Genomic DNA, 56,841 nt, shown 5'->3' on the forward strand with positions numbered 1-56,841 from the left:
GACCGTGACCAGCCGGCCGCCGCTCAGCAGATCCAGTACGGCGATCTCCTCGGCCAGGCGCAGCGGGTCGTGCAGCGGGCCGATGATCGCCGAGACGGTGACCGCGATGCGCCGCGTCGCGCCGAAGACCGCCGCCGCGAAGGTGAAGGGGGAGGGGAGCCAGTTGTTCTCGGCGCCGTGGTGCTCCTCCGTCTGCACGGTGGTGATGCCGTGCTCGTCCGCGTACGCCGCCATCTCCAGGGCGGCTCGGTAGCGGGCGCTCAGCGAGGCCGGGGTCGCGTCGGGCTGGACGAGGTTGAAGCGTACGACCGTGACGGGCATGGGGGTCCCCCTTCACCGGGCGGGTGTGAAGGCGGACGTTAGCTGACGGTGTGTCAGACATCCAGAGGGGTGTCGCCGGCCTCCATGGCCGATACTGGACGGGTTATGGACATCGTCATCCTTGCTGTAGTCATCGCCGTGGTCGTGCTCGGCGCGCTCGGCGGGCTCATCGTCGGCAGCCGGCGAAAGAAGCCGCTGCCTCCGCCGCCCCCGGCCGCCCCCGACATCACCGCCCCTCCGGCCGAGCCGCACGTCGGCGACGAGGCCGAGACACCGCGCGACGAAGAGCGCCGGACGATAGAGGAGGTGGATCTGCCAGGCGGCTCGACCGGGGTCGCCGTCGAGGAACCGCCCGTCGTCGAGGAACTCCCGCCGACCGCGATCGAGGTCCCCGAGCCCACCGCCGGCCGTCTCATCCGGCTGCGCGCCAGGCTCTCTCGCTCCCAGACCGCCCTGGGCAAGGGCCTGCTCACGCTGCTCTCGCGCGAGCACCTGGACGAGGACACCTGGGAGGAGATCGAGGACACCCTCCTCACCGCCGACGTGGGCGTGCAGCCCACCCAGGAGCTGGTCGAGGGTCTGCGCGAGCGCGTGAAGGTCCTCGGCACCCGCACCCCCGAGGAGCTGCGCGGCCTGCTGCGCGAGGAGCTGCTCAAGCTGGTCGGCACCGACATGGACCGCACGGTCAGGACCGAGCCGGAGACCAGCAAGCCCGGCATCGTGATGGTCGTCGGCGTCAACGGCACCGGCAAGACCACCACCACCGGCAAGCTCGCCCGCGTCCTCGTGGCCGACGGCCGCAGCGTGGTCCTGGGCGCCGCCGACACCTTCCGGGCCGCCGCCGCCGACCAGCTGCAGACCTGGGGCGAGCGGGTCGGCGCCTACACCGTGCGCGGGCCGGAGGGCGGCGACCCCGCTTCCGTCGCCTTCGACGCGGTGAAGGAGGGCAAGGAGATGGGGACGGACGTCGTCCTCATCGACACCGCCGGGCGCCTGCACACCAAGACCGGCCTCATGGACGAGCTCGGCAAGGTCAAGCGGGTCGTCGAGAAGCACGCGCCGCTGGACGAGGTGCTGCTCGTGCTGGACGCCACCACGGGCCAGAACGGCCTGGTCCAGGCCCGTGTCTTCGCCGAGGTCGTCGACATCACCGGCATCGTGCTCACCAAGCTCGACGGCACCGCGAAGGGCGGCATCGTCGTCGCGGTGCAGCGTGAGCTGGGCGTGCCGGTGAAGCTGGTCGGGCTGGGCGAGGGTGCCGACGATCTGGCGCCGTTCGAGCCGGAGGCGTTTGTTGACGCCCTTATCGGGGAGTGACACCCACCCATCAGCATCGGTATGTGGTTCGAAGAAGCGCCCGCCTCCCAAGGTGCAGTTGGGGGACGGGCGCTTCGCTGTGTACGACTGTGACTGCCGCGCTCCTTGTTACGCCCGCGACCGATGCGCCACATACGCCAGCGTCCCCAGCAACAACCGCGCCGCCGGCGGCTTCGTCGCCGTGTCCAGTGCGGGCGGTCGTAGCCAGCGCACCGGGCCGAGCCCGCCCCGGTCGGACGGCGGAGCCGTGATGTGCGTACCGGGGCCGAGGCCGCGCAGGTCGAGGTGGGTGGGGTCGTCCCAGCCCATGCGGTAGAGGAGCTCGGGGAGTTCGGCGGCGGCGCCGGGGGCTACGAAGAAGTGGGCGCGGCCTTCGGGGGTGGCGGTGACCGGGCCGAGCGGGAGGCCCATCCGCTCCAGCCGGGTCAGCGCGCGGCGCCCGGCCGGCTCGGCCACCTCGATCACGTCGAACGCCCGCCCGACCGGCAGCATCACCGCGGCGCCCGGAAACTCCGACCACGCCTTGGCGACCTCGTCGAGCGTGGCCCCGGCACGGACCTCCGGTGCGAAGTCGAGGGGGTGTGCGCCGGGCGTGCCGCAGTCCGAGCGGCCGCACGAACAGGCGCCCGCCGCGGTTCGCGCGCCGGGCACCACGTCCCAGCCCCACAGCCCGGTGAACTCGGCGACGGAGGTGCACTCCGAGGAGCGGCCGCGTCGTCGCGAGCCGGATCGGATCTCCCGGATGCCGCCGATCGTGAAGCCCATGCCCCCTCCAACGGGTCCAGCGCGCCCGTGGTTACGGCGCGAATGCGAGTCGTGACCCTGTGTGTTCCTTGGCGGCCGGTTACCCGGTGACGCCGCCCGGTTCACGTGGCGCTCGGATGCATCTCGGGTCGCGGACTCGGCGATACACGCCCCTGGGTGCTTCGCTACGCCCACTCCCGGCCGTCCTATGTCAAGTGAATCGCGTAGACGCCACCGTTAGTTCATTCGAAGGGGTGGCGAATGGTGGCGATTCCGGGATCGCCATGGCTGGGGGCGTGATCGTAGGATTACCGTGAGTGCACGGAACCCCGGGGCACATGCACTCGTGGGTATGCCGGGGGCAAGTCGGCTTTCCGTTCGAAGGGTGAGAACTGCCGGACGGGTGACCGTATCTACCGGCATTCTGATAGGGCTTGGCGCACTCGGTGACAAGTGGTCCAAGGGATGGGGGCGTTCCAGTGAGCGGCAACAGCGGAAGCGGTACGAGTGCTGGTGGCGCATCGCACGCTGACAAGCGCCCCAACGAGCTGCTCGCGTCCTGGTTCGTGCGCAGCGGCTGGTCGAAGGGCGAACTGGCCCGCCAAGTCAACCGCCGAGCCCGTCAGTTGGGCGCCAACCACATCTCCACGGACACCTCGCGGGTACGGCGCTGGCTGGACGGTGAGAACCCGCGCGAGCCGATCCCGCGGATCCTGTCCGAGCTGTTCTCCGAGCGGTTCGGCTGCGTCGTCTCCGTCGAGGACCTCGGCCTGCGCGCCGCCCGTCAGTCACCCTCCGTGTCCGGTGTCGACCTGCCCTGGACGGGCCCGCAGACGGTGGCCCTGCTGAGCGAGTTCTCGCGCAGCGACCTGATGCTGGCGCGGCGCGGCTTCCTCGGGACCTCGCTGGCCCTGTCCGCCGGCCCGTCCCTCATCGAGCCGATGCAGCGCTGGCTGGTCCCCGCGCCGCCCGCGCCGTACCAGGAGCCGGGGCCCGTCCCGTCCTCACGCGCGCGTGGCCGGCTGTCCAAGCCCGAGCTGGACCTGCTGGAGTCCACCACCGTGATGTTCCGGCAGTGGGACGCCCAGTGCGGCGGCGGGCTGCGCCGCAAGGCGGTCGTCGGCCAGCTGCACGAGGTGACCGACCTGCTCCAGGAGCCGCAGCCCGAGGCCACCACCCGCAAGCTGTTCAAGGTCGCCGCCGAGCTGGCGGAGCTGGCCGGCTGGATGTCCTACGACGTCGGGCTCCAGCCGACGGCACAGAAGTACTTCGTCCTCGCCCTGCACGCCGCCAAGGAGGCGGGCGACCGGCCGCTCGGCTCGTACATCCTCTCCAGCATGAGCCGCCAGATGATCCACCTGGGCCGGCCCGACGACGCCCTGGAGCTGATCCACCTCGCGCAGTACGGCAGCCGGGACTGCGCGAGCCCGCGCACCCAGTCGATGCTGTATGCGATGGAGGCCCGCGCCTACGCCAACATGGGCCAGCCCGGCAAGTGCAAGCGGGCGGTCCGGATGGCCGAGGACACCTTCGCCGAGGCCGACGAGTGGGACGAGCCGGACCCCGACTGGATCCGCTTCTTCTCCGAGGCCGAGCTGTACGGCGAGAACTCCCACTCCTACCGCGACCTCGCCTATGTCGCCGGCCGCAGCCCGACGTACGCCTCGCTGGCCGAGCCGGTGATGCGGCGGGCCGTGGACCTGTTCGCGAAGGACGGCGAGCACCAGCGGTCGTACGCACTGAACCTCATCGGCATGGCCACGGTCCATCTGCTGCGGCGCGAGCCCGAGCAGAGCGCGGTCTACGCCGAGCAGGCCATGCACATCGCCAAGAAGGTGCGCTCCGAGCGCGTCAACACTCGTATTCGAAAGACGGTCGACACCGCCGCCCGCGACTTCGGGGATCTCGCCGAGGTCGTGGACCTCACCGACAAGCTCGCCGTGGAGCTCCCGGAGACCGCGGAGGCGGTCTGACCGACCCGGGCGAAACCCGGAAACCCCAGAACCCCGGCCGCGGCCGGCCCTCCCGAACTGCCCGACTCGGCTCCCCCATGCCAGGTCATCGGAAGGCCGACCGCGGCCGGTTCCATTTCCCTCAGTGAAGGTTGCGCCACGATAACGATCGGGCAGCGCAACATCTCGGAGTTCATCAACGCGTAACACGCAGGGCGCCTTCGTCACGGCCGCGAAACAACGAGGGGCTTCCACCGAAACCGCGCTGCGTCAATCTCGTGGCGCATAACCGGCCCACCCCTCAATCCGCTCAGGCTTCGCCCGCACGGGGCCGTACCAACCACGAGGAGACGCCGATGGCTCCAGCCATCATGATGGCGGCAGACAAGGTAGAGCTGTCGCCCGCCAACACAGGTTTCATGCTCATCTGTTCCGCCCTGGTGATGCTCATGACCCCGGGCCTGGCCTTCTTCTACGGAGGCATGGTCCGCGTCAAGAGCACCCTGAACATGCTGATGATGAGCTTCATCAGCCTGGGAATCGTCACCATCCTGTGGGTGTTGTTCGGCTTCTCTCTCGCCTTCGGTAAGGACTCCGGCAGCCTCATCGGCTGGACCTCCGACTGGGTCGGCCTCAGCGGCGTCGACAAGGGCGACCTGTGGGTCCTGGGCGAGACGACGTACAACATCCCGCTGCTGGTCTTCTTCGTCTTCCAGCTGATGTTCGCGATCATCACGCCCGCCCTGATCAGCGGCGCTCTCGCGGACCGAGTGAAGTTCTCGGCCTGGGCGCTGTTCATCGCGCTGTGGGCCACGGTCGTCTACTTCCCCGTCGCCCACTGGGTCTGGGCCGACGGCGGCTGGGCCTTCGACCTGGGCGTGATCGACTTCGCCGGTGGTACGGCGGTTCACATCAACGCCGGTGCCGCGGCGCTCGGTGTGATCCTCGTGATCGGCAAGCGCGTCGGCTTCAAGAAGGACCCGATGCGTCCGCACAGCCTCCCGCTGGTCATGCTCGGCGCGGGCCTGCTGTGGTTCGGCTGGTTCGGGTTCAACGCCGGCTCCTGGCTGGGCAACGACGACGGCGTCGGCTCGCTGATGTTCGTCAACACGCAGGTCGCCACCGCTGCCGCCATGCTGGCCTGGCTCATCTACGAGAAGATCCGCCACGGCGCGTTCACCACGCTGGGCGCCGCCTCCGGTGCCGTCGCCGGTCTGGTTGCCATCACCCCGTCCGGTGGTGCGGTCTCCCCGCTCGGCGCGATCGCCGTCGGCGCCGTCGCCGGTCTGCTGTGCGCCATGGCCGTCGGCCTCAAGTACAAGCTCGGCTACGACGACTCGCTCGACGTCGTCGGCGTCCACCTGGTCGGCGGTGTCGTCGGCTCCCTGCTGATCGGTTTCTTCGCCAGCGGCAAGGGCCAGTCCGACGTCGAGGGCCTCTTCTACGGCGGCGGCCTGACCCAGTTCTGGAAGCAGTGCGCCGGTGTCTTCGTGGTCCTCGCCTACTCCCTGATCGTGTCCGCGCTCCTCGCCTTCATCCTCGACAAGACCATCGGTATGCGGGTCTCCGAGGACGACGAGGTGGCCGGCATCGACCAGGCCGAGCACGCCGAGACCGCATACGACTTCAGTGGCGCCGGTGGCGGTGCCGCCAAGACCGTCGCGGCCCCGGCCGCCGCGGCCGCGAGCAAGAAGGTGGACGCATGAAGCTCATCACCGCTGTCGTCAAGCCCCACCGGCTCGACGAGATCAAGGAAGCCCTCCAGGCCTTCGGAGTACACGGCCTGACGGTCACCGAGGCGAGCGGCTACGGTCGTCAGCGGGGCCACACCGAGGTCTACCGCGGTGCCGAGTACACCGTCGACCTGGTCCCGAAGATCCGTATCGAGGTCCTGGCCGAGGACGACGACGCCGAGCAGCTGATCGACGTCATCGTCAAGGCCGCCCGCACCGGCAAGATCGGTGACGGCAAGGTCTGGTCCCTGCCGGTCGAGACGGCCGTACGGGTCCGGACCGGCGAGCGCGGTCCCGACGCGCTCTGACAGAAGAAGAACAGGAGCTGCTGGGTGTCGAGTACGGACGTGCACAACGAAGCAGAGAACTCGGGACCCAGCGGCTACGCGGCGGCCCGGCTGCGCCTCCTCACCGAGGGGGCGCGGTCCGGGCCGCCGCGCCGTTCCGCCCTCGCCGAGCTGACCGACGAGTGGCTGACCGGCCTGTTCGCGGCCGGTGCCGAAGGGCTGCGCGGCGTCTCCCTGGTCGCCGTCGGCGGCTACGGCCGCGGCGAGCTGTCCCCGCGCAGCGACCTCGACCTGCTCCTGCTGCACGACGGGGGCGACAGCAAGGCGGTGGCCGCCCTGGCCGACCGCATCTGGTACCCGGTCTGGGACCTCGGCCTCGCCCTCGACCACTCCGTGCGCACGCCGGCCGAGGCCCGCAAGACGGCCGGCGAGGACCTCAAGGTCCAGCTGGGCCTGCTGGACGCCCGGCACATCGCGGGCGACCTGGGACTTACGGCCGGACTGCGGACGGCGGTCCTGGCCGACTGGCGCAACCAGGCGCCCAAGCGCCTGCCCGAACTCCAGGAGCTGTCCGCCGAACGCGCCGAGCGCCAGGGCGAGCTGCAGTACCTCCTGGAACCCGACCTCAAGGAGGCGCGCGGCGGGCTGCGGGACGCCACCATCCTGCGCGCCGTCGCCGCGTCCTGGCTGGCCGACGCCCCGCGCGAGGGCCTCGACGACGCCCGGCGCCGGCTCCTCGACGTGCGTGACGCCTTGCACCTCACCACCGGGCGCGCGACCGACCGGCTGGCCCTGCAGGAGCAGGACCAGGTCGCCGCCGAACTCGGGCTGCTCGACGCCGACACCCTGCTGCGGCAGGTGTACGAGGCGGCGCGCGTCATCTCGTACGCAAGCGACGTCACCTGGCGCGAAGTGGGGCGCGTGCTGCGATCACGCGCCGTACGGCCCCGGCTGCGCGCCATGCTGGGCGGCGGGAAGCCGCCCGCCGAGCGCTCTCCGCTGGCGGAGGGAGTGGTGGAGCAGGACGGCGAGGTGGTGCTCGCCCGTGCCGCGCGCCCCGAACGCGACCCCGTACTCCCACTGCGCGCCGCGGCCGCCGCCGCACAGGCCGGACTCCCGCTCTCCCTGCACGCCGTCCGGCGCATGGCGGCCACGGGGCGCTCCCTGCCCACGCCGTGGCCCGCCGAGGCCCGCGAGCAGCTCGTGACCTTGCTGGGCTCCGGCCGCCCCACCGTCGACGTCTGGGAGGCGCTGGAGGCCGAGGGTCTGATCACCCGCTTCCTCCCCGACTGGGAGCGCGTGCGCTGCCGCCCGCAGCGCAACGCCGTGCACGTCTGGACCGTCGACCGGCACCTCATCGAGACGGCCGTCCGCGCCTCCGAGTTCACCAGGCGCGTCCACCGCCCCGACCTTCTCCTGGTCGCCGCGCTGCTGCACGACATCGGCAAGGGCTGGCCCGGCGACCACTCGGTGGCCGGCGAGATCATCGTCAAGGACGTGGCCGCGCGCATCGGCTTCGACCGCGACGAGGTGACGGTGCTCTCCACTCTCGTACGCCATCACCTGCTCCTGGTCGAGACGGCGACCCGGCGTGACCTGGAGGATCCGGCCACCGTGCGCTCGGTCGCCGAGGCGGTCGGCTCGCAGGGCACCCTGGAGCTGCTGCACGCCCTGACCGAGGCGGACGCCCTGGCCACGGGCCCGGCGGCGTGGTCGTCCTGGCGTGGCTCGCTCGTCGCCGACCTGGTGAAACGGGTCGCGGCCGTGCTCGCCGGGGACGACCCGGACGAGCCCGAGGCGGCCGCGCCCACCGCCGAGCAGGAACGGCTCGCCATCGAGGCGATGGCGACCGGCAGCCCCGTACTGTCACTGCGCGCCCAGACCGAACCGCCGGCCGAGGACCAGCCCTCGGGCGACCCGGAGCCGCTGGGCGTGGAACTCCTCATCGCCGTACCGGACCAGCCGGGCGTGCTGCCCGCGGTGGCCGGCGTGCTGGCGATGCACCGCCTGACCGTCCGCACCGCCGAACTGCGCGCCCAGGACCTGCCCGACGGCGTCGAGGGCTCCGTCCTGCTGCTGAACTGGCGGGTCGCCGCCGAGTACGGCTCCCTGCCGCAGGCCGCCCGGCTGCGCGCCGACCTCGTACGGGCCCTGGACGGCTCCCTGGACATCGCCGGCCGCCTCGCCGAGCGGGACGCGGCGTATCCGCGCCGCCGGGGAGTCGTACCGCCACCGCCCAGGGTGTCGGTCCACCCGGCCGCCTCCCGGCTGGCCACGGTGATCGAGGTCCGGGCCCAGGACGCGCCGGGGCTGCTGTTCCGGATCGGCCGGGCGCTGGAGGACGCGAGCGTGCGGGTGCGCAGTGCGCATGTCAGCACGCTGGGCGCCAACGCGGTCGACGCGTTCTATGTCACAGGGCCCGAGGGCGCCCCGCTGCCCGGCGAGGAGGCGGCCGCCGTGGCGCGCAAGCTGGAGGAGACGTTGCGGGGCTAGGGCCCTGCCCGAAGAACCCCGGGGGGAGCGGGTGCCGGGGCCCGCGACGCCGACCTGATCCGAAGGACAGGCCCTGAACCGGGGATCCCGGCAACCTGCGCAGCCGGGATACCCTGGAGGGCGATTCCCAGCTGCCACCGACCCCGAGGACCGCGAGCGCCGTGTTCGATACTCTCTCCGATCGCCTCTCAGCGACTTTCAAGAACCTGCGCGGCAAGGGACGGCTCTCCGAGGCGGACATCGACGCCACCGCGCGCGAGATCCGCATCGCGCTCCTCGAAGCGGACGTGGCGCTGCCTGTCGTCCGGACGTTCATCAAGAACGTCAAGGAGCGCGCCCTCGGCGCCGAGGTGTCCCGCGCGCTGAACCCGGCCCAGCAGGTCCTGAAGATCGTCAACGACGAGCTCGTCACGATCCTCGGTGGCGAGACCCGTCGTCTGCGGTTCGCCAAGCAGCCGCCGACCGTGATCATGCTGGCGGGTCTGCAGGGTGCCGGTAAGACCACCCTCGCGGGCAAGCTCGGCCGCTGGCTGAAGGAGCAGGGCCACTCCCCGCTGCTGGTCGCAGCCGACCTCCAGCGCCCGAACGCCGTCAACCAGCTCAGCGTCGTCGCCGAACGGGCCGGTGTCGCGGTCTTCGCGCCGGAGCCGGGCAACGGCGTCGGTGACCCGGTCAAGGTCGCCAAGGACTCCATCGAGCACGCCAGGGCCAAGGTCCACGACATCGTGATCGTGGACACCGCCGGCCGCCTGGGCATCGACCAGGAGATGATGCAGCAGGCCGCGGACATCCGGGACGCGGTCTCGCCGGACGAGATCCTGTTCGTCGTCGACGCGATGATCGGTCAGGACGCCGTCAACACCGCGGAGGCCTTCCGCGACGGCGTCGGCTTCGACGGCGTGGTGCTCTCCAAGCTCGACGGCGACGCCCGCGGTGGTGCGGCCCTGTCGATCCGGCAGATCACCGGCAAGCCGATCATGTTCGCGTCGAACGGCGAGAAGCTCGACGACTTCGACGCCTTCCACCCGGACCGGATGGCCTCCCGCATCCTCGACATGGGTGACCTGCTCACCCTGATCGAGCAGGCGGAGAAGACCTTCGACCAGGCCGAAGCCCAGAAGATGGCCGAGAAGCTGGCCTCCAAGAAGGGCCAGGACTTCACCCTCGACGACTTCCTGGCCCAGATGGAGCAGGTCAGGAAGATGGGCTCCATCAGCAAGCTGCTCGGCATGCTCCCGGGCATGGGCCAGATCAAGGACCAGATCAACAACCTGGACGAGCGGGACGTCGACCGTACGGCCGCCATCATCAAGTCGATGACGCCGGGCGAGCGCCAGGACCCGACGATCATCAACGGCTCGCGCCGCGCCCGTATCGCCCGAGGTTCGGGTGTCGAGGTCAGCGCGGTGAAGAACCTCGTCGAGCGGTTCTTCGAGGCCCGCAAGATGATGTCCCGGATGGCCCAGGGCGGCGGCATGCCCGGTATGCCGGGGATCCCGGGCATGGGCGGCGGCCCCGGCCGCACCAAGAAGCAGCCGAAGAAGGCCAAGGGCAAGCAGCGCTCCGGCAACCCGATGAAGCGCAAGCAGCAGGAGCAGGAGGAGGCCGCCCGCCGGGCCGCCGCGGCTCAGGGCGGCGGCGCCTTCGGGCTGCCGGGTCAGCAGGCCGGGCAGGACTTCGAGCTGCCGGACGAGTTCAAGAAGTTCATGGGCTGACGGTTCGTTTCGTACGACCGTCGCGTCGCGTACGTGGCTGGGGGCGCCCCTCTTCATGGGGAGGCGCCCCAGCGCATGCCGTGGCCGGTTATCTGCCGTAACGTCCAGATATGAGCAATGCCGCGCCGCCACGCAAGGCCCCTGACCAGCCGTGGCGCACCGAGGGCACGCCCGACGAGCCGCCGGGGCCGCCCCGCGGCCGACGGACCCGCGGTCGATGGTGGGGGCTGTTCCTCACCGCGGTGATCGTGTTCCTGCTGGCCTACGTCGGGCTGACGTACCTCGACCGGGGCAACGAGCCGACGATCTCCTACACGGAGTTCAGCAGGCAGGTCGACGCCGGAAACGTCGACAAGATCTACTCCAAGGGCGACGCGATCCAGGGCGAGCTCAAGAACGCCCGGGACAACCCCGACGGCGACGGCGAGTACACCAGGTTCAAGACACAGCGCCCGGCCTTCGCGGACGACGACCTCTGGCGGCAACTGAGCAGCCGCGACGTCACGGTGACCGCGGAGCCGGTCGTGCGGGAGCGCGGCGTCCTGTCCAACCTGCTGTTCTCCCTGATCCCGATCGTGCTGCTGGTGGCGGTCTGGATCTTCCTCGCCCGGCGGATGGGCGGGGGCCTGGGCGGCGCGGGCGGCATGCTCGGCCGAAAGGCACCGCCCAAGCCGGTCGAGCTCCAGCCGGGCAAGGAACGCACGACGTTCGCCGACGTGGCCGGCATCGACGAGGTCAAGGGCGAGCTGGACGACGTCGTCGACTTCCTGGAGCACCCCGACGCCTACCGCAGGATGGGCGCGAAGATGCCGCGCGGCGTGCTGCTCGCGGGCTCGCCGGGCACCGGCAAGACGCTGCTGGCGCGTGCGGTCGCGGGCGAGGCGGGCGTGCCGTTCTTCTCCGCCTCCGCGTCCGAGTTCATCGAGATGATCGTCGGCGTCGGCGCCTCCCGGGTCAGGGAACTGTTCGGCGAGGCCCGCAAGGTGGCGCCGTCGATCATCTTCATCGACGAGATCGACACGATCGGACGAATGCGCGGCGGCGGCGCCTCGGTGAGCGGCCACGACGAGCGCGAGCAGACGCTGAACCAGATCCTCACCGAGATGGACGGCTTCTCCGGCTCCGAGGGCGTGATCGTCATCGCGGCGACGAACCGCGCCGACATCCTGGACCCGGCGCTGACCCGGCCCGGCCGCTTCGACCGGGTGGTCAGCGTCGCCCCGCCGGACCGCGCGGGGCGCGAGGCGATCCTGCGGATCCACACCCGCGAGATCCCGCTCGCCGATGACGTGGACCTGGCCCAGCTGGCCCGTACGACCCCGGGCATGACGGGCGCGGACCTGGCCAATCTGGCCAACGAAGCCGCCCTGCTCGCGGTCAAGCGCAAGCAGGGGCAGGTGACCGCCTCCGACCTGTCCGAGGCCCTGGAGAAGGTGCAGCTGGGCGCCGAACGCACCCTCGTGATGCCCGAGGAGGACCGCCGGCGCACCGCGTTCCACGAGAGCGGACACGCCCTCCTCGGCATGCTGCAGCCGGGCGCCGACCCCGTACGCAAGATCACCATCGTGCCGCGCGGCCGGGCCCTCGGGGTGACGATGTCCACGCCCGAGGTGGAGCGGTACGCACACTCGGAGGGCTACCTGCGAGGCCGCATCATCGGCGCCCTGGGCGGCATGGCGGCCGAACAGGTGGTCTACGGAGTCGTCACCACGGGCGCCGAGAACGACCTCGAACAGGTCACCAACATCGCGCGCGGGATGGTCGCCCGCTGGGGCATGAGCGAGCGGGTGGGCCGGCTGTCCGCCCTGCCGAGCGACACCCAGCAGGCGTACGGGCTCGCGGCCGCCCCGCAGACCCTTGACGTGATCGACGCCGAGATGCGCCGGATCGTCGACGAGTGCTACGAGGAGGCGTGCGGCAAACTCCGGGAGCACCGGGGCAAGTTGGACGCCCTGGCCGAGGCGCTGCTGGAGAACGAGACCCTGGAGGAGGCCGACGCGTACCGGATCGCCGGAATCACCCGGCTGACCAAGGAAACGGACGCTTAGCGGACCCGCTCACGGCACACGGGCGATCAGGTACCGGAAGACGTTCGGCATCCACACCGTCCCGTCCTGCCGCTGGTGCGGATGCAGCGCCTCCGTCACCTCCTTGTCCACCTGGGCCTGGTCGGTCGCGGAGATCGCCGCGTCGAAGAGCCCCGTCGACAGCAGTCCCCGTACGGCGCTGTCGACATCCGCGTAGCCGAAGGGGCAGGCCACCCGCCCGGAACCGTCGGGCCGCAGACCCGCGCGCTGGGCGACCTCCTCCAGGTCGTCGCGCAGAGCCGGGCGCCAACTACCGGTGCTGCGCAGGGGATCGGCCAACTTCGTGGCGACCCGCAGCACCGACGACGTGGCACAGCGCTCCGGCGGACCCCAGCCGGCGAGCACCACGGGCGCCCCGCGCCCGGCGAGCGGCACCGCCGCCGCGAGAGCCTCACCGAGCCCCTCGGAGTCGCCCGCGAGGCATCCGATGGGCTCGAACGCGGTGACCATGTCGTAGGGGGGCGTTCCCGCGTCGGCCCTGTCGCTCGCATCGGCCCCGTCGCTCGTATCGGCCGCGCCGCTCGTGTCGGCCGTGTCCCGAGGCGAGCCGTCGACGAGCCGGGCGCCGGCACGCGCGCGTGAGTCCCACGCCTCGGGCAGCAACCGCTGCCGAGCGAGCGCCAGTCGTTCGGGGGCGGACGACTCGACACCGGTGACGGTCGCGCCTCTGGACGCCGCCAGCACAAGGGCGAGCCCGCTGCCGCAGCCCAGGCCCAGCAGCCGGGTGCCCGGGCCCACTTCCAGTCGCTCGTAGACGGCCTCGTAGAGCGGAACCAGCATCCGCTCCTGGATCTCGGACCAGTCACGCGCGCGTGCACACAGGTCCACGCGGGGTGCCGTGCCCGCGTGAGGCAGGTGCTGCCGCACGAGCGTAGGTGTCATGTAAAGCGCCCCAATCCGCCGAGAGTTGATGATGTGCCCGATTCAGTAGCCCCCGTGACATGCGCTCGCGCTCCCCCCGTATGCCAGGAAACTCCGCGCTCGACGTCGCGTCCAGAGGTCGCGGAGCCCGGCTTGCCGGATCGCCGTGTCCGTGGCCGAAATTCACATTCCGGCAACATGGGCCCGTACCATCTGGCCATGGCAAAGGCACCCGTTCTTACGCCACGGGCACATGACTTCCCACGCTGGTACCAGGATCTGATCAACAAGGCGGAGCTTGCGGACAACGGTCCGGTGCGCGGCACGATGGTCATCCGGCCGTACGGGTACGGGCTGTGGGAGCGGATGCAGGCCGAGATGGACGCCCGGATCAAGGAGACGGGCACGCAGAACGCGTACTTCCCGCTCCTGATCCCGCAGTCGTATCTCGCGCGCGAGGCGGACCACGTCGAGGGTTTCGCGCCGGAGCTCGCGGTCGTCACCCACGGCGGCGGCAAGGAGCTGGAGGAGCCCGCGGTCGTCCGCCCCACCTCCGAGATGATCATCAATGAGTACTTCTCGAAGTGGGTGCAGAGCTACCGCGACCTGCCGCTGCTGATCAACCAGTGGGCGAACGTGGTCCGTTGGGAGCTCAGGCCGCGTCTCCTCCTCCGCACCACGGAGTTCCTCTGGCAGGAGGGGCACACCGCGCACGCCACGTACGAGGACGCCCGCGACTTCGCCGCGTACATCCACCGAGAGGTCTACGAGGACTTCATGGTGAACGTCCTCGCGATGGACGTGGTCCCCGGCCGCAAGACCGTCAAGGAGCGCTTCGCCGGCGCGATCAACACCCTCACGCTCGAAGGCATGATGGGCGACGGCAAGGCCCTGCAGCTGGCGACAAGCCATGAGCTGGGCCAGAACTTCGCCAAGGCCTTCAACACGCGCTACCTGTCCAAGGAAGGCGAGCAGGAGCTCGTCTGGCAGACCTCCTGGGGATCGACCACCCGCATGATCGGCGCCCTGGTGATGACTCACGGGGATGACAACGGGCTGCGGGTGCCGCCGCGCCTGGCGCAGATCCAGGTCGTCGTCCTCGCGATCAAGGGCGACGAACCGGTTCTGGCCAAGGTCCGTGAGATCGGCGACCGGCTGAAGACGGCCGGCATCCGAGTCCACGTCGACGACCGCACCGACACTCCCTTCGGCCGCCGCGCCGTCGACTGGGAGCTCAAGGGTGTGCCGGTCCGCGTCGAGGTCGGCCCCCGTGACCTGGAGAACGGCACGGCGATGCTGGCGCGCCGCATCCCGGGCGGCAAGGAGCCGGTGGCCGTCGAGTCGCTCGTACGACTGCTCCCCGCCGTCCTCGAAGAGGACCAGGCGCTGCTGCTGGCCCAGTCCCGCGAACGGCGCGAGTCCCGCACCGCCGACGTCTCGACGATCGAGGAGGCCGTCGAGGCCGCCGTCGCCGGCGGCTGGGCGCGCCTGCCGTGGGCGAAGCTCGGCGAAGAAGGCGAGGCCAGGCTGGCCGAGCACGCCGTGACCGTACGGTGTCTGCTCGCCGGGGACGGGTCGGTGCCGGACGCCGACGACGCACCGGGTAACGTCGCCGTCGTTGCGCGCGCTTACTGAGATGACGCCCGTGTGGAACGAGAGAGGCCGAAACGCCTCTTGCGCATCCGCGGACCACAGCAGCACCTGCGGGTGGACAGGATCTACACGCCGGGTCGTACGTCGGACTACGCACCGGCTTGGTAGGAGCTGCGAGGCTTCTCCGCAGATCAGCGCACCCGCCCTCGTCGTGGCGCATCATTCGCAACTGACGGGTACGTGCAAATTATTTGGGATGCCCCGGAATCGGAACACAGCGGCACTCCGGCTCGTTGTCATTACGTGAGCACGACACAGACACCACCTGTTCTCGCCGCAGAGCTGGCAGAGGCGTGGGCCGACATTCAGCGGTACCACCCCGAGCTGCCGGATCTCGCCGCGCCAGAGTCCCTGATCGGGGAGTCGTCGTCCGCCTGCGGTCACGAGCTCTCCTTCGAGCGACTGCTTCACGAGGCAGTCCATGGCATCGCCGCCGCGCGCGGCGTCCGCGATACCTCCCGGGCCGGCCGCTACCACAACCGCAGATTCCTCGCCATCGCCGAGGAGATGGGCCTGGACCACCCCGAGGAGCCGCACCCGAGCAGCGGCTTCTCCCTGGTCACGCTCAACGCCGAGGCCAAGCGCCGGTACCGCCCGACCATCGAACGCCTCCAGCGAGCCCTCAAGGCCCACACGGCGGCGACCTCCGCCGACACGAGCAGGACCTTCCGGGGCCCGGCCGCCCGCCACGGATCCTCCGGCGGCGGCGTCCGCGTCAAGGCGGTCTGCGACTGCGGCCGCAACGTCCGGGTCGTCCCCTCGGTCCTGGCCCAGGCCCCGATCGTGTGCGGCGGCTGCGGCAAGCCGTTCCGGATCCCGGAGGTCATGGGCGCGGCGTGACGGCACCGCGTCGGACACCGGCATCTCGTGGCTGCCGGAACGGACGTGGACCGTTGATCGCCGGGGTGTCGCCGCATGGCGGCACCCCGTCAGCGCCGGGTTGCGCGACCAACCCGACGGCACCCGGAACGCCGGGTGCCCCCACAGCATGCCCGGGCACGCCTCCCCGCCCCCTCGGCCCATAGCGACCCGCAGGGTATGGCACAATGGCTAGCTGTACTCGACAGCCGCACAGGACCCCTCTCTCCTCCGGCTGACGCGTCCATCGGGCACTCGGGTACCGCAACCCCACGCGGCATTCTCGCCGTGCCCAACCACGTCAAATCCAGGAGAACCCACTCCCGTGGCAGTCAAGATCAAGCTGAAGCGTCTGGGCAAGATCCGTTCGCCTCACTACCGCATCGTCGTCGCCGACTCCCGCACCCGCCGTGACGGCCGTGCGATCGAGGAGATCGGCAAGTACCACCCGACCTACAACCCGTCGGTCATCGAGGTGGACGCCGACCGTGTGGCGTACTGGCTGGGTGTCGGCGCGCAGCCGACCGAGCCCGTGCTCGCCATTCTGAAGAAGACCGGCGACTGGCAGAAGTTCAAGGGCGAGCCGGCCCCGGCTCCGCTGCTGGTTGCCGAGCCGAAGAAGGCGCGCCCGTCGTTCGAGGCCCTTGGTGGCGACGACGAGGGCAAGGGTGAGGCGATCACCCAGAAGAAGAAGGCGGAGAAGAAGGACGAGGCTGCCGCCGAGTCCGAGTCGGCCGAGGCCTGAGCATGCTCGAGGAGGCTCTCGAGCACCTCGTGAAGGGCATCGTCGACAACCCTGACGATGTGCAGGTCGCCTCGCGCAACCTGCGTCGCGGGCGTGTGCTGGAGGTCCGGGTCCACCCCGATGACCTCGGCAAGGTGATCGGCCGTAACGGCCGCACCGCACGCGCACTGCGCACCGTCGTGGGCGCCATCGGCGGCCGCGGTGTCCGCGTCGACCTTGTCGACGTGGACCACGTCCGCTGACGCCGAACGCAGCACCGGCTCGGGCCGGGGAGGGCCACTGGGCCGTCCCCGGCCCGTAGTCGTGTGGCCGTCTCGTACGGCCTCGTACGGCCGCCACGTACGGCCGTCTCGTGCGGCCCGTCGTCCGACCGGTCAGTCGTCTGACAGGAGAGCAAGCACAGTGCAGCTGGTAGTCGCACGGATCGGCCGCGCCCACGGCATCAAGGGCGAGGTCACCGTCGAGGTTCGTACGGACGAGCCGGAACTGCGGCTCGCCCCCGGCGCCGTCCTGGCCACCGACCCGGCCTCCACCGGGCCGCTCACCATCGCGTCCGGCCGCGTGCACAGCGGCCGTCTCCTCCTGCGCTTCGAGGGGGTCAAGGACCGCAACGCCGCCGAGGCGCTGCGCAACACCCTCCTCATCGCCGAGATCGACCCGGACGAGCTGCCCGAGGAAGAGGACGAGTACTACGACCACCAGCTCATCGACCTGGACGTCGTGACGGCGGACGGCGTCGAGGTCGGCCGTATCACCGAGATCTCGCACCTGCCGTCCCAGGACCTCTTCATCGTGGAGCGGCCCGACGGGAGCGAGGTGATGATCCCCTTCGTAGAGGAGATCGTCACCGAGGTGGATCTCGAGGAGCAGCGCGCGGTCATCACCCCGCCGCCGGGGCTGATCGACGACCGGGCGGAGATCGCTTCCACCAGGGATGACAGCGCATGAGGCTCGACGTCGTCACGATCTTCCCCGAGTATCTGGAGCCCCTGAACGTCTCCCTCGTCGGCAAGGCACGCGCGCGTGGGCAGCTGAACGTCCATGTGCACGACCTGCGGGACTGGACGTACGACCGCCACAACACCGTCGACGACACCCCGTACGGCGGCGGCCCCGGCATGGTCATGAAGACCGAGCCATGGGCGGACGCGCTGGACTCCGTCCTCGCGGACGGCTACGAGACCGGCTCGCACGCGCCCACCCTGATCGTCCCCACCCCGAGCGGCCGCCCCTTCACCCAGGAACTCGCCGTCGAGCTCTCCGAGCGGCCCTGGCTGATCTTCACGCCGGCCCGCTACGAGGGCATCGACCGCCGGGTCGTCGACGAGTACGCGACCCGTGTGCCCGTCCACGAGGTGTCCATCGGCGACTACGTCCTGGCCGGCGGCGAGGCGGCCGTACTGGTCATCACGGAGGCCGTGGCGCGCCTGCTGCCCGGCGTGCTGGGGAACGCCGCATCGTACCAGGACGACTCCTTCGCGCCCGGCGCGATGGCCAACCTCCTGGAGGGGCCCGTCTACACCAAGCCGCCCGAGTGGCGTGGCCGGGGCATCCCGGACGTGCTGCTCAGCGGCCACCACGGCAAGATCGCCCGCTGGCGCCGCGACGAGGCGCTCAGGCGTACGACGGCCAACCGGCCCGACCTCATCGAGCGCTGCGACCCCAAGGCCTTCGACAAGAAGGACCGCGAGATGCTCTCCATCCTGGGCTGGATGCCCGACCCGGAAGGGGAGCGGTCCGGCCGATTTTGGCGCAGGACCGAGGGCGTGGAAGAATAGACCGCTGTTGTGCGCCGTCCGGCGTGCGCCCCTGCCACAGGGGGACACGACGCCCGCCCCGACCCGCACGGCACTCTCATCGAACATCTAGTTCCCGTTGATGACCTGTGGCATCAGCGAAGAAAGCAGACGAAATGTCTCACCTGCTCGACTCCGTCGACGCCGCGTCGCTGCGCAGCGACGTCCCGGCCTTCCGCCCCGGCGACACCGTCAACGTCCACGTCCGCGTCATCGAGGGCAACCGCTCCCGTGTGCAGCAGTTCAAGGGCGTGGTGATCCGCCGCCAGGGTGCCGGCGTGCGCGAGACCTTCACGGTCCGCAAGGTCTCCTTCTCCGTCGGCGTCGAGCGCACCTTCCCGGTGCACACCCCGATCGTCGAGAAGATCGAGCTCGTCACCAAGGGTGACGTCCGCCGCGCCAAGCTGTACTACCTGCGTGACCTGCGCGGCAAGGCGGCGAAGATCAAGGAGAAGCGCGAGAACTGAGCGCTTCCGGGGGCTCGCCCCCGCGGCGTCCAAAGCGGGGCCGGATAACATCTGGCCCCGATGGACACCGAAGCACAGCCGACGGAGCGCGACCGCTCCTCCCGCCCTTCCGACTCCGAGGAGACCTCGGACGCAGAGGGGCCGGAGGAACGGTCGCGTTTCGCGTTGGTCTCGCGGATCACCGAGTGGCTGCCGGGCGGGCGGATCAGCCTGACGCTGCTGGTCCTCCTGGTGTTCCTGCTGCTGCTCAACACGTTCGTCCTGCGGCCGTTCGAGATTCCCAGCGGATCCATGGAGTCCGGATTGAGGATCGGCGACCGCGTTCTCGTAAATAAGTTGGCGTACCGTTTCGGTGCCGAGCCGCAGCGCGGCGATGTTGTCGTGTTCGACGGAACCGGGTATTTCGGGGATGCCGACTACATCAAACGCGTTGTGGGTGTGGGGGGAGACCACGTGGTCTGCTGTGACAAGGAGGGGAGGATCCAGGTGAACGGCCGGTCGGTCGACGAGTCGACGTATCTGTACCCCGGAGACAGCCCGTCCACGGTGCGCTTCGACGTCGTCGTGCCCGACGGCACCCTGTTCCTCCTCGGCGACCACCGCAGCGAATCCAGCGACTCCCGCGACCGGCTGGGCTCGCCCGGCGGCGGCATGATCCCGGTCGACGACGTCATCGGCCGTGCCGACTGGATCGTATGGCCGACCGCCCACTGGACCCGCCTGCACCGTCCCGACGCCTACGCGCGCGTGCCCGTTGCGGAGGGCGTGCATGGGTAACCGGGGGAAACCGCGCGGCGTCCCGAGCAGTCCCGCCGACAATCTGCTGCCCACCGGTGCCCGGCGCGCCGCCAGCCCCGCCGGCGGTCGTACGCGCGCGGAGCGGCGCAAGCTCCAGCGCAAGGTCAAACGGCGCCGCAGGCGCTCCGCGATGAAGGAGATACCCCTCCTCGTCGGCGTCGCCGTCCTCATAGCGCTCGTCCTGAAGACCTTCCTCGTGCAGGCGTTCGTGATCCCGTCCGGCTCGATGGAACAGACGATCCAGGTCGGCGACCGCGTCCTGGTCGACAAGCTCACCCCCTGGTTCGGCTCCAAGCCGCAGCGCGGGGACGTCGTCGTCTTCAAGGACCCCGGCGGCTGGCTCAAGGACGAGCAGACGACGGTGAAGAAGGAGGACCCCGTCGTCATCAAGCAGGTCAAGCAGGCGCTCACCTTCATCGGCCTGCTGCCCTCCGACGACGAGAAGGACCTCATCAAGCGTGTCGTCGGCGTCGGTGGCGACCGGGTGAAGTGCTGTGACGGGCAAGGACGGGTGACCGTCAACGGGGTTCCCCTGAACGAGGACTATCTGTATCCGGGCAACGCCCCCTCCGAGTCGCAGTTCGACATCACCGTCCCGCAGGGGCGGCTGTGGGTGATGGGTGACCACCGGGCCGACTCCGCGGACTCCCGGTTCCACCAGGACGAGGACTACCGCGGCACGGTCTCGGAGGACGAGGTCGTCGGACGGGCGATGTGGATCGCCTGGCCCCTGGGCCACTGGACCACCCTGGAGGAGCCGAATACGTACGCTTCCGTGTCCGACTGGGGGACAGGGTCGACCGCTGCTCCCCAGCTGTCGCATAGGGTTGCTTCCGACGATTCGAACGGAACGATCCAGCTCCCGAGCCCTGCGGAACTCCCGCTCGTTATGGGAGTGGTGGGCCTGCGCCGCGCATGGGGCAGGCAGCGGCACAAGGTAAGGAGTTGGCGTGGGGGATGTGGCGGTTGGTGCACGATCCGGGCACGACGGCGAGGAGCACCGCGGACGCCCCGTGGACGCGGCCGACCCGGCCTCGGACGACGCCGTGACTTCAGGGAATGACCTCGGAGCGGACGGCGCTGGCGGAGGCGCGGGCGGGCAGCCCCCGGCCGACGGCGACGGGCCGGGCGGGGCTTCCCCCAAGCCGAAGAAACAGCGCTCCTTCTGGAAGGAGCTGCCGATCCTGATCGGCATCGCGCTCGTCCTCGCGCTGCTGATCAAGACGTTCCTGGTGCAGGCGTTCTCGATCCCCTCCGACTCGATGCAGAACACCCTCCAGCAGGGTGACCGCGTCCTGGTCGACAAGCTCACCCCCTGGTTCGGCTCCGAGCCCGAGCGTGGCGAGGTCGTCGTCTTCCACGACCCCGACAACTGGCTGGCGGGCGAGCCCACCCCGGATCCCAACGCCCTGCAGACCTTTCTCAGCTGGATCGGCCTGATGCCGTCCGCGGAGGAGAAGGACCTCATCAAGCGCGTCATCGGTGTCGGCGGCGACACGATCGAGTGCGAGGGCACCGGCCCGCTGAAGGTCAACGGCAAGGCGCTGAGCGAGGCGTCCTACGTCTACCCGGGCAACACTCCGTGCACCCAGGACGACCAGGGCGGTCAGTTCAAGGTGAAGGTCCCCGAGGGCTACATCTGGGTCATGGGCGACCACCGCCAGAACTCCCGCGACTCGCGCTACAACCGGTCCGACAAGAACCACGGCATGGTCCCCGTCGACGAGGTCGTCGGCCGCGCCATCGTGATCGCCTGGCCGATCAGCCGCTGGGACAACCTGCCGGTCCCGGACACCTTCGACCAGAACCTGAGCGCCCGGTCCGCCGCCCTGACGGTCGCACCCCAGGGGCTCGCCCTGGCCGGTGCGGTGCCGCTGGTGCTGTGGCGCCGGCAGCGGATCAAGGCGGCGGAGAGCCGCTGACCGCGCGAGGTGCCTCGGAGCGACCGTCCGGGGCCCGTCGGGGGCGGCGAGGCTCGTCGCCTCGCGCGGGCGGGTGCCGCCGCACTGCCGTTGGGTGCGAGACCGTCTCGGTGGGTCTGCGGGCGACCGCTCCGCTGAGGCTCTCTGCGCCGGACCGCTCCCGTGAGGCTGTCTCCGGGGACCGCTCCGGTGAAGGCTGCCAGGGTCGCCTCGGCGAAGGCTTGGGCGGCCGCTCGGACAGGGCCTCGGCAAGTGGCTGGGAAAGCTTTGCCGGGAGTGTGACCCAGGGCGCTCGGAAGGGGCTGCCCGGTGTCGGTACCGCCGGGTAGGGTGCGGACCCATGGGTGGCGAGAGCACGACACGTACGGCGCCGCGCGACGGCGGCGCGAGCAGGGGCCCGGCGGGCGGCCGGACCGGGCAGCGGTTGTCCGGGCTGGCCGTGGCGCTGGGCCTGGTGCTGTTCCTGGGCGGGTTCGCCTGGGGAGCGGTGGTCTACCGGCCGTACACCGTGCCCACCCCCTCGATGGCGCCGACGATCGGCGCGGGCGACCGGGTGCTGGCCGAGCGCGTCGACGGCTCCGAGGTGCGCCGCGGTGACGTCGTCGTCTTCACCGACAAGACCTGGGTGACCAACGCACCCGTCGTCAAGCGGGTGGTCGCCGTCGGCGGCGACACGGTCGCCTGCTGCACGGACGGCAAGCTGACCGTCAACGGCAAGCAGATCGACGAGCCGTACCTGGCCGGGTCCTCGCCGGCCGAGATCCGCAACTTCCCGACGGTGACGGTGCCGAAGGACCGGCTCTTCCTGCTCGGTGACGAACGGAGCGGCTCCCTGGACTCCACGGCCCACCTCACGGACGCCGCCAGCGGCACGGTGGCACGCAGCGCCGTGTCGGCCCGGGTGGACGCCGTCGTATGGCCCATGGACGGCATGCTGGAGCGCCCCACCGGCTTCGAGGACCTCGGCGCACTGTCCTCGCCGGGACCGCTGCGGACGATCGTCGCGCTGATCGTCGTGGGCGGTGCGCTGGTGATGGGCGGAGGGGCGTACGGCCCGATCGCCAACAGACTGGCCAAGCGCTCGACGCCGCGGGCGGAGGCCGTGGGTGCCCACTGAGGCGCTGGGCGCGGGTGACGGGCCGTACGGCGAGACAGTGGCGGGGAAGACGGCGTACGGCGAGACAGCGCCGGGAATCAAGGAGTACGGCGGGGCGGACGCGGGGGAGACCGCGTACGGCGACTCGTACGACGGCGGGTTGCGCAAGGTCGCGCGCGTGGTTCTGCTCGACCCACGGGACCGCATTCTGCTTCTGCACGGCCATGAGCCGGAGGATCCGGCGGACGACTGGTGGTTCACGCCTGGCGGCGGCGTCGAGGGCGACGAGAGCCGTGAGGCGGCGGCGCTGCGGGAACTCGCCGAGGAGACCGGCATCACGGAGGTGGAACTCGGTCCCGTGCTGTGGCGGCGGATGTGCTCCTTCCCGTTCGCGGGCCGTCGCTGGGACCAGGACGAGTGGTACTACCTGGCCCGTACGACACAGACGGCGATCCGGGCCGTGGGCCTCACCGAGCTGGAGCGGCGCAGTGTCGCCGGAGCGCGCTGGTGGACGTGTGAGGAACTCGACCGGGCGCATGAGACGGTGTATCCGACCAGACTCGCCGAGCTGCTGCGCACACTGCTCGACGAAGGTCCCCCCGCCGGGCCCGTGACCCTTGACCCCGAAATTGTCTAGGTGCTGACGGGACTGGCGCACAATGGTGGGATCGCACGGCTGAAGGGGAACATGCCATGAGCGCCGAGGACCTCGAAAAGTACGAGACCGAGATGGAGCTCAAGCTCTATCGGGAGTACCGCGATGTCGTCGGTCTGTTCAAGTATGTGATCGAGACCGAGCGGCGTTTCTATCTGACCAATGACTACGAGATGCAGGTGCATTCGGTCCAGGGTGAGGTGTTCTTCGAGGTGTCCATGGCGGATGCCTGGGTGTGGGACATGTACCGGCCGGCTCGGTTCGTGAAGCAGGTCCGCGTGCTCACGTTCAAGGACGTGAACATCGAGGAATTGAACAAGAGTGATCTGGAGCTTCCCGGCGGGTGAGGCTGACCCGGCTCAGTCGGCTGACCCCGGCCCGCCCGGCTGGCCCGGCTCACCCGCAGGGGTGAGGAAGTTATCCACAATCGCGTACTTGTCCACCAAGATCCAATAGCTCGGTGAGCTGCCCTCAGTGTTGGCGCCGGAGGTGGTGCCGACATGAGCACGAGCAAGGGAAACGCACGCAGCGCACTGGGCAGGTACGGCGAGACGCTGGCCGCACGGCGGCTGGTCGAGGCCGGGATGACGGTCCTGGAGCGCAACTGGCGCTGCGGCAGGACGGGCGAGATCGACATCGTGGCGCGGGACGGCGACGTCCTGGTCGTCTGCGAGGTGAAGACACGCCGGACGGGCGCCTTCGAGCACCCGATGGCCGCGGTGACCCCGGAGAAGGCCCAGCGCCTGCGGGGCCTCGCGGAGAGCTGGCTCCACGCCCACGGCGGGGCACCACCGGGAGGCGTCCGCATCGACCTGGTGGGCGTCCTCCTGCCACAGCGCGGCGCCCCTGTGGTCGAGCACGCACGGGGGGTGGCCTGAGATGGGGTTCGCTCGTACGTGTTCGGTGGCCCTGGTGGGCGTCGAGGGGGTCGTGGTCGAGGTCCAGGCGGATCTGGAGCCGGGGGTGGCGGCGTTCACGTTGGTGGGGTTGCCGGACAAGAGTCTTTCGGAGAGCCGGGACCGGGTGCGGGCCGCCGTCGTGAACTCGGGTGGCGAGTGGCCGCAGAAAAAGCTCACCGTCGGGCTCAGCCCGGCGTCTGTACCGAAGGCGGGCAGCGGCTTCGACCTGGCCGTCGCGTGTGCCGTCCTCGGCGCCTGCGAGCGGATCGATCCGCGAGTCCTCGCCGACATCGTGATGATCGGAGAGCTCGGCCTGGACGGACGTGTGCGTCCGGTCCGGGGCATCCTGCCCGCGGTGCTGGCCGCGGCGGACGCCGGGTACGAGCAGGTGGTCGTTCCGGAGTGTGCCGCGGCCGAGGCTTCACTGGTGCCGGGCGTGTCCGTGCTGGGAGTGCGCAGCCTGCGCCAGCTGATCGCCGTTCTCGCGGACGAACCCGTACCCGATGAGGAGCCGGACGAACAGGGCCGCCCGGATCCGCTGCTCGCGGGTTTGCGGATGCCGGGTACGGGGGCGGCCACGGGCATGCACAGCCTCGGCGCCGCACAGCCCGATCACGGGCACGATCTCGCCGACGTGGTGGGGCAGATGTCGGCGCGTACGGCCGTGGAGGTCGCCGCGGCGGGTGGACACCACCTCTTCCTGGAGGGGCCGCCCGGCGCCGGCAAGACGATGCTCGCGGAGCGGCTGCCGGCCATCCTGCCCCGGCTCGCCAGGGAGGAGTCACTGGAGGTCACGGCGGTGCACTCGGTGGCGGGTCTGCTGCCCCCGGGCAAGCCTCTGATCGATGTGGCTCCCTACTGCGCACCGCATCACTCGGCGACGATGCAGGCCCTTGTCGGCGGGGGGCCCGGCATCGCGCGGCCGGGCGCGGTGTCACTCTCGCATCGGGGTGTCCTCTTCCTCGACGAGACGCCGGAGTTCAACAGCCAAGCCCTCGACGCCCTGCGCCAGCCGCTGGAGGCCGGCCACGTCGTGATCGCGCGCAGCGCCGGAGTCGTCCGCTTCCCGGCGAAGTTCCTGATGGTGCTGGCGGCAAATCCCTGCCCCTGCGGCCGCTTCTCCCAGACGGACGACCTGTGCGAGTGCCCGCCCTCGGCCATCCGCCGCTACCAGGCGCGGTTGTCCGGGCCGCTGCTCGACCGCGTTGACCTCCGGGTGGAGGTGGACCGTGCCACACGCGCCCAGCTGGCGGAGCGCGGGGCTCGGGGCGAGTCCACCGCGACGGTCGCCGACCGGGTGCGCGCGGCCCGCGAGCGGGCGTCGGCCCGCCTGGCCGGCACCCCCTGGCGGACCAACAGCGAGGTCCCCGGCCGTGAGCTGCGAAGCCGCTGGTACGCCGCGATCGGCGCCATGGACGAGGCCGAACGGAACCTTGAGCGAGGAGTTTTGACCGCCCGAGGACTGGACCGCGTCCTGCGCGTCGCCTGGACCGTCGCCGACCTCGTCGGTCATGACCGGCCGGACGCCACGGATGTCGCACTGGCGCTGCAACTGCGCACCGGTGTGCCGCGTGGCGTGCCCATGGCCATCGGGGCGCTGACGTGAACGGGAGCGAGGATCCGGACGACGAGTTGCTCGGCAGGGTGCTTCTCAGCCGGGTCGTCGAGCCCGGCGACGAGGTCGTCGGGCGGTGGGTGCGGGAGTACGGGGTGGGAGAAGTGGTGGCGCGGTTGCGGGAGGGGGCGGAGGCCCTGCCGGGGGTGAGTTACAAGCGGTGGGACGGGCTGCGGGCCCGGGCGTCGCGGGCCGAGCCCGGGCGGGACCTTGCCGCGGCCCGGGAGGTCGGGGTGCGGTTCCTGCGGCCCGGGGACGTCGAGTGGCCGCAGCAGCTGGATGATCTGGGGGACGCCGGGCCCATCGGGCTGTGGGTGCGGGGGCGGGCCAGCCTGCGGATGTGGGCCTTGCGGTCCGTGGCCGTCGTCGGCGCGCGGGCCTGCACCGAGTACGGGGCCCACATGGCCGCCACCCTCGCCGACGGCCTCGCCGAGCGGGGCTGGGTCGTCGTGTCCGGCGGCGCCTACGGCGTCGACGGAGCCGCTCACCGAGGTGCCCTGGGAACCGGCGGGGCCACCGTCGCCGTACTCGCCTGCGGGGTCGACCGGCCCTATCCGCGCGGGCACACCCAGTTGATCAACAGGATCGCGGAACAGGGACTCGTGATCGGAGAACTGCCCCCCGGCGACCACCCGACGCCCAGCAGATTCATCGTGCGCAACCGGGTGATCGCGGCACTCACCCGGGGCACGGTCGTCGTCGAGGCCGCTCACCGCAGCGGGTCACTCGCCACCGCTCGGGCGGCCCAGCGGCTGGGGCGTCACACGATGGGCGTGCCCGGCCCGGCCACCAGCGGCCTCTCCGCGGGCGTGCACGAACTCCTGCGCGGCGACGCCGTGCTGGTCACCGACGCCGCGGAGATCGTCGAAATCGTCGGCGACATGGGCGAGCTGGCGCCCGAGCGGCGCGGGCCCGTCCTCCCGCGCGATCTGCTGGAGCCGAGGGCGCGCAGAGTTCTGGCCGCGCTCCCCGGTCGCCGCGCGGCACGGCCGGACGAGATCGCGCGCGGGGCGCAGACCACCGCGGACGACGCGATCGCGCGGCTCTACGAACTCCGCTCACTCGGTTACGTCGAACGACACGGCGACGGCTGGAAGTTGACACGCCAGGCGATTATGTCCGCTCGTGAAGATCGAAGTCGATGCTGACCGAGCGTGTTCGGCCGTACGGGGGAACACGGACGCCCTTGTGAATTCCCCCAGTTGGGGTGTTCGGGTGATCACGTAGAGCGACCGCCGTGCCCCGGTGGGGCGTCCAGCGGAACGTATCTGCGTACGGCTTGAGCTCTCTTCTTCGCGCACCGCGACGCCGCAGTCACGCTACGCTCACGAGAATCCCGGCGCAGACCGGCACCTCGACCCCGCAACAGATCAGAACGACATCAGACCGGCAGCTCCCCCAGGCGCCCCCACATCACGGCAGAACGGCACAAGGCAACGAATGCCCCAGCACACCTCCGGGTCCGACCGTGCGGCGATCCCCCCAGCCGCCCGTGACGGTGGCAGCGTGCGGCCGCCCGCTCCCTCGACACTCGACGAGCTGTGGCGGTCGTACAAGGCGACCGGGGACGAGCGGTTGCGCGAGCAGCTGATCCTGCACTACTCGCCGCTCGTCAAGTACGTGGCGGGCCGGGTGAGCGTCGGTCTGCCGCCCAACGTGGAGCAGGCGGACTTCGTGTCGTCGGGGGTGTTCGGGCTGATCGACGCGATCGAGAAGTTCGACATCGACCGGGAGATCAAGTTCGAGACGTACGCGATCACGCGGATCCGGGGCGCGATGATCGACGAGCTGCGGGCGCTGGACTGGATCCCGCGGTCGGTGCGGCAGAAGGCGCGGAACGTGGAGCGGGCGTACGCGACGCTCGAGGCGCGGCTGCGGCGGACGCCGACCGAGGCGGAGGTGGCCGTCGAAATGGGGATCGCGGTGGACGAACTCCACTCGGTCTTCAGCCAGTTGTCGCTGGCCAACGTGGTGGCGCTGGAGGAGCTGCTGCATGTCGGGGGCGAGGGCGGCGACGGCCTCAGCGTCATGGACACGTTGGAGGACACCGCCGCGGACAATCCGGTGGAGGTGGCCGAGGACCGGGAGCTGCGAAGGTTCCTGGCGCGGGCGATCAACACCCTGCCCGAGCGGGAGAAGACCGTGGTGACGCTGTACTACTACGAGGGCCTCACGCTCGCCGAGATCGGGAACGTGCTGGGCGTTACCGAGAGCCGGGTCAGCCAGATCCACACCAAGTCGGTGCTGCAGCTGCGGGCGAAGCTGGCCGGCTTCGGTCGATGACCTGGCGGGATGTGGTGGGGGGATCCGTGGAGAGACTCCCGCCGGCGGTGGCGCGTCCGTAAAGTGGTTGACGTGCCAAGGATTCGAGCGGCCTCCGTGGCCGAGCACCGGTCGATGCAGCGAGCCGCCCTGCTGAACGCGGCTCGGTCCCTGTTGTCCGAGGGCGGGACGGACGCGCTGACCTTCCCGGCCCTCGCCGAGCGGACAGGGCTCGCGCGGTCGTCCGTGTACGAGTACTTCCGGTCCCGGGCCGCCGTGGTCGAGGAGCTGTGCGAGGTCGACTTTCCCGTGTGGGCCGCGGAGGTCTCGGCGGCGATGGAGCGGGAGGCGTCGCCCGAGGGCAAGGTCGAGGCCTATGTGCGGCAGCAGCTCGCGCTGGTGGGGGACCGGCGGCACCGCGCCGTGGTGGCGATCTCCGCGAGCGAGCTGGACGCCGGGGCTCGGGAGAAGATCCGGGCGGCGCACGGCGGACTCGTCGCGATGATCGTCCAGGCGCTGGGGGAGATGGGGCACGCGGAGCCCCGGCTGGCGGCGATGCTGTTGCAGGGGGTCGTGGACGCGGCTGTGCGGAGGATCGAGTTGGGGGCGGCGGAGGATCCCTCGGTGATCACGGAGGCGGCCGTGGCCATGGCGCTGCGGGGTGTGCGGGGTTGACCGGCTGACCGGCGCCGGGTGCCGCCGGGGTGGGAACGCCCGCCCGCGCGTGCGGGTGCAGAGTCGCCGCCGCTGCGCCCACCCGTGGCGCTTCAGTGGCACGACTGCCCGCAGCCATGCGTCGGCTGGGCGCGCCCCTCCGGGTGGAGGGTTCCATGGCACTGATGCCCGCAGCTACGTGAATTCGCCCGCGCCCGGTGCCCGCGCCCCGCGCCGACTAGGACGGCAGCGGCACCCCCAGCACCGGCAGCAGCCTCGACGGTCCCCTGTGCAGTAGCCACGGCGGGAGGAGCGACAGCGGGTCCAGGTAGGTGTCGCCTCTCCGTAAGCCCCAGTGGACGCACGTCCCGGCGCAGTGCGAACCGGTCGCCTCGACTGTCCCCACGACCTCTCCCGCCTCCACCTCGTCGCCCTTCTTCAGCATCGCCCGCACCGGTTCATACGTCGTCCGCAACGGCGGATCCCCCGTCCCGGTGAGCTCCACCGACACGACCGCCTTCCCCGCGACCCGGCCCGCGAAGGAAACCCGCCCCGCCGCCACCGCCCGTACCGGTGTCCCGACGGGCGCTGCCAGGTCCACGCCGCGGTGGCCGCGGCCGTACGCGGACGCCGGGGGCTCCCAGCCGCGGAGGACCGGAGGGCGCACTCCAACGGGCCAGGCGCGGCCGACCGCCGGCACCGTCGGATCCCGGGGCGGCGCGGCAGGAAAGTCACTTGCGGCCGGCATCAGTCGTGGGGCCGGCGCCAGCAGGACGGTCCCCGTCAGGAGCAGCAGTGACACCAGCCGCAGCACCAGCCGCCCGCACGTCCTCGCCGCCGTCGCGGTCGCCGCCGTCCTCGCACATCGCTTCTCTCGCATGCGAGAACCGTCCCGCAACCTCCCCGATCATGGCCGATACCTGTGGATAACTCCCGGGTTGTGGACGGCGGCGTCACCCGGTACCTCGCGGGTCCCGTACACTTCTTCTGGCGATCCGGGTCACCGGGTCGACTTCGCACGCCCCGATGCGGCTCCCGGAGACGGTCCGTATCAGCGCCCCTCGGTCCTTTGTGGCACGGCGCATGTGGGCGTCAGGCGCGGGAGCCGTCCGGCACCCGCGGCACAACCGAGAAACCAAGGAGAACACGGCCATGGCCGTCGTCACGATGCGGGAGCTGCTGGAGAGCGGCGTCCACTTCGGTCACCAGACCCGTCGTTGGAACCCGAAGATGAAGCGCTTCATCTTCACGGAGCGCAACGGCATCTACATCATCGACCTGCTCCAGTCGCTGTCGTACATCGACCGCGCCTACGAGTTCGTCAAGGAGACCGTCGCCCACGGCGGCACGGTCATGTTCGTCGGCACCAAGAAGCAGGCGCAGGAGGCCATCGCCGAGCAGGCCACCCGCGTCGGCATGCCCTACGTCAACCAGCGCTGGCTGGGCGGCATGCTCACCAACTTCTCGACCGTCTACAAGCGTCTGCAGCGCCTCAAGGAGCTCGAGCAGATCGACTTCGAGGACGTCGCGTCCTCCGGTCTGACCAAGAAGGAGCTGCTGGTCCTCTCCCGCGAGAAGGCCAAGCTGGAGAAGACGCTCGGCGGTATCCGCGAGATGCAGAAGGTGCCCAGCGCCGTCTGGATCGTGGACACCAAGAAGGAGCACATCGCGGTCGGTGAGGCCCGGAAGCTCAACATTCCGGTTGTCGCCATCCTCGACACCAACTGCGACCCCGACGAGGTCGACTACAAGATCCCGGGCAACGACGACGCGATCCGCTCCGTCACCCTGCTCACCCGTGTGATCGCCGACGCCGTCGCCGAGGGCCTCATCGCCCGTTCCGGCGTGGCGACGGAGGGCAAGGGCGAGAAGGCCGCGGGCGAGCCGCTCGCCGAGTGGGAGCGCGACCTGCTCGAGGGCGAGAAGAAGGCCGAGGAGGCCCCGGCCGCCGCCGAGGCGCCTGCTGCCGAGGCCCCCGCTGCCGAGGCTCCGGCCGCCGAGGGCGAGCAGGCCTGACACCGTCAGCGTTGACGGCGGGAGCGGTACTCCTCCAACAGCGCCTCGGCGCGGTTGAAGTCCGCTTCCGCCGTTCACCCGTAGGTCGACGGAAGGTCAGCGCCCCCGGATAGACGGGGGGCTGCAGACTCCGTAGATCTTCGATCTTCCAGACTTCGAGAAAGATTCACAGACTCATGGCGAACTACACCGCCGCCGACGTCAAGAAGCTCCGTGAGCTCACCGGCGCCGGCATGATGGACTGCAAGAAGGCGCTGGACGAGGCCGAGGGCAACGTCGAGAAGGCCGTCGAGGCGCTCCGCATCAAGGGCCAGAAGGGCGTCGCCAAGCGCGAGGGCCGCTCCGCCGAGAACGGCGCCGTGGTCTCGATCATCGCCGACGACAACTCCTCCGGTGTCCTCGTCGAGCTGAAGTGCGAGACGGACTTCGTCGCCAAGGGCGAGAAGTTCCAGGGCGTGGCCACCGCCATCGCCGAGCACGTCGCCAAGACCTCCCCGGCCGACATCGAGGCCCTGCTCGCCTCCGAGATCGAGGCCGGCAAGACCGTCCAGGCGTTCGTGGACGAGGCCAACGCCAACCTCGGTGAGAAGATCGTCCTGGACCGCTTCGCGCAGTTCGCCGACGGCTTCGTGCTCGCCTACATGCACCGCACGATGCCCGACCTGCCCCCGCAGATCGGTGTCCTCGTCGAGCTGGACAAGCCGAACGCCGAGGTCGCCAAGGGCATCGCCCAGCACATCGCCGCCTTCGCGCCGAAGTACCTCTCCAAGGAGGACGTCCCGGCCGAGGTCGTCGAGTCCGAGCGCCGCGTCGCCGAGGAGACCACCCGCGCCGAGGGCAAGCCCGAGGCCGCCCTGCCGAAGATCGTCGAGGGTCGCCTCAACGGCTTCTTCAAGGACGCCACGCTGCTGGGCCAGCCGTACGCGCTCGACAACAAGAAGTCCGTCCAGAAGATCCTGGACGAGGCCGGTGTCACCCTGAAGCGCTTCACGCGCATCAAGGTCGGCATCTGAGTCCGTACCGCGATCGGCGCCCGACCACCGGCGAAATACCGCTAGGGTCGAGGGCAGTCGTCCGCGGACGCCGTCACCACGCACGCGCGCGTGACGGACGACAGCAGATCTGACGAGGAGGCCATTGCCGCGCATGGGATGCGAAACACGCCCCAACCGGCAATGGCCTTCTTCGTATGTGCACCACGTAACAAAGGCGGGATCTCGATGACCACCAAGGCCCAGAAGAGCGACGACGGCAAAGTACGCGGCCGGTTTCTGCTGAAGCTGTCCGGAGAGGCCTTCTCCGGCGGCGGGGGCCTCGGCGTCGACCCGGACGTGGTGCACAAGATCGCCCGCGAGATCGCCTCCGTCGTACGCGACGGCGCGCAGATCGCGGTCGTCATCGGCGGTGGCAACTTCTTCCGCGGTGCCGAACTCCAGCAGCGCGGCATGGACCGGGCCCGCTCGGACTACATGGGCATGCTCGGCACCGTGATGAACTGCCTCGCCCTCCAGGACTTCCTGGAGAAGGAGGGCATCGACAGCCGGGTCCAGACCGCCATCACCATGGGCCAGGTCGCCGAGCCGTACATCCCGCTGCGCGCCGTACGGCACCTGGAGAAGGGCCGCGTGGTCATCTTCGGCGCCGGTATGGGCATGCCGTACTTCTCCACCGACACCACCGCCGCCCAGCGCGCCCTGGAGATCGACGCCGAGGCGCTGCTCATGGGCAAGAACGGCGTGGACGGGGTCTACGACTCCGACCCGAAGACCAACCCCGACGCGGTCAAGTTCGACTCGCTCGGCTACGGCGAGGTCATCACCCGCGATCTCAAGGTCGCCGACGCCACGGCGATCACCCTGTGCCGCGACAACAAGCTCCCGATCCTCGTCTTCGAGCTGCTGGCGGAGGGCAATATCGCCCGCGCCGTCAATGGTGAGAAGATCGGCACGCTTGTGGGTGAGCAGGGCAGTCAGGGCTGACGCCCGAGAACAACCCCGTCCGGGGGACGGACGGGACGGACCCTGGCCGGGGGATGGACAATGTCCTGCCGGTCGGGAACCGTGCAGGAAGAAGACGCGACGCAGCCGGCCGCCGCCCCCACCCTGGAACCGCAGCCGGGCCTTTACTCAAGACACGCAGGAGCAAGTGGTGATCGAAGAGACCCTCCTCGAGGCCGAGGAGAAGATGGAGAAGGCCGTCGTGGTCGCCAAGGAGGACTTCGCCGCGATCCGCACCGGTCGTGCGCACCCGGCGATGTTCAACAAGATCGTGGCCGACTACTACGGCGCGCCGACGCCGATCAACCAGCTGGCTTCGTTCTCCGTGCCGGAGCCGCGCATGGCGGTCGTGACCCCGTTCGACAAGAGCGCGCTGCGCAACATCGAGCAGGCGATCCGCGACTCCGACCTCGGCGTCAACCCGAGCAACGACGGCAACATCATCCGTGTGGTGTTCCCCGAACTCACCGAGGAGCGCCGCCGCGACTACATCAAGGTCGCCAAGGGCAAGGCCGAGGACGCGCGTGTGTCCATCCGTTCCGTCCGCCGCAAGGCCAAGGACGCCATCGACAAGCTGATCAAGGACGGCGAGATCGGTGAGGACGAGGGCCGCCGTGCGGAGAAGGAGCTCGACGACACCACGCACAAGTACGTCGCCCAGGTGGACGAGCTTCTGAAGCACAAGGAAGCGGAGCTGCTCGAGGTCTGATGAACGACTCTTCCTGGGGGGCACCGCCACAAGCCGGGCATGCCGGGCAAGCCGGGTACTGGGGGGCCGCCGCCGAGCGTGGACCTGTCCAGGGGGCTGCCCCGGCGGGTCCCGCGTACGATGCGCCTGAGGCGCAGCAGACTCGCCCCATGCCCATCGTGCCCGAGGGACCCGCGTATGGCGGAGACCAGGATGACGACCGGGGGGCCGCTCGGCTGAGCGGCCCCTTGTTCCGCGAACAGCCGCCGCACGCGCGGCCGTACGACACGCCGCAGGCGCGGCCCTTCGAGGCGGCGCAGCAGAATCCGGAGCCCATGCCCGACGCCCCGCAGCCGGCGCCCCAGCCGCAGAAGAAGAGCGCGGGGCGCGACCTGGGTGCGGCCATAGGGGTCGGTGTCGGGCTCGGCGTGGTGATCGTCGCTTCGCTGTTCGTCGTCAAGGCCGTGTTCGTCGGTGTCGTCGCGGTCGCGGTCGTGGTGGGGCTGTGGGAGCTGACCAAGCGGCTCGAGGAGCGCAAGGGCATCAAGGCGCCCCTCGTCCCGCTCGCCCTCGGCGGTGCGGCCATGGTCGTCGCCGGATACGTCCGGGGTGCCGAGGGCGCCTGGGTGTCGATGGCGCTGACCGCGCTGGCCGTACTGGTCTGGCGCATGACGGAACCGCCGGAGGGCTATCTCAAGGACGTCACCGCGGGCGTCTTCGCGGCGTTCTACGTGCCGTTCCTGGCGACGTTCGTCGCGATGATGCTCACCGCCGAGGACGGGGCGTACCGCGTCCTGACGTTCCTGCTGCTGACGGTCGTCAGCGACACCGGTGCGTACGCCGTCGGCTGGCGCTTCGGCACGCACAAGCTCGCCCCGCGCATCAGCCCCGGCAAGACCCGTGAGGGCCTGCTCGGCGCGGTGAGCTTCGCGATGGTGGCGGGCGCGCTGTGCATGGAGTTCCTGATCGACGACGGCACCTGGTGGCAGGGGCTGCTGCTGGGCCTCGCGGTCGCGGCCAGCGCCACACTGGGCGACCTCGGCGAGTCGATGATCAAGCGGGACCTGGGCATCAAGGACATGGGAACGCTGCTGCCGGGTCACGGTGGGATCATGGACCGGCTGGACTCGCTGCTGCCCACGGCTCCTGTGGTGTGGCTGCTGCTGGTGCTCTTCGTCGGGTCGGGCTGACGGATCGGTCAGTGTCAGGGAGCCTCCGTTCTTGCAGAGCGGAGGCTCCTTGGTCTGTGGGACGATTCGGGTGTACGTCAACGAAGGCACTCAGAGACACTCACAGGCACCCACAGGGGACTCGAAGGGGGTCATCATGACCGCCATCCGAGAAGTCATCGACGTCGACTGCACGCCGGACGAGGTCTACGCGTACATCACCGACCCGTCCCACCTGCCCGAATGGCAGCTGAGCGCCGTCTCGGCCGAGCCGCTCGACGAAGGGCCGGTCCACGCCGGCTCCCGGGTGCGGGTCACCCGGCGCATCGGCAACCGACAGCTTCCGATGACCGTGCAGTTCGACGAGCTCGACCCTCCGCACAGCTGGGATCTGCACGGGATCGACGGTCCCGTCAGGCCCCGCACCCACGGTGAGATCGAGCCGCTCGACGACGGACGCCGCTCCCGCGTGACGATCGACATCGACTTCGAAGGGCACGGCCTCGGCAAGGTCCTGGTGCCCCTCGTCGTCCGCCCACAGGTTCGCAAGGAACTGCCGCGCGACGAGCAACTCCTCAAGGACAGGCTGGAGCGCAGGACCGACTAGCCCGGCGTTCGGCAGGCACGTACGAGCCCGTCGCGGCCATCCGCCACGCGGGAGTGATCCCGGCTGTCCACAGGGGAGCGGGCCACACCAGTGGATCTGCGACACTGGTACAGCCATGCCTAAGCCCGGAGAACTCACTTTCGTCGCCCCCCGCGGAGCCAAGAAGCCGCCGCGGCACCTTGCCGATCTCACGCCCGGTGAGCGCAAGGACGCTGTCGCCGCGATCGGCGAGAAGCCGTTTCGTGCCAAGCAGCTCTCGCAGCACTACTTCGCGCGGTACGCGCACGACCCGGAGCAGTGGACCGACATCCCTGCCGGATCGCGCGCCAAGCTGCGGGAGGAGCTGTTCCCGGAGCTGATGACCGTGGTACGGCATCTGTCGACCGACGAGGGCACGACGCGCAAGACGCTGTGGCGGCTGTTCGACGGGACGCTCGTCGAGTCGGTGCTGATGCGGTATCCGGACCGGGTGACCATGTGCATCAGCTCCCAGGCGGGGTGCGGGATGAACTGTCCCTTCTGCGCCACCGGGCAGGCGGGGCTCGATCGCAATCTGTCCACCGCGGAGATCGTGCATCAGATCGTGGACGGGATGCGGGCGCTGCGGGACGGGGAAGTGCCCGGCGGGCCCGCTCGGCTGTCCAACATCGTCTTCATGGGGATGGGCGAGCCGCTCGCCAACTACAACCGGGTCGTGGGGGCGATTCGGCGGCTCACCGATCCCGAGCCGGACGGGCTGGGGCTGTCGCAGCGCGGGATCACCGTCTCGACCGTCGGTCTCGTCCCGGCCATCCACCGGTTCGCCGACGAGGGCTTCAAGTGCCGGCTCGCGATCTCGCTGCACGCGCCCGACGACGAGCTGCGCGACACCCTCGTCCCCGTGAACACGCGGTGGAAGGTGCGCGAGGTGCTCGACGCCGGGTTCGAGTACGTCGAGAAGTCCGGGCGCCGGCTGTCCATCGAGTACGCGCTCATCCGGGACATCAACGACCAGGCGTGGCGCGGTGACCGGCTCGGGCGGCTGCTCAAGGGCAAGCCCGTGCATGTGAACCTGATTCCGCTGAACCCGACTCCCGGGTCGAAGTGGACCGCCTCGCGGCCCGAGGACGAGAAGGCGTTCGTCGAGGCCATCGCCGCCCATGGTGTGCCGGTGACGATTCGGGACACCCGTGGTCAGGAGATCGACGGGGCCTGCGGTCAGCTCGCGGCCACCGAGCGGTAATCTGAGCGCGTACACCCGTACGAACATCTTCATATTCCGACAGGGGAGCGCCACAGCGCTGAGAGTGCGGCAACCAGGCCGCAGACCCTCTGAACCTCGCCCAGGTCATTCTGGGTAGGAAGTTCGGTCATCACTCAAGCTGTTGCGCCCTGCCCGGGAGCCGAAAGGACTTCTGGGCGGGGCCGCGTCTCTTCCTGGTCCATCCCAGGAGGAATTCAGTGAGCACCACCAAGAAGTACCTGGCCCTGGCCGTCGGTCTCGGCCTGGTCACGTTGTCCGCGTGCGGATCGTCGTCCGACGACGAGAGTTCCGGCGGGTCCGGGTCCGGCGGGTCGAAGACCGTGACGCTCGTCAGCCACGACTCGTGGGCCGTCTCGAAGAACGTCCTCGCCGCGTTCGAGAAGCAGTCCGGCTACCAGGTCAAGGTCCTGGAGGACGGCGACGCCGGGCAGGCCGTCAACAAGGCGATCCTCACCAAGGACAACCCGCAGGGCGACGTCTTCTTCGGCGTCGACAACACCCTGCTGTCGCGGGCGCTCGACAACGGGCTGTTCCAGCCGTACGAGGCGAAGGGCGCCGACAAGATCGACGCCCGGTACCAGGCCGACCAGGACGAGCACCGGGTCATTCCCGTCGACACCGGCGACATCTGCGTCAACTACGACAAGGCGTACTTCAGCGAGCACAAGCTGGCCCCGCCGACGTCGTTCGACGACCTGATCAAGCCGGCGTACAAGAACCTCCTCGTCACCGAGAACGCCTCCACCTCCTCGCCGGGCCTGGGCTTCCTGCTCGGCACCGCCGCCAAGTACGGCGACGACGGCTGGCAGGACTACTGGGGGAAGCTGAAGGCCAACGGCGTCAAGGTCGTCGACGGCTGGGAGCAGGCCTACAACGAGGAGTTCTCCGGCTCGGCCGGCGGCAAGCAGGCCAAGGCGGACCGGCCGCTCGTCGTGTCGTACGCCTCCTCGCCGCCCGCCGAGGTGATCTACGCCGACCCGAAGCCGACGGCCGCCCCCACCGGGGTCGCGACCGGCACCTGCTTCCGCCAGGTCGAGTACGCGGGTCTGCTCAGCAACGCCAAGAACGCCGAGGGCGGCAAGGCGTTGATCGACTTCCTGCTGACGAAGACGTTCCAGGAGGACATGCCGCTCAACATGTTCGTCTACCCGGTGGTCGACGGTGCCCAGGTGCCCGAGGAGTTCGCGAAGTACGGCCCGCAGGCCGAGGAGCCCGAGACCATGGACCCGGCGAAGATCGCCGACAACCGTGACGACTGGGTCAAGTCGTGGACCTCGCTCGTACTGAAGTAGCCCCCCGGCCGATTCGGAGGAGGAACCCGCGGAGCGCAGCGGTGCGGCTCGGCCTCATCGCCGTGCCCGTGGCCTTCTTCGCGGTCTTCTTCGCCTACCCCGTCGCCGCGATTGTCGCGCGCGGTCTGAAGGTCGACGGGGTCTGGCAGTTCGGGCGGCTCTGGGACGTGCTCGGGCAGTCCGACATCCGGCACGTCCTGTGGTTCACCACCTGGCAGGCCCTCGCGTCCACCGCGCTGACCCTGCTGATCGCGCTGCCGGGCGCCTATGTCTTCGCCCGCTTCGACTTCCCCGGCAAGCAGATCCTGCGCGCCGTGGTGACCGTGCCCTTCGTGCTGCCGACGGTCGTCGTCGGTACGGCCTTCCTCGCACTCGTCGGCCGGGGCGGGCTCCTCGACGAGTTGTGGGGCGTGCGCCTGGACACCACGGTGTGGGCCATCCTCCTCGCACACGTCTTCTTCAACTACGCCGTCGTCGTACGGACGGTCGGCGGGCTCTGGTCGCAGCTGGACCCGCGGCAGGAGGAGGCCGCGCGGATGCTGGGGGCGTCTTCGCTGAAGGCGTGGCGGCAGGTCACCCTCCCGGCCCTCGCGCCCGCCGTGGCGGCCGCCGCGCTCATGGTCTTCCTGTTCACCTTCACCTCCTTCGGTGTCGTCCAGATCCTCGGCGGGCCGACCTTCTCGACCCTCGAAGTGGAGATCTACCGGCAGACGTCCGAGATCTTCGACCTCTCCACGGCCGCCGTCCTGACGATCATCCAGTTCCTGGCGGTGGCCGCGATCCTCGCCGTGCACGCCTGGACGGTACGGCGACGGGAGAGCACCCTTCGGCTGGTCGACGCGTCCGTGACCGCGCGGCGGCCGCGCGGGGCGGGGCAGTGGGCGCTGCTGGCCGGCGTCCTGGTCGTCATCGTCGTACTCCTGCTGCTGCCGCTCGCCGTCCTGGTGCAGCGGTCGCTGGACGCGCCCGAGTTCGGCTACTACCGGGCGCTGACCAGCGCCGACGGCGGGGTCTTCCTCGTCGCGCCGATCGAGGCCATCGGCAACTCGCTGGAGTACGCCGTCGTCGCCACCCTCATCGCCGTGCTGATCGGCGGTCTGGCCGCGGCCGCGCTGACCCGGCGGGACGCGGGGCGGTTCGTACGCGGCTTCGACGCGCTGCTGATGCTGCCGCTCGGAGTGTCCGCGGTGACCGTCGGGTTCGGGTTCCTGATCGCCCTGGACGAGCCGCCGCTCGATCTGCGCAGCTCGTGGATCCTGGTTCCGCTGGCCCAGGCGCTCGTCGGGGTGCCCTTCGTCGTACGGACCATGCTGCCCGTACTGCGCGCCGTGGACCAGCGGCTGCGCGAGGCGGCGTCGGTGCTGGGGGCCTCGCCTTGGCGGGTCTGGCGTGAGGTGGATCTGCCGATGGTGCGGCGGGCGCTGCTGATCGCGGCCGGGTTCGCCTTCGCCGTGTCGCTCGGTGAGTTCGGGGCGACCGTGTTCATCGCGCGGCCCGACAATCCCACGCTTCCGGTGGCCGTGGCGCGGCTGCTGGGGCGGGCCGGCGAGCTCAACTACGGCCAGGCGATGGCCCTTTCGACGGTACTGATGGTGGTGTGCGCGGTGGCGCTGCTGGTCCTGGAGCGGCTTCGTACGGATCGGACGGGGGAGTTCTAGATGCTGTTGAGCCTGGCGGGTGCGACCGTACGGTTCGGCGGGCGGGCCGTGCTGGACGGCGTCGACCTCGATGTCGCCGAGCACGAGATCGTGTGCGTGCTCGGGCCGAGCGGCAGCGGCAAGTCGACGCTGCTGCGGGCGGTGGCGGGGCTGCAACCCCTCGACTCCGGGCGGGTGCTGCTCGACGGGCGGGAACAGGCCGGGGTGCCCGCGCACAAGCGGGGCGTCGGGCTGATGTTCCAGGACCATCAGCTGTTCCCGCAGCGCGACGTCGGCGGCAATGTGGCCTTCGGGGCACGGATGCACGGCGCCTCCAAGGGTGAACAGGCCGAGCGGGTACGGGAGTTGCTCGACCTCGTCGGACTGCCGGGGGCCGCCCGGCGCGCCGTCGCCGCCCTCTCCGGCGGGGAGCAGCAGCGGGTCGCGCTGGCCCGTGCGCTCGCGCCCCGGCCGCGGCTGCTGATGCTGGACGAGCCGCTGGGGCAGCTCGACCGCTCGCTGCGTGAGCGGCTGGTGGTCGAACTCCGGGAGCTGTTCGGGCGGTTGGGCACCACCGTGCTGGCCGTGACGCACGACCAGGGTGAGGCCTTCGCGCTCGCCGACCGGGTCGTGGTCATGCGGGAGGGGCGGATCGCCCAGACCGGGACGCCGCTGGAGGTGTGGCAGCGGCCGGTGGACGAGTTCGTGGCGCGCTTCCTCGGCTTCGACAACGTGGTCGAGGGCACGGTCGCCGGGGAGGCCGCGGACACGCCCTGGGGCAAGCTGCCGGTGGGCGAGGGCGCCGGGCAGGGGACACGCACCCTGCTCGTACGGCCGGCCGGGGTGCGGCTCGTGGCACCCGACGCCGGGCTGCGCTGCAAGGTCGCGGCACGCACGTTCAAGGGCACGCATGTCGCCGTGCACCTCCAGCCGGAGGACGCGCCGCGCCTGGAGGCGGCGTGTGCGCTGCGGGACGCGCCGGAGGTCGGGGACGTGGTCGGGGTGGAGTTCGACGCGGCCGAAATTGTCGTGCTGGGTTGATCACGCGGCCCGTAGGGTGCGGGCATGACGCTGCTCGCGCACGACCGCTACTGCGACGAAATCGCCCACCAAGTCGGCCTGTTGAGGGCCGTCGTCACCTCCGGCGCCGATCTCTCGGCCACCGTGCCCACCTGCCCGGACTGGTCACTGGAACAGCTCGTACGGCACATGGGCGGCGCCCTGCGCTGGGTGGAGCTGATGGTGCGGACGCGGGCGCAGGAGGAGATCCCGGAGGAGGAGGTGCCGGAGGCCGAGGGTCCCGAGGCCGAGGGTGACCGCGCCGCCCTGGACGCCTGGCTCGCCAAGACCGGCGAGATGGTCGTCGCCGCGCTGCGGGACGCCGGGCCGGACGCCAAGATGTGGGGGTGGGCCGGGGTCCCCACCGCGGGGTTCTGGGCCCGCCGTATGACCCACGAGATCACCGTTCACCGCGCGGACGCGACCCTTGCCGCCGGGCTCCCCTACGAGGTCGCGCCGGACGTGGCGGCCGACGCGATCGACGAGTGGCTGGAGATCGTCGAGTGGGCGCAGCGGACGCTGCCGGACGATCCGGCGAGGGAACTGCGGCGGCCGGGGGCCAGTATCCATCTGCACGCCACGGACAACACCCCCGAGGTGAACGCCGAGTGGTACGTCGATCTCACCGGGGAAGTCGTCACCTGGCGGCGCGACCACGAGAAGGCGACCGTCGCCCTGCGTGGCCCCCTCACCGCCGTGCTTCTCGCCTTCTACCGTCGACTGCCGCTGGACAGCCCGGAGTTGGAGGTCCTCGGCGAGCGGGAGTTGCTGGAGTTCTGGCTCGAACGGGCGACGTTCGGCTGACAGGCGTGTGGCCCGCCCCTCGAACACTCCGGGAAGGGGCGGGCCACAACGGTGTTGCTGTGCGGGCGGGTCAGCGGTCGCCGCTCGTACCCCGGCGGCGCATGCCGAAGAAGACGGCTCCGCCGCCGATCGCCACGAGCGCGATCGCGATGCCGGCGATCAGGCCGGTGTTGGAGTTCGCGCCGGTCTCGGCGAGGTTGGAGTCACCGGCGTCCGCCGGGGCCGGAGCATTGCTCTCGGTGCCCGCGGGGGCGGTGCTCTCGCTCTGAGACGGCGTCGGGGTCGGGGTGTCGGTCTCCTCGGCGGGGGTCGAGGCGGACTCCGACGGGGTCGGGGTGTCGGACGGAGCCGGCGGCTCCTCCTCTTCCTTCTTGCAGGCCGTGGACGGCGTCGTCAGGTTCGGCTTGATGTCCTCGTCGACATAGCCCTCGGCCTTGACGTGGACGCGGTACTCGGCGTCCGGCTTCCAGTTCTCCTCGAAGGCGATGGTGACACCCTCGCGGGAGCCCTTGACCACCTGCTCGCCGACCTTCTTCAGGTCGGCGCCGTTGTTCTGCAGGTACACGCTGACGGTCGCCGGGATCCCGCTGGGGTCCACGTCGGTGACCGTGATGACGCCCTTGTGGCCGTCGCACTTGGCTTCGGCGGAGAATTCACTGATGTCGCACGCGAGCGCGTTGCCCGCGAGACCGAGCATGAGCGCCGCCGAGGCGGAGGCGACACCGAGAGCGCGCACGGAACGTGCGACAGTACGGCGGTTTATGGACACGTTTGACACGTTTGTCCTTACGAGTTGCGCAACTGAGGGGGGTGTTGAAGAGGTTGGCGATCTGACATCGCCGTCCCCAGGAGTCTCACTGGTTTATAAGCGTGACATAAGGACTGTCAACGTGTGGGCGGCCCACAGGCCTTGGCTTTGCTCTCTTATTAACCCCCGAGACGTTTCAACGCCTCCGGAACCTCCTCGATCCGGTCGACCAGGGCGATACGGGACTCCATCGAGCGCTCCCGCGCGAGCGACTGGAGCAGGGGCCAGGTCGGCAGCTTCTGCGTCCAGTGCGTGCGGTCGACCAGGATCATCGGGGTGGGCTCACCGCGCGACTCGTAGTAGTTCGGCGTCGCGTTGTCGAAGATCTCCTGTACGGTGCCGGCGGCGCCCGGCAGGAAGACGACGCCCGCGTTCGAGCGGGCCAGGAGACCGTCCTCGCGGGTGGCGTTGGCGAAGTACTTGGCGATGTGGGAGGCGAACGGGTTCGGCGGCTCGTGGCCGTAGAACCAGGTCGGGATGCCCACGGAGCGGCCGCCCCGGGGCCAGCGGGCGCGCACGTCGAAGGCGACGGCCGCCCAGTCGGTGATCGAGGGTGTGAAACCGGGGGCCTTGGCGAGGAGTTGGACGGCCTCGCCGAGCATCTCGTCGTCGTACGGGGCGGCGTACGCCCCGAGGTTCGCCGCCTCCATCGCACCCGGGCCGCCGCCGGTGGCGACCGTGAAACCGGCGCGGGTCAGCTCCCGGCCGAGGCGCGCGGCACCCTCGTACGCCTCCGTGCCGCGGCGCATCGCGTGCCCGCCCATGACGCCGACCACCCGGGCCCCGGCGAGGAGTTCGTCCAGGGCGTCGGAGACGGAGTCGTCGTGGACCGCGCGGAGCATGGAGGCGTAGATGTCGCCGTCCGCCTTGGTCTGCTGGAACCAGGCGTACGCGCGCGCGTCGGGCGTGGCCTCGTAGCCGTCCGCCAGGGACGCGAAGAGCTCGTCGGGGGAGTAGACCAGGCCGCGGTACGGGTCGAAGGGCAGGCCCGGGACGGGCGGGAAGACCAGGGCGCCGTCCGCGCGGATCTTCGCGGCCGCCTCCTCACGCATCGGACAGCCGAGGAAGACGGCGCCCGCCGTGTCCGTGCCGAGCAGTTCGCGCGTACGGTCCGTCAGGTCGACGGCCTGCACCCGGAATCCGGCGAGGCTGCCGCGCGCCGCGACGGTCGCGTCGAACTCCTCGAGCGTCTCTATCTCACGGTCGTTGTGGTGGGCCGCATGGGCGGGCATCGTCTGCACGCGCCCATGCTAGGCACCGTCCGACGGGTGGTGGGTGTCAGCCCTCGATGGCCGACGGGTCCATCCAGACGACCTCCCAGGTGTGGCCGTCGAGGTCGTCGAAGGCGCGGCCGTACATGAAACCCATGTCCTGGATCTTCTCCGAGGCGGTGCCGCCGGCGGCGACGGCCTTCTCGACCAGTTCGTCGACCTTGTCGCGGCTCTCGGCGCTCAGACAGACCAGCACCTCGCTGGTCTTCGTGGCGTCCGCGATCTCCTTGTCGGTGAAGGTCGCGTAGAACGGCCTGGTCAGCAGCATCGCGACGATGGTGTCGCTGATCACGACGGAAGCGGCGTTCTCGTCGCTGAACTGCGGGTTGATCGAGTAACCGAGCTCCGTGAAGAACTTCTTCGAGGCGTCGAGGTCGTTCACGGGCAGGTTCACGAAGATCATCTGCTGGTACGCGGGGGCGGTCATCGTGGTCTCTCCCATCGGGGTGGCTGCTGTTCGGTGGGGTAGACCGGGGGGTCGTGCGGAACTCATCGCCGCGGAGAGATTTTTCTCGTACGAGTTTTTCGCCCGCCGCCCGCCGCCCGCCGTCCCCGTGCCCGGCGCCGCTGGTGCTTTCCGGCGACCGTCTCCGTACGGCGTCAGCGCGCCAGGGGCAGTGCGGCCAGCTCGGCCACGATCAGGGTGAGCGGGGCGAAGAACGCCACCAGGACGCCGGCGCGCAGGGCGGCCGCGCTGCGCAGCATCGAGGTGGGGGCGCCGAGGCGGAGCAGGGCGGCCGTGGTGTCGGCGCGGGCCTGCTTGGCCTCCAGGGCGGCCGTCAGGAGGGTGGCCACGGTGCAGCCGGTGACCAGGGCGACGCCGACGGGGGCGAGTGGGCCGAGGGCGGTGGCGGCGTCGGTGCCGGAGAGGGTGGCCATGGCGTACGCCCCGGAGGCCGCGGCGCAGACGATGCCGAGGGGGCGGCCGATGCGGACGGCTTCCGCCATGAGGACCCGGCCTGCCAGCAGGCGGAGGGCGCCGGGGCGGGCGGACTGGAGGAGGCGCCCGCAGAGGTGGGTGAGGCCGGGGGCGGCGAGGGTGAGGCCGAGGGCGGTGAGGAGCCAGCCGAGGAGGACGCCGGCGGGGCCGGTGGGGAGGGCGGCGGGCAGGGTGAGCGTGGTGCGGGTCGGGGCGTGGGCGGCATAGGCCTCCGCGGCCAGGCCTGCGGCGATCACCGCGATGCCCCAGGGGAGGCCGGTGGGGGGTTTGCGGGGGGCCGGCGGGAGTGCTGCTTCGGTCGAGTCTGCCGGCGGGTTGCCCGGGGTGGGGGCTGGCGTGGCGGTCGGGTCGCTTGCCCGCGCAGACGGTGCGGCGTGGATGTCCGCGGACGGTGCGGTGTGGTTGCCCTCGCCGACCTCCCTGGTGCCCGCCGCAGCCGGGCCGCCTCTTTCGGCCCGCCTCAAATGAGCCCCGAACCTCCCATAAGCGCCGAACGTCTCCCGTGCCACCGCCCTGCCGTACGCCCCGAAGCGGCCGTACGGCCTCCCCGCGCCCTGTGCGTTCGTGCGCTGTTCCTTGGGGCGGAGGGTGAACGCCACCGTCAGGGAGGCGATCGCCGGTGCCGGGGTGAGGAGGGTCAGGGTGGCCGGCACCGGTAGGTGGGTGTCCGCCGCGAGGAATTCCGCGGCCGCGCCGTCGAAGGGCATGCCCGTCAGGTCGCCTCGGAGGTGGAGGAAGAACAGCAGGGCCACCATCGAGCCGAGGGTGCAGGACAGGGCCGTGGTCGTCGCCGAGACGGCCATCAGGCGGGCCGGGCCCAGGCCGATCGCCGAGAGGCCGGGGCGGGGCCTGGTGCCGGGGTCGGTGCGGGCCACGGCCACCGCGAAGTGGATCGTCGCGGCCAGCGGGGGCACGCACCAGGCCAGGCGGAGCAGCGACGCGCCGGGATCGCCGGGATGGGACAGGGCATAGCCCAGGGCGCACAGGAGCAGGAAGCCCGTGCCCGCGGACGCCGTCGCCACCAGCAGGCGCCGCAGCTGCACGGCGGGTTGGGAGCCGAGGGTCAGGCGGAGAGCGAGCACGCGGCCCGGCCTTCCGCCTCGCCGACCGGGGGCAGTTGCACCGTGCTCACACGCCGTCCGTCCAGGAGGGTGAGCCTGCGGTCCGCGAGGGGCGCCGCGTCCGGCTCGTAGCTCGCCAGGACGACCGTGATGCCGTGCGAGCGGGCCGCCGTCGTCAGGGTGCGCAGCACCTGGGTGCGGTCGGTGCGGTGCAGGGAGGCCGCCGGCTCGTCGGCGAACAGGACCGTGGGCGAGGGGGCCAGCGCCCGGGCGATGCAGACGCGCTGGCGTTCGGCCTGGACCAGCTGGTGCGGGCGCTTGCGGGCCACCTTGCCGACGTCCAGGCGCTCCAGCCACTCCAGCGCTGCCGTCTTGGCACGCCGCCGGCTGGTGCCGCGCAGCATCAGGGGCAGGGCGGCGTTCTCCCAGACGTTGAGTTCGGGGACGAGGGACGGGGCCGGGTCGATCCAGCTGAAGCGGTCGCGGCGGAGCCGTTCGCGGGCCAGCGGGCCCATCTTGTGCACCGGCACGCTGTTGAACCAGACCTCGCCCCGGCGTACCGGGAGCATGCCGGACAGGCACTGCAGGAGGGTCGTCTTGCCGCTCCCGCGCGGACCGATGACGGCGAGGACCTCACCCTCCTGGACACCGAGCGAGACGCCGCTGAGCGCGGGCGAGCCGTCGCTGTAGGTGAAGTGCAGGGCGCGCGCCCAGAGCACGTCGTTGTCCGGCGGGGCCACCATGACGTACACCTCGCTTCTGATCCGTTTCCGTACCTGATCCCCCGTGCGGGGGAACGATGGCTCGGCCGATCGGTCACAGGAACGCTAGGCAGCGGTCACCCGGACCCCGGACAGCACACGGCCCCGGGCCGCCGTTTCTCACTCGAACGGGCGGCTCCGGGGCCGGTGTTGATCATCCAGACGGAAGATCGACTTCCGCCGGTCGGCGGGGGCGCCTGGGGCGTTTGGCACCCCCGTGAGCCGGGCGCGCGCCCGGCTCACGTCACAGCTTGGTCCACGCCTCCGACAGCGTCGCGCGCAGGATCTGCTCGATCTCGTCGAACGTCTCCTGGTTGGAGATCAGCGGCGGCGCGAGCTGGACGACCGGGTCACCCCTGTCGTCGGCACGGCAGTACAGGCCGTTCTCGAACAGCTTCTTGGAGAGGAAGCCGTACAGGACGCGCTCGGTCTCCTCGGCGTCGAAGGACTCCTTGGTCGTCTTGTCCTTCACCAGCTCGATGCCGTAGAAGAAGCCGTTGCCGCGGACGTCGCCGACGATCGGCAGGTCGTAGAGCTTCTCCAGCGTGGCGCGGAACGCGGCCTCGTTGTCGAGGACGTGCTGGTTGAGGTTCTCGCGCTCGAACAGGTCGAGGTTGGCGATGCCCACCGCGGCCGACACCGGGTGGCCGCCGAAGGTGTAGCCGTGCAGGAACGTGTTGTCGCCCTTGTAGAACGGCTCGGCGATGCGGTCCGAGACGATGCACGCGCCGATGGGGGAGTAGCCCGAGGTCATGCCCTTGGCGCAGGTGATCATGTCCGGGACGTAGCCGAACTTGTCGCAGGCGAACATCGTGCCGAGGCGGCCGAAGGCGCAGATGACCTCGTCCGAGACCAGCAGGACGTCGTACTGGTCGCAGATCTCGCGGACCCGCTGGAAGTAGCCGGGCGGGGGCGGGAAGCAGCCGCCCGCGTTCTGGACCGGCTCCAGGAAGACCGCGGCGACGGTGTCCGGGCCCTCGAAGAGGATCTGCTGCTCGATCTGGTCGGCGGCCCAGCGGCCGAAGGCCTCCGGGTCGTCGCCGTGGATCGGGGCGCGGTAGATGTTGGTGTTCGGGACCTTGTGTGCGCCGGGCACCAGCGGCTCGAAGGGAGCCTTCAGCGCGGGCAGGCCCGTGATGGACAGGGCGCCCTGCGGGGTGCCGTGGTAGGCGACCGCACGCGAGATGACCTTGTGCTTGGTGGGCTTGCCGACCAGCTTGAAGTACTGCTTGGCGAGTTTCCAGGCGGTCTCCACCGCCTCACCGCCGCCGGTGGTGAAGAAGACCTTGTTGAGGTCGCCCGGAGCATGGTCCGCGAGGCGGTCGGCGAGCTCGATCGCCTTCGGGTGGGCGTAGGACCAGATCGGGAAGAACGCCAGCTCCTGCGCCTGCTTGAAGGCGGTCTCGGCCAGCTCGACACGGCCGTGCCCGGCCTGGACCACGAACAGGCCGGCGAGACCGTCGAGGTAGCGCTTGCCCTTGTCGTCGTAGATGTAGGTGCCCTCGCCCCGGACGATGGTGGGGACGGGCGCCTTCTCGTACGAGGACATGCGGGTGAAGTGCATCCACAAGTGGTCGTACGCGGTCCTGCTGAGGTCCTGAGGGGTGTCGGTGCTCACGGTTATCGGGTCCTCACGGTTATCGGGTTCCCCACATGTAGGTCTGCTTCTTGAGCTTGAGGTAGACGAAGCTCTCGGTGGAGCGCACTCCGGGTACGGCCCGGATGCGTTTGTTGATGACCTCCAGGAGGTGGTCGTCGTCCTCGCAGACGATCTCCACCATCAGGTCGAAGGACCCCGCGGTCATCACCACGTACTCGCACTCGGACATGGCGGTCAGCGCGTCGGCCACGGACTCCACGTCGCCCTCGACGTTGACCCCGACCATCGCCTGGCGCCGGAAGCCCACGGTGAGCGGGTCCGTGACGGCGACGATCTGCATCACGCCCTGGTCGAGCAGCTTCTGGACGCGCTGGCGCACGGCCGCCTCGGACAGGCCCACGGCCTTGCCGATCGCGGCGTACGGCCGGCGGCCGTCCTCCTGAAGTTGTTCGATGATGGCGAGGGAGACGGCGTCCAGCTGGGGACCGCCGCCGTTCCTGGACTCGCGGGAGTCCCTGTGCTCTGCGCTTCGACTGGCCACGACGTCACTGTGCACGACGTCTCGACAGTTCCGCAAGGTCGCGGCGATGAAATTCGTTGTTTACGTGACTGAGACCTGCGGATTTCGCAGAAGTGGAGGGAGTGGGGGTGTTGAAAACGTGGGTCAGCCGATTAGGGTGGGTGTCTCAGAGAATGGACAGCCAGAAGCAGTCCAGAGGCATTAAGAGACACCTGACAGGAGGCCGGCAGTGAGCACCGAGCTGCGTCGTCTGCGCAACTACATCGACGGTGAGTTCCGGGACGCCGCCGACGGACGGACCACCGAGGTGGTCAACCCCGCGACGGGCGAGGCGTACGCGACCGCGCCGCTGTCCGGGCAGGCGGACGTCGACGCCGCGATGGAGGCCGCCGCCAGGGCCTTCCCGGGCTGGCGCGACACCACGCCCGCCGAGCGCCAGAAGGCCCTCCTGAAGATCGCGGACGCGTTCGAGGAGCGGGCCGAGGAGCTCATCGCGGCCGAGGTGGAGAACACGGGCAAGCCGATCGGGCTCACGCGGTCCGAGGAGATCCCGCCGATGGTCGACCAGATCCGCTTCTTCGCGGGCGCGGCGCGGATGTTGGAGGGGCGTGCGGCCGCCGAGTACATGGACGGGATGACCTCGATCATCCGCCGTGAGCCGGTCGGTGTCTGCGCGCAGGTCGCGCCCTGGAACTATCCGATGATGATGGCCGTATGGAAGTTCGCGCCGGCCATCGCGGCGGGCAACACGGTCGTCCTGAAGCCGTCGGACACGACCCCGGCGTCGACCGTCCTGATCGCCGACATCATCGGCTCGATCCTGCCCAAGGGCGTCTTCAACGTCATCACCGGTGACCGTGACACGGGCCGCCTGATGGTCGAGCACCCGATCCCGGCGATGGCCTCCATCACCGGCTCGGTGCGCGCCGGTATGTCGGTCGCCGAGTCCGCGTCCAAGGACCTCAAGCGGGTCCACCTGGAGCTGGGCGGCAAGGCACCGGTCGTCGTCTTCGAGGACACCGACATCGCCAAGGCCGTCGAGGACATCTCGGTCGCGGGCTTCTTCAACGCCGGGCAGGACTGTACGGCCGCCTGCCGCGTCCTCGTCCACGAGGCCATCCACGACGAGTTCGTCGCGGCGCTCGCGAAGGCGGCCACCGACACCAAGACCGGCCAGCCGGACGACGAGGACGTGCTGTTCGGCCCGCTCAACAACCCCAACCAGCTCAAGCAGGTCGAGGGCTTCATCGAGCGGCTGCCGGCGCACGCGCGCGTGGAGGCCGGTGGCAAGCGGGTCGGTGAGAAGGGCTACTTCTTCGCGCCGACCGTCGTCTCCGGCGTCAAGCAGGACGACGAGATCATCCAGAAGGAGGTCTTCGGGCCGGTCATCACCGTGCAGTCCTTCTCCGACGAGGCGCAGGCCGTCGAGTGGGCGAACGGTGTCGAGTACGCGCTCGCGTCGTCGGTGTGGACGAAGGACCACGGGCGGGCGATGCGGATGTCCAAGGCGCTGGACTTCGGGTGCGTGTGGATCAACACGCACATTCCGCTGGTTGCGGAGATGCCGCACGGTGGGTTCAAGAAGTCCGGGTACGGCAAGGACCTTTCGGCGTACGGGTTCGATGACTACACGCGGATCAAGCACGTCATGACGTCGCTGGACGGGTAGTACTTCGGCCGCGGGTGCGTGGGGGCTGGTCGCGCACCCGCGGCGGAGTCGCATATCGGGCACAGCCCCGCGCCCCTGGGGGTGTTGCCGCGGTGGCATGCTGCGTCAGTGCCCCTGCCGACGAATAACTCCTCGTTGTCCCGCCGGAGTCTTCTGCGCACCCTCGGCGCGGGTGCGGTCTCGGCCGGTCTGGCCAGTTGTGGAGTGCCCGCCGCCCACGTGCCGCCCGGCGAGCGGGCCGCCGCCGATCTCTCCGCCACCGACAAGCGGCTGACCTGGGCCAACTGGCCGCTGTACATCGACACGGACGACGCGGACGAGACCCGGCGGCCGACGCTGGAGGCCTTCGAGGAGCGCACGGGCATCTCCGTCGAGTACGTCGAGGAGATCAACGACAACGACGAGTTCTTCGGCAAGGTCAGCCCCGCCCTGATGAACCGTCAGCGCACCGGCCGCGATCTCATCGTCATCAGCGACTGGATGTGCGCCCGGTTCGTACGGCTGGGCTGGGTGCAGGAGATGGACCGCGCGCGGCAGCCGAACGTGACGCGGTACCTGGACCCGCAGCTGCGTTCACCGGCCTTCGACCCGGGCCGGAAGTTCACCGTGCCGTGGCAGTCCGGCATCACCGGTATCGCGTACAACCGCCGCGGGCTGGGCCGCGAGATACGCAGCGTGTCCGAGCTGTGGGCCGGCGATCTCAAGGGCCGGGTGACGCTGCTCTCCGGCCTGGACGAAGCCTTCGCGCTGCTCATGCAGGGCAACGGCGTCGACATCACGCGCTGGACCGCGGACGACTTCCACACGATCTGCGACCAGGTCGAGGAGCAGGTGCGCAAGGGCCAGATCCGCCGCTTCACCGGCAACGACTACATCAAGGACCTGTCGAGCGGCGACGTACTGGCCTGTCAGGCGTACTCGGGTGACGTCATCCAGCTCCAGGCGGACGACCCCGACATCCGCTTCGTCGTTCCGGAGGAGGGCGCCGAGCTCTGGTCGGAGTCCCTGATGATCCCCAACCAGGCCCGCCACAAGGCCAACGCCGAGCGCCTGATCGACTACTACTACGAGCCCGAGGTCGCCGCGGAGCTGGCGGCCTGGGTCAACTACGTGTGCCCCGTCCCGGCCGCCCAGGACGTCCTAGGTCGTGTCCGCAAAGTCCCGTCGTCCGCCCGGAGGGCGGGCCCCGCGGCGTCTGGTGCGTGCTCTCGGCGTGCCGGGCGGAAGCCCTCGTACTGGTTGTACGTGGGCTTTCGCCCGGTGCGGCGAGAGTGCGTGCCAGGCGTCGCGGGGCAGGCGGGACTTTGCGGACACGGCCTAGCCTCCGCCAAGGACGAGGAGACCGCCGCCCTGGCCGAGGACCCGCTGATCTTCCCGGACGCGGCGATGCGGGGGCGTCTGGCGATCGCGCGGGACATCACGGGCGGGGAGCGGACGGAGTTCGCGAAGCGGTGGAACGCGGTGGCGGGGTTGTAGGGCGGGTGCGTGCGCGTCGAGTTGTGACGAGGACGGTCAGTTGGCAGTTTTCCTTCCGAGTCCTGCGGTCTGCGGATGTCGAGAACGTGCCGCCGACTCCGTCCCAGGGACATCAGGGACAGCAGCGGCCATCACCGGCCGTACGAGGAAGAAGGAGAAACGGGCATGGCGATTCAGCGGATGGACAACGTCGGCATCGTCGTCGAGGACCTGGATGCCGCCATCGCGTTCTTCGTGGAACTCGGTTTGGAGCTGGAGGGCAGGACGGAGGTCGAGGGCCTCTTCGCCGACCAGTGCACCGGACTGGACGGCGTCCGCTGTGACATCGCGATGGTCCGGACCCCGGACGGTCACGGCCGGCTCGAGCTGGCGAAGTACCGCAGCCCCGAGGCGATCAGCGCCGGGCCGCGCAACCGGCCGCACAACGTTCTGGGCACGCACCGCGTCATGTTCGCCGTCGACGACATCGAGGACACCGTTGCCCGCCTGCGCCCTCACGGCGCCGAACTCGTCGGTGAGATCGCCCGGTTCGAGGACAGCCATCTGCTCTGCTACCTCCGCGGCCCGGAGGGCATCATCGTCGGACTGGCCGAGCAACTGCGGTGAGAAGACGGACTCTGGGCGCTGTACCCAAGTGACAGGTACCGTGCCTGCTTCGCCGGCCACGGGAAAGCCGGGTCACAACCGTTCGTCCATCTCGCCGGGAAAGGCGATGGCGCACTGCCGGTGGATCTCGTCCATAGCTCGGAGCGTCGTCAGCGAGTCGTCCAGCGGACGGAGCGGGGACTGGAGCCGGCCGGCGGTGATGCAGCGGGCCACCTCCGCGGCCTCGAAGTGCAGGGCGTCGTGGGCGGTGTGCGGTTCGGTGTACGTCAGTCGGGTGCCGCTTCCCGCGAGGGTGAGGACGACGTCGCCGGGCTGGTAGAAGGGGCCGGGCAGGCTCAGGGTGCCGTGGGTGCCGGCGACGGTGGCGTCGAGGCGGGCGAGTTCGGCGATGACGGGGCGCTCGCCCAAATGCCGTGCCCCACCCGGCAGTTTGGCACCGTCAGCTGAACGGCCCCCGCCGGGGCGCCGCCGTACGCCCCACCGTCGCCGCCAGCTTCCGCAACCGGCGCCAGTCCAGGCGGGGGCCGCGCTGCGGGACGCCGGGGCGCTTGCGGGGGACGCGCACGCGCAGGGCGCGGGGGATGATGCGGCAGTGGACCGGGGCGGGCAGCACGAGGGCCTCGCCGTCGATGCCGGCCTCGATCTCCGCGCGGTCGGCCTCGATGACGACGTGGGGCGCGGTGAGGATGGTGAGGCCGCTCGGCGCGGGGTCGAGGATCAGTGCGGCGGCCTCGGCCGCGCTGTCCACCCTGACGCCGAGGACGCCGAGGACGCCGGCGTCGAGGCGGTCACGGCGGCCGAACCCGAAGGGGTCGTCGGTGCGGTACGGGTTGTTGCTGACCAGCACGGCGTGTGGGGCGTCGAGCGTCGTACCCGCCGCCCGGGCCGTCAGTCGCGGGCCCTGCTGACGGCTGAGCAGGTCGGGCAGCAGCTCCAGGCTGGTGCCGATCTTGTCGTCGCGGTAGGAGGGGCTCTGCACGATGGCCGCGTACGCCCCGAAGGACGCGTTGTTGACGAAGGGCCGGTCGCCCGCGTAGCCGAGGTCGACGCGCAGCTCCACGCCGTCGGTGAGCGCGTCGAGGCAGCTGGACGGGTCGTCGCGGTCGAGGCCGAGGTCCATGGCGAAGTGGTTGCGGGTGCCCGCGCTGATCACCAGGAACGGGATGTCGTACGCGGCGGCGATGGCCGCGACCAGTGCCTGGGTGCCGTCACCGCCCGCGACGCCCAGCAGGTCCGCGCCCTCCGCGACGGCCTCGCGGGCCAGGGCCGTGACGTCCTGGTGCTGGTCGGGGTCGAGGAGAACGACGTGGGCGCCGAGCCGTTCGGCCTTCTCCTTGAGCGTGAAGCGGCCCACCTTGCCGCCGCCCGAGCGCGGGTTCATGATCAGGTACGGTCGCCGCGGCGGCGCCGCCTTGCGCTCCCGCATGACCCGCACCCGCGTGCTGCCCGTGCCCCGCAGCGCGTACCGGCCGCTCCACACGGCCAGCGTCCACAGCGCCACGGACGCCAGAAGTTCCCAGAACAGGGTGGCCGCGAACAGCACGAACAGCGCGACGAGGGCGGCCGGCAGGGCCAGGGCCACGACGGCCGCCGCCCAGCGCAGCGGGCCGCGCAGGGTCAGCGTCCACCACACCGCGACCGCGCTGAGACCCAGGCCCGCGGCGCCGGCCACCAGCATCAGCACGCCGCTGAGGCCGCCGTAGAAGAGCGGCACGAGCACCGCGAGGCCGGCCGCGGCCAACGCCGTGCGCGCCGCCCACCGCTGGCCTCGGTAGGCCCGCTCGCTGAAGTCCCAGCCCATGAATCCTCCGTCCGCCGCGGACATCGTAGGGCTGACGCATCGGGTGTGTGACCAGCGTCTGCCGCAGGGCGGCGGTCAGGGCGGAGCAGCGCGCGGGACACACTTTTGAACGTGTTCAACATGGGCGTACGCTACGCCCATGAGCGACAGAGCCGCCCTGCTCAAGGGCATCCGTGTCTGGTTGGCCTTCTTCGTCGTCTGCCTGGTCCTCAGCGGCGCCACGGCCTTCCCCCTCGTCCATGAACTGCGCTGGACCGAGGACCTGTTGCGCGCCCTGTCCGTGCCGGAGCACCTGCCCGGCCTCATGGACTGGATCGAGCGCGTCCGGCACGGACTCGACACCGCCGACGCCGACTACCCCTTCCTCCTCTACGGCACGGACTGGCTGGCCTTCGCCCACCTCGTCATCGCCGTCGCCTTCTACGGCCCCTACCGCGACCCCGTCCGCAACGTCTGGGTCGTCGAGTTCGGGATGATCGCCTGCGCCGGCATCGTCCCGCTCGCCCTGATCTGCGGGCCGATCCGCGACATCCCCTTCTGGTGGTCGGTGATCGACATGTCCTTCGGTGTCTTCGGGATGATCCCGCTGTACGCCGTGAGGAAGAGGATCAAGCGGCTGGAGGCGCTGACCGAACCGTCGGCGCCTCCGGCCGCTGCCGCCGCCGTCAGCGGTTGAACGCCGGGAACGCGAAACGCTGGGCGATGGCGAGCCCGTCGCCCTTCGCGTCGGTGGAGTTGACGGAGTAGACGACCGTCCGGGACAGGTCGCGGGTGGCCGCGACCACGGTGTGATATCCGGGGCGGGCGCCCGTCTTGCCCCAGATCACCTTGCCGTTCAGCTCGTAACGCTCCAGCGCGGCGGCCATGGTGGCCCCCTCGACGTCCGGGACCGTGAACATCTCCTTCAGTTGCGGCTCGGGCACGACCTGGCCGCGGAACAGGGCGAACAGCAGCCGCTCCAGATCGGCCGTCGTCGAGATCATGTCACCGGCCGCGAACCGGTCGGACATGTTCCACTCGGTCACGTCGACCAGCCTGCCGTCGATCCAGTCGTAGCCGCGGTTGTGTGCCCCGTGGACGCGGGGGTCCGGGCCGGCCGGGAACGAGGTGTGCCGCATGCCGAGCGGGCGGAAGATCCGTACGGCCGCTTGGTGGGCGTAGGAGTCGCCGGTGACCTTCTCGATCAGCATGCCCAGCACCGTGTAGTGGATGTTGCCGTAGCGCTGGTGCTCGCCGGGTGCGTGGTCCGGGTCGGGACCCTTGGCGACCGACGCGGCCACCACCTCCTCGGGGGTCAGCGTCTCGAAGCGGTGCTCGTAGCCGTCGTCGACGTCCTCCCCGAGGGACGCGCCCGGCTGAAGGCCGCTGGTGAAGTTCAGCAAGTGCCGTACGGTGACGGGCGCGAACTCCTTCGTCAGCAGGCCGGGCAGGTACTGCTGCACCGTGCCGTCGAGGGAGATCCGCCCCTCGGCGGCGAGTTGCAGCACGATCGCCGCGGTCACGATCTTCGTCGAGGAACCCGCCCGGAAGCGGGCGCCCTCCAGCGCCGGCGCCCCGGTTCTCATGTCACGCACCCCGGCCGCCCCGTGCCAGCTCCCCTTGCCGCCGACGCGGATCAGCGCGGCCGTCGCGTCCTTGTCGGGCAGCCCGGCGAGCGCGGCGCACAGAGCCTTGACGTCGGGACCGTCCTTCGGGGCCGCCTCGATGGCCTGCGCGGAGCACGACGACCATGACGACGCGGGCCGCGCGGAGGCCGTCCCGGCCGGCGGCAGCGCGGTGAGGCCGAGCGCCAGCACGGAGGTGAGGAGGGCGGGAAGCGGACGTACGGGCATCTACTGCTCCTGAAGTCGACGGGATGGTCGGCGGAAGCCGGCGGAATCCGGTGGAAGCTCGTGGAAGGTGGTGGAAGGTGGTGCTTGATCATCTTCGGGCGGTACGGGCCCGGCCGGATCGTCGGCGAGGAGGGGCTCGGCCCCTGAGCGAGCCCGGATCAAGTGCCCTGCGGGACAGGGGAGTTGTCAGGGATCGCCCTTACGGGCGCCCGCCGCCGAAAAAGTGTTATCGCCGCCCTCTTCACCGCGTCTCCACTCGCGTCCCCCCATCCCCCACACCCCGGAGCCCTCCCATGTCTCGCCCGTCCCGGAACCGGAATGTGATCTCCGACATAGCCAACAGTGCAGGTCGGGCTGAGATGGTGCGTGCGGGCAGCAAATGACCCGGGAGAGGACGTACGTGGACGAGGCAGCCGGCAGGCAGTGGCGCTCCACCATCGCGGCGGCGCAGGGCGGTGACCGGCATGCGCTGGACGAGCTCGTCGAGGGCTGGCTTCCGCTCGTCTACAACGTGGTCGGACGCGCCCTGAACGGCCATGCCGACGTCGATGACGTCGTCCAGGAGACCATGATGCGTGCCGTCGACAACCTCGGCTCGCTGCGGGACCCGGACAGCTTCCGCTCCTGGCTCGTCGCCATCGCCATGCGCCAGATACGGGACCGGGCCCGCCGCAGGCAGCCCGTCCAGCTCGACGTGTCGGCCGCGCACGAGGCCACCGACTTCGCCGAACTCACCGTGCTGCGGCTGCAGTTGGAAGGACAGCGGCGCGAGGTCGCGGAGGCCGTGCGCTGGCTGGACGACGAGGACCGGCAACTGCTGTCGCTGTGGTGGCTGGAGGTCGCGGGCGAGCTGACCCGGCGTGAGCTGGCCGCCGCGGCCGGGATCAGTCGGCAGCACGCCGCCGTGCGCGTCCAGCGGGTGAAGGAACGTCTGGAGACCGCGCGCGGCATCGTCCGCGCCCTGGACGGCGCCTGCCCCGAGCTGCGCGAGCTGACCGCCCGCTGGAACGGCCGCCCCGACTCGGTCTGGCGCAAGCGGCTGGCCCGGCACATC

Annotated in this window: 55 protein-coding genes and 1 riboswitch (2 of these 56 only partly in view); of the genes, 41 read left to right on the plus strand and 14 right to left on the minus strand. The window is 70.4% G+C overall.

Annotated elements, in window-relative coordinates; genetic code table 11:
• Positions 1-321, minus strand: the 5' end (the start) of a protein-coding gene (locus tag ACIBAG_RS29805) for an LLM class flavin-dependent oxidoreductase (protein WP_399109179.1). Its footprint begins 651 nt before the window's first position; 321 of the gene's 972 nt are visible here — the first part of the coding sequence; it begins with the start codon at positions 319-321; the stop codon falls past the left edge of the window.
• Positions 322-426: 105 nt separating this feature from the next.
• Between ACIBAG_RS29805 and ftsY the strand changes: the two genes are divergently transcribed.
• Positions 427-1,638: a signal recognition particle-docking protein FtsY gene (ftsY, locus tag ACIBAG_RS29810; protein WP_399109180.1), complete on the plus strand. Its 1,212-nt coding sequence runs from the start codon at positions 427-429 to the stop codon at positions 1,636-1,638.
• Between the two features lie 108 nt (positions 1,639-1,746).
• On the opposite strand, the gene ACIBAG_RS29815 is transcribed toward ftsY, so the two are convergent.
• Positions 1,747-2,403, minus strand: a complete 657-nt coding sequence (locus tag ACIBAG_RS29815) for a bifunctional DNA primase/polymerase (RefSeq protein WP_399109181.1) — start codon at positions 2,401-2,403, stop codon at positions 1,747-1,749.
• Positions 2,404-2,861: 458 nt separating this feature from the next.
• On the opposite strand from ACIBAG_RS29815, the gene ACIBAG_RS29820 reads away from it, so the two are divergent.
• The 6 genes from ACIBAG_RS29820 (at position 2,862) to ftsH (ending at position 12,610) form a co-directional block, all read left to right on the plus strand.
• Complete coding sequence (locus ACIBAG_RS29820; RefSeq protein ID WP_399109182.1) at positions 2,862-4,355, plus strand: hypothetical protein; 1,494 nt, start codon at positions 2,862-2,864, stop codon at positions 4,353-4,355.
• A 335-nt stretch (positions 4,356-4,690) separates the two neighbouring features.
• Positions 4,691-6,040, plus strand: coding sequence for an ammonium transporter (locus ACIBAG_RS29825; protein WP_399109184.1), 1,350 nt, complete (start codon positions 4,691-4,693; stop codon positions 6,038-6,040).
• On the plus strand, positions 6,037-6,375 hold the full coding sequence (locus ACIBAG_RS29830; RefSeq protein WP_003997576.1) for a P-II family nitrogen regulator: 339 nt from the start codon (positions 6,037-6,039) through the stop codon (positions 6,373-6,375). The genes ACIBAG_RS29825 and ACIBAG_RS29830 overlap by 4 nt, the downstream gene beginning before the upstream one ends.
• A gap of 24 nt (positions 6,376-6,399) precedes the next feature.
• Positions 6,400-8,847: a [protein-PII] uridylyltransferase gene (locus ACIBAG_RS29835; RefSeq protein ID WP_399109185.1), complete on the plus strand. Its 2,448-nt coding sequence runs from the start codon at positions 6,400-6,402 to the stop codon at positions 8,845-8,847.
• A gap of 161 nt (positions 8,848-9,008) precedes the next feature.
• A complete protein-coding gene (ffh, locus tag ACIBAG_RS29840; protein WP_399109187.1) occupies positions 9,009-10,562 on the plus strand; it encodes a signal recognition particle protein in 1,554 nt (517 codons plus the stop codon).
• Between the two features lie 110 nt (positions 10,563-10,672).
• Entirely contained in the window at positions 10,673-12,610 is a 1,938-nt protein-coding gene (ftsH, locus tag ACIBAG_RS29845; RefSeq protein ID WP_399109189.1) for an ATP-dependent zinc metalloprotease FtsH, read from the plus strand.
• Between the two features lie 9 nt (positions 12,611-12,619).
• Here ftsH and ACIBAG_RS29850 read toward each other — a convergent pair whose 3' ends face one another.
• Positions 12,620-13,531: an SAM-dependent methyltransferase gene (locus ACIBAG_RS29850; protein WP_399109190.1), complete on the minus strand. Its 912-nt coding sequence runs from the start codon at positions 13,529-13,531 to the stop codon at positions 12,620-12,622.
• A 198-nt stretch (positions 13,532-13,729) separates the two neighbouring features.
• On the opposite strand from ACIBAG_RS29850, the gene proS reads away from it, so the two are divergent.
• From proS to ACIBAG_RS29940, 18 genes are all read left to right on the plus strand, one after another.
• Positions 13,730-15,145, plus strand: a complete 1,416-nt coding sequence (gene proS, locus ACIBAG_RS29855; RefSeq protein WP_399109192.1) for a proline--tRNA ligase — start codon at positions 13,730-13,732, stop codon at positions 15,143-15,145.
• A gap of 261 nt (positions 15,146-15,406) precedes the next feature.
• Positions 15,407-16,003 carry a hypothetical protein gene (locus ACIBAG_RS29860; RefSeq protein ID WP_399109193.1) on the plus strand — a complete coding sequence of 199 codons (597 nt, stop codon included), beginning with the start codon at positions 15,407-15,409 and terminating at the stop codon, positions 16,001-16,003.
• Positions 16,004-16,346: 343 nt separating this feature from the next.
• The gene (rpsP, locus tag ACIBAG_RS29865; RefSeq protein ID WP_030048919.1) at positions 16,347-16,766 is read left to right on the plus strand and encodes a 30S ribosomal protein S16; all 420 of its coding nucleotides are present in this window, start codon (positions 16,347-16,349) and stop codon (positions 16,764-16,766) included.
• A gap of 2 nt (positions 16,767-16,768) precedes the next feature.
• On the plus strand, positions 16,769-17,008 hold the full coding sequence (locus ACIBAG_RS29870; protein ID WP_003973401.1) for an RNA-binding protein: 240 nt from the start codon (positions 16,769-16,771) through the stop codon (positions 17,006-17,008).
• 160 nt (positions 17,009-17,168) lie between these two features.
• Positions 17,169-17,714, plus strand: coding sequence for a ribosome maturation factor RimM (gene rimM / locus ACIBAG_RS29875; RefSeq protein WP_399109195.1), 546 nt, complete (start codon positions 17,169-17,171; stop codon positions 17,712-17,714).
• Entirely contained in the window at positions 17,711-18,544 is an 834-nt protein-coding gene (trmD, locus tag ACIBAG_RS29880) for a tRNA (guanosine(37)-N1)-methyltransferase TrmD (RefSeq protein ID WP_399109197.1), read from the plus strand. Before rimM ends, trmD begins: the two co-directional genes overlap by 4 nt.
• A 134-nt stretch (positions 18,545-18,678) precedes the next feature.
• Positions 18,679-19,029, plus strand: coding sequence for a 50S ribosomal protein L19 (rplS, locus tag ACIBAG_RS29885; protein ID WP_031485105.1), 351 nt, complete (start codon positions 18,679-18,681; stop codon positions 19,027-19,029).
• A 60-nt stretch (positions 19,030-19,089) separates the two neighbouring features.
• A complete protein-coding gene (gene lepB / locus ACIBAG_RS29890) occupies positions 19,090-19,806 on the plus strand; it encodes a signal peptidase I (protein ID WP_399109199.1) in 717 nt (238 codons plus the stop codon).
• Positions 19,799-20,890, plus strand: a complete 1,092-nt coding sequence (lepB, locus tag ACIBAG_RS29895; RefSeq protein WP_399109201.1) for a signal peptidase I — start codon at positions 19,799-19,801, stop codon at positions 20,888-20,890. The genes lepB (ACIBAG_RS29890) and lepB (ACIBAG_RS29895) overlap by 8 nt, the downstream gene beginning before the upstream one ends.
• Positions 20,778-21,749 (plus strand): signal peptidase I, encoded by a 972-nt coding sequence (gene lepB, locus ACIBAG_RS29900; RefSeq protein WP_399109203.1) that lies wholly within the window; start codon positions 20,778-20,780, stop codon positions 21,747-21,749. Before lepB (ACIBAG_RS29895) ends, lepB (ACIBAG_RS29900) begins: the two co-directional genes overlap by 113 nt.
• A gap of 340 nt (positions 21,750-22,089) precedes the next feature.
• Positions 22,090-22,866 (plus strand): signal peptidase I, encoded by a 777-nt coding sequence (lepB, locus tag ACIBAG_RS29905; protein WP_399109205.1) that lies wholly within the window; start codon positions 22,090-22,092, stop codon positions 22,864-22,866.
• Positions 22,867-22,942: 76 nt separating this feature from the next.
• Positions 22,943-23,482, plus strand: coding sequence for an NUDIX hydrolase (locus ACIBAG_RS29910; protein WP_399109423.1), 540 nt, complete (start codon positions 22,943-22,945; stop codon positions 23,480-23,482).
• 56 nt (positions 23,483-23,538) lie between these two features.
• A complete protein-coding gene (locus ACIBAG_RS29915) occupies positions 23,539-23,847 on the plus strand; it encodes a DUF2469 domain-containing protein (protein WP_003965949.1) in 309 nt (102 codons plus the stop codon).
• Positions 23,848-24,000: 153 nt separating this feature from the next.
• On the plus strand, positions 24,001-24,378 hold the full coding sequence (locus ACIBAG_RS29920; RefSeq protein WP_399109207.1) for a YraN family protein: 378 nt from the start codon (positions 24,001-24,003) through the stop codon (positions 24,376-24,378).
• A gap of 1 nt (position 24,379) precedes the next feature.
• Positions 24,380-26,005 (plus strand): YifB family Mg chelatase-like AAA ATPase, encoded by a 1,626-nt coding sequence (locus tag ACIBAG_RS29925; protein WP_399109209.1) that lies wholly within the window; start codon positions 24,380-24,382, stop codon positions 26,003-26,005.
• Positions 26,002-27,162 (plus strand): DNA-processing protein DprA, encoded by a 1,161-nt coding sequence (dprA, locus tag ACIBAG_RS29930; RefSeq protein WP_399109211.1) that lies wholly within the window; start codon positions 26,002-26,004, stop codon positions 27,160-27,162. Before ACIBAG_RS29925 ends, dprA begins: the two co-directional genes overlap by 4 nt.
• Positions 27,163-27,454: 292 nt before the next feature.
• Positions 27,455-28,297 carry an RNA polymerase sigma factor WhiG gene (whiG, locus tag ACIBAG_RS29935; RefSeq protein WP_328422905.1) on the plus strand — a complete coding sequence of 281 codons (843 nt, stop codon included), beginning with the start codon at positions 27,455-27,457 and terminating at the stop codon, positions 28,295-28,297.
• A 96-nt stretch (positions 28,298-28,393) separates the two neighbouring features.
• Positions 28,394-28,951: a TetR/AcrR family transcriptional regulator gene (locus tag ACIBAG_RS29940; RefSeq protein WP_399109424.1), complete on the plus strand. Its 558-nt coding sequence runs from the start codon at positions 28,394-28,396 to the stop codon at positions 28,949-28,951.
• A 217-nt stretch (positions 28,952-29,168) separates the two neighbouring features.
• On the opposite strand, the gene ACIBAG_RS29945 is transcribed toward ACIBAG_RS29940, so the two are convergent.
• Complete coding sequence (locus ACIBAG_RS29945; protein WP_399109426.1) at positions 29,169-29,678, minus strand: murein hydrolase activator EnvC family protein; 510 nt, start codon at positions 29,676-29,678, stop codon at positions 29,169-29,171.
• A gap of 404 nt (positions 29,679-30,082) precedes the next feature.
• Here ACIBAG_RS29945 and rpsB point away from each other — a divergent pair, with 404 nt between their 5' ends.
• The 11 genes from rpsB (at position 30,083) to ACIBAG_RS30000 (ending at position 41,442) form a co-directional block, all read left to right on the plus strand.
• Positions 30,083-30,946: a 30S ribosomal protein S2 gene (gene rpsB, locus ACIBAG_RS29950; protein WP_399109212.1), complete on the plus strand. Its 864-nt coding sequence runs from the start codon at positions 30,083-30,085 to the stop codon at positions 30,944-30,946.
• 176 nt (positions 30,947-31,122) lie between these two features.
• Entirely contained in the window at positions 31,123-31,959 is an 837-nt protein-coding gene (tsf, locus tag ACIBAG_RS29955) for a translation elongation factor Ts (RefSeq protein WP_399109214.1), read from the plus strand.
• 207 nt (positions 31,960-32,166) lie between these two features.
• Positions 32,167-32,925 carry a UMP kinase gene (gene pyrH / locus ACIBAG_RS29960; protein ID WP_398823184.1) on the plus strand — a complete coding sequence of 253 codons (759 nt, stop codon included), beginning with the start codon at positions 32,167-32,169 and terminating at the stop codon, positions 32,923-32,925.
• 169 nt (positions 32,926-33,094) lie between these two features.
• The gene (gene frr, locus ACIBAG_RS29965) at positions 33,095-33,652 is read left to right on the plus strand and encodes a ribosome recycling factor (RefSeq protein ID WP_147994035.1); all 558 of its coding nucleotides are present in this window, start codon (positions 33,095-33,097) and stop codon (positions 33,650-33,652) included.
• On the plus strand, positions 33,652-34,821 hold the full coding sequence (locus ACIBAG_RS29970) for a phosphatidate cytidylyltransferase (protein WP_399109216.1): 1,170 nt from the start codon (positions 33,652-33,654) through the stop codon (positions 34,819-34,821). The genes frr and ACIBAG_RS29970 overlap by 1 nt, the downstream gene beginning before the upstream one ends.
• A 136-nt stretch (positions 34,822-34,957) precedes the next feature.
• On the plus strand, positions 34,958-35,407 hold the full coding sequence (locus tag ACIBAG_RS29975) for an SRPBCC family protein (RefSeq protein ID WP_399109217.1): 450 nt from the start codon (positions 34,958-34,960) through the stop codon (positions 35,405-35,407).
• Between the two features lie 115 nt (positions 35,408-35,522).
• On the plus strand, positions 35,523-36,629 hold the full coding sequence (rlmN, locus tag ACIBAG_RS29980) for a 23S rRNA (adenine(2503)-C(2))-methyltransferase RlmN (RefSeq protein WP_399109218.1): 1,107 nt from the start codon (positions 35,523-35,525) through the stop codon (positions 36,627-36,629).
• A gap of 31 nt (positions 36,630-36,660) precedes the next feature.
• Positions 36,661-36,768, plus strand: a riboswitch (TPP riboswitch).
• Positions 36,769-36,847: 79 nt separating this feature from the next.
• Positions 36,848-37,942, plus strand: a complete 1,095-nt coding sequence (locus ACIBAG_RS29985) for a thiamine ABC transporter substrate binding subunit (protein WP_399109221.1) — start codon at positions 36,848-36,850, stop codon at positions 37,940-37,942.
• Positions 37,918-39,600: an ABC transporter permease gene (locus tag ACIBAG_RS29990; RefSeq protein WP_399109223.1), complete on the plus strand. Its 1,683-nt coding sequence runs from the start codon at positions 37,918-37,920 to the stop codon at positions 39,598-39,600. Before ACIBAG_RS29985 ends, ACIBAG_RS29990 begins: the two co-directional genes overlap by 25 nt.
• Complete coding sequence (locus tag ACIBAG_RS29995; RefSeq protein ID WP_399109225.1) at positions 39,601-40,620, plus strand: ABC transporter ATP-binding protein; 1,020 nt, start codon at positions 39,601-39,603, stop codon at positions 40,618-40,620. It abuts the gene before it with no gap.
• 24 nt (positions 40,621-40,644) lie between these two features.
• Positions 40,645-41,442, plus strand: a complete 798-nt coding sequence (locus ACIBAG_RS30000; RefSeq protein WP_399109226.1) for a maleylpyruvate isomerase family mycothiol-dependent enzyme — start codon at positions 40,645-40,647, stop codon at positions 41,440-41,442.
• Positions 41,443-41,512: 70 nt separating this feature from the next.
• On the opposite strand, the gene ACIBAG_RS30005 is transcribed toward ACIBAG_RS30000, so the two are convergent.
• The 7 genes from ACIBAG_RS30005 to ACIBAG_RS30035 form a co-directional block, all read right to left on the minus strand.
• Positions 41,513-42,178: an LAETG motif-containing sortase-dependent surface protein gene (locus ACIBAG_RS30005; protein WP_399109228.1), complete on the minus strand. Its 666-nt coding sequence runs from the start codon at positions 42,176-42,178 to the stop codon at positions 41,513-41,515.
• Between the two features lie 191 nt (positions 42,179-42,369).
• Complete coding sequence (locus ACIBAG_RS30010) at positions 42,370-43,491, minus strand: LOG family protein (protein WP_399109230.1); 1,122 nt, start codon at positions 43,489-43,491, stop codon at positions 42,370-42,372.
• 37 nt (positions 43,492-43,528) lie between these two features.
• Complete coding sequence (locus tag ACIBAG_RS30015; protein ID WP_031485051.1) at positions 43,529-43,948, minus strand: VOC family protein; 420 nt, start codon at positions 43,946-43,948, stop codon at positions 43,529-43,531.
• A gap of 173 nt (positions 43,949-44,121) precedes the next feature.
• Positions 44,122-45,543, minus strand: coding sequence for a hypothetical protein (locus ACIBAG_RS30020; protein ID WP_399109231.1), 1,422 nt, complete (start codon positions 45,541-45,543; stop codon positions 44,122-44,124).
• Positions 45,525-46,265: an ABC transporter ATP-binding protein gene (locus tag ACIBAG_RS30025; protein WP_399109233.1), complete on the minus strand. Its 741-nt coding sequence runs from the start codon at positions 46,263-46,265 to the stop codon at positions 45,525-45,527. The genes ACIBAG_RS30020 and ACIBAG_RS30025 overlap by 19 nt, the downstream gene beginning before the upstream one ends.
• A gap of 262 nt (positions 46,266-46,527) precedes the next feature.
• Positions 46,528-47,901, minus strand: coding sequence for an aspartate aminotransferase family protein (locus tag ACIBAG_RS30030; protein ID WP_399109235.1), 1,374 nt, complete (start codon positions 47,899-47,901; stop codon positions 46,528-46,530).
• Positions 47,902-47,920: 19 nt separating this feature from the next.
• Positions 47,921-48,439: an Lrp/AsnC family transcriptional regulator gene (locus tag ACIBAG_RS30035; protein ID WP_031485042.1), complete on the minus strand. Its 519-nt coding sequence runs from the start codon at positions 48,437-48,439 to the stop codon at positions 47,921-47,923.
• A 193-nt stretch (positions 48,440-48,632) separates the two neighbouring features.
• Here ACIBAG_RS30035 and ACIBAG_RS30040 point away from each other — a divergent pair, with 193 nt between their 5' ends.
• From ACIBAG_RS30040 to ACIBAG_RS30050, 3 genes are all read left to right on the plus strand, one after another.
• Positions 48,633-50,072, plus strand: coding sequence for a gamma-aminobutyraldehyde dehydrogenase (locus ACIBAG_RS30040; protein ID WP_399109236.1), 1,440 nt, complete (start codon positions 48,633-48,635; stop codon positions 50,070-50,072).
• Between the two features lie 135 nt (positions 50,073-50,207).
• Complete coding sequence (locus ACIBAG_RS30045) at positions 50,208-51,548, plus strand: spermidine/putrescine ABC transporter substrate-binding protein (RefSeq protein WP_399109427.1); 1,341 nt, start codon at positions 50,208-50,210, stop codon at positions 51,546-51,548.
• A gap of 165 nt (positions 51,549-51,713) precedes the next feature.
• Positions 51,714-52,154, plus strand: a complete 441-nt coding sequence (locus tag ACIBAG_RS30050; RefSeq protein ID WP_399109238.1) for a VOC family protein — start codon at positions 51,714-51,716, stop codon at positions 52,152-52,154.
• A 72-nt stretch (positions 52,155-52,226) separates the two neighbouring features.
• On the opposite strand, the gene ACIBAG_RS30055 is transcribed toward ACIBAG_RS30050, so the two are convergent.
• On the minus strand, positions 52,227-52,562 hold the full coding sequence (locus ACIBAG_RS30055; RefSeq protein WP_399109240.1) for a hypothetical protein: 336 nt from the start codon (positions 52,560-52,562) through the stop codon (positions 52,227-52,229).
• A gap of 31 nt (positions 52,563-52,593) precedes the next feature.
• Positions 52,594-53,955 (minus strand): diacylglycerol/lipid kinase family protein, encoded by a 1,362-nt coding sequence (locus ACIBAG_RS30060; RefSeq protein ID WP_399109241.1) that lies wholly within the window; start codon positions 53,953-53,955, stop codon positions 52,594-52,596.
• 139 nt (positions 53,956-54,094) lie between these two features.
• On the opposite strand from ACIBAG_RS30060, the gene ACIBAG_RS30065 reads away from it, so the two are divergent.
• Positions 54,095-54,631, plus strand: a complete 537-nt coding sequence (locus tag ACIBAG_RS30065; protein WP_399109243.1) for a hypothetical protein — start codon at positions 54,095-54,097, stop codon at positions 54,629-54,631.
• On the opposite strand, the gene ACIBAG_RS30070 is transcribed toward ACIBAG_RS30065, so the two are convergent.
• Positions 54,621-55,787 carry a serine hydrolase domain-containing protein gene (locus tag ACIBAG_RS30070; RefSeq protein WP_399109245.1) on the minus strand — a complete coding sequence of 389 codons (1,167 nt, stop codon included), beginning with the start codon at positions 55,785-55,787 and terminating at the stop codon, positions 54,621-54,623. The two genes, ACIBAG_RS30065 and ACIBAG_RS30070, sit on opposite strands and share 11 nt — an antisense overlap.
• Before the next feature lie 379 nt (positions 55,788-56,166).
• On the opposite strand from ACIBAG_RS30070, the gene ACIBAG_RS30075 reads away from it, so the two are divergent.
• On the plus strand, positions 56,167-56,841 hold the 5' end (the start) of the coding sequence (locus ACIBAG_RS30075) for a sigma-70 family RNA polymerase sigma factor (RefSeq protein ID WP_399109247.1). The gene runs 1,038 nt beyond the window's last position; the window shows 675 of its 1,713 coding nt (coding positions 1-675); it begins with the start codon at positions 56,167-56,169; its stop codon lies off the right edge, out of view.

The sequence above is a fragment of the Streptomyces sp. NPDC051243 genome, assembly GCF_044455405.1.
GTDB lineage: Bacteria > Actinomycetota > Actinomycetes > Streptomycetales > Streptomycetaceae > Streptomyces.

Excerpts from the sequence above, each read along its gene's own strand:
- lepB (WP_399109201.1), top strand. The coding sequence starts at position 19,799 with ATGGGTAACCGGGGGAAACCGCGCGGCGTCCCGAGCAGTCCCGCCGAC.
- whiG (WP_328422905.1), top strand. The coding sequence starts at position 27,455 with ATGCCCCAGCACACCTCCGGGTCCGACCGTGCGGCGATCCCCCCAGCC.
- ACIBAG_RS30050 (WP_399109238.1), top strand. The coding sequence starts at position 51,714 with ATGGCGATTCAGCGGATGGACAACGTCGGCATCGTCGTCGAGGACCTG.
- ACIBAG_RS29825 (WP_399109184.1), top strand. The coding sequence starts at position 4,691 with ATGGCTCCAGCCATCATGATGGCGGCAGACAAGGTAGAGCTGTCGCCC.
- ACIBAG_RS30000 (WP_399109226.1), top strand. The coding sequence starts at position 40,645 with ATGACGCTGCTCGCGCACGACCGCTACTGCGACGAAATCGCCCACCAA.
- ACIBAG_RS29850 (WP_399109190.1), bottom strand. The coding sequence starts at position 13,531 with ATGACACCTACGCTCGTGCGGCAGCACCTGCCTCACGCGGGCACGGCA.
- tsf (WP_399109214.1), top strand. The coding sequence starts at position 31,123 with ATGGCGAACTACACCGCCGCCGACGTCAAGAAGCTCCGTGAGCTCACC.
- rpsB (WP_399109212.1), top strand. The coding sequence starts at position 30,083 with ATGGCCGTCGTCACGATGCGGGAGCTGCTGGAGAGCGGCGTCCACTTC.
- ACIBAG_RS29995 (WP_399109225.1), top strand. The coding sequence starts at position 39,601 with ATGCTGTTGAGCCTGGCGGGTGCGACCGTACGGTTCGGCGGGCGGGCC.
- rlmN (WP_399109218.1), top strand. The coding sequence starts at position 35,523 with ATGCCTAAGCCCGGAGAACTCACTTTCGTCGCCCCCCGCGGAGCCAAG.
- lepB (WP_399109205.1), top strand. The coding sequence starts at position 22,090 with ATGGGTGGCGAGAGCACGACACGTACGGCGCCGCGCGACGGCGGCGCG.
- ACIBAG_RS29945 (WP_399109426.1), bottom strand. The coding sequence starts at position 29,678 with ATGCCGGCCGCAAGTGACTTTCCTGCCGCGCCGCCCCGGGATCCGACG.
- ACIBAG_RS29920 (WP_399109207.1), top strand. The coding sequence starts at position 24,001 with ATGAGCACGAGCAAGGGAAACGCACGCAGCGCACTGGGCAGGTACGGC.
- ftsY (WP_399109180.1), top strand. The coding sequence starts at position 427 with ATGGACATCGTCATCCTTGCTGTAGTCATCGCCGTGGTCGTGCTCGGC.
- ACIBAG_RS30065 (WP_399109243.1), top strand. The coding sequence starts at position 54,095 with ATGAGCGACAGAGCCGCCCTGCTCAAGGGCATCCGTGTCTGGTTGGCC.
- ACIBAG_RS29970 (WP_399109216.1), top strand. The coding sequence starts at position 33,652 with ATGAACGACTCTTCCTGGGGGGCACCGCCACAAGCCGGGCATGCCGGG.
- ACIBAG_RS29915 (WP_003965949.1), top strand. The coding sequence starts at position 23,539 with ATGAGCGCCGAGGACCTCGAAAAGTACGAGACCGAGATGGAGCTCAAG.
- ACIBAG_RS30025 (WP_399109233.1), bottom strand. The coding sequence starts at position 46,265 with ATGGTGGCCCCGCCGGACAACGACGTGCTCTGGGCGCGCGCCCTGCAC.
- lepB (WP_399109199.1), top strand. The coding sequence starts at position 19,090 with ATGGACACCGAAGCACAGCCGACGGAGCGCGACCGCTCCTCCCGCCCT.
- proS (WP_399109192.1), top strand. The coding sequence starts at position 13,730 with ATGGCAAAGGCACCCGTTCTTACGCCACGGGCACATGACTTCCCACGC.
- ftsH (WP_399109189.1), top strand. The coding sequence starts at position 10,673 with ATGAGCAATGCCGCGCCGCCACGCAAGGCCCCTGACCAGCCGTGGCGC.
- ACIBAG_RS29830 (WP_003997576.1), top strand. The coding sequence starts at position 6,037 with ATGAAGCTCATCACCGCTGTCGTCAAGCCCCACCGGCTCGACGAGATC.
- ACIBAG_RS29870 (WP_003973401.1), top strand. The coding sequence starts at position 16,769 with ATGCTCGAGGAGGCTCTCGAGCACCTCGTGAAGGGCATCGTCGACAAC.
- ACIBAG_RS29925 (WP_399109209.1), top strand. The coding sequence starts at position 24,380 with ATGGGGTTCGCTCGTACGTGTTCGGTGGCCCTGGTGGGCGTCGAGGGG.
- ACIBAG_RS29815 (WP_399109181.1), bottom strand. The coding sequence starts at position 2,403 with ATGGGCTTCACGATCGGCGGCATCCGGGAGATCCGATCCGGCTCGCGA.
- rplS (WP_031485105.1), top strand. The coding sequence starts at position 18,679 with ATGTCTCACCTGCTCGACTCCGTCGACGCCGCGTCGCTGCGCAGCGAC.
- ACIBAG_RS30070 (WP_399109245.1), bottom strand. The coding sequence starts at position 55,787 with ATGCCCGTACGTCCGCTTCCCGCCCTCCTCACCTCCGTGCTGGCGCTC.
- trmD (WP_399109197.1), top strand. The coding sequence starts at position 17,711 with ATGAGGCTCGACGTCGTCACGATCTTCCCCGAGTATCTGGAGCCCCTG.
- ACIBAG_RS30015 (WP_031485051.1), bottom strand. The coding sequence starts at position 43,948 with ATGACCGCCCCCGCGTACCAGCAGATGATCTTCGTGAACCTGCCCGTG.
- pyrH (WP_398823184.1), top strand. The coding sequence starts at position 32,167 with ATGACCACCAAGGCCCAGAAGAGCGACGACGGCAAAGTACGCGGCCGG.
- ACIBAG_RS29975 (WP_399109217.1), top strand. The coding sequence starts at position 34,958 with ATGACCGCCATCCGAGAAGTCATCGACGTCGACTGCACGCCGGACGAG.
- ACIBAG_RS30060 (WP_399109241.1), bottom strand. The coding sequence starts at position 53,955 with ATGGGCTGGGACTTCAGCGAGCGGGCCTACCGAGGCCAGCGGTGGGCG.